40 protein-coding genes and 1 tRNA gene are annotated in these 43,309 nt (G+C 67.6%); 24 read left to right on the top strand and 17 right to left on the bottom strand.

What is annotated here, in order from left to right; translation table 11 throughout:
- Positions 1-764: 764 nt before the first annotated feature.
- Together ABGB08_RS47055 and ABGB08_RS47060 are read left to right on the top strand one after the other, a co-directional pair.
- On the top strand, positions 765-1,031 hold the full coding sequence (locus ABGB08_RS47055) for a hypothetical protein (protein WP_347604576.1): 267 nt from the start codon (positions 765-767) through the stop codon (positions 1,029-1,031).
- A 9-nt stretch (positions 1,032-1,040) separates the two neighbouring features.
- Positions 1,041-1,448, top strand: a complete 408-nt coding sequence (locus ABGB08_RS47060) for a type II toxin-antitoxin system VapC family toxin (protein ID WP_347604579.1) — start codon at positions 1,041-1,043, stop codon at positions 1,446-1,448.
- A 211-nt stretch (positions 1,449-1,659) separates the two neighbouring features.
- Here the strand turns inward: ABGB08_RS47060 and ABGB08_RS47065 are convergent.
- Positions 1,660-1,733: transfer RNA gene (locus ABGB08_RS47065), tRNA-Arg, on the bottom strand.
- 94 nt (positions 1,734-1,827) lie between these two features.
- Here ABGB08_RS47065 and ABGB08_RS47070 point away from each other — a divergent pair.
- Positions 1,828-2,793 (top strand): tyrosine-type recombinase/integrase, encoded by a 966-nt coding sequence (locus ABGB08_RS47070; RefSeq protein WP_347604582.1) that lies wholly within the window; start codon positions 1,828-1,830, stop codon positions 2,791-2,793.
- Between the two features lie 199 nt (positions 2,794-2,992).
- On the opposite strand, the gene ABGB08_RS47075 is transcribed toward ABGB08_RS47070, so the two are convergent.
- Positions 2,993-3,703, bottom strand: coding sequence for a DUF4352 domain-containing protein (locus tag ABGB08_RS47075; protein WP_347604585.1), 711 nt, complete (start codon positions 3,701-3,703; stop codon positions 2,993-2,995).
- Positions 3,704-3,925: 222 nt separating this feature from the next.
- Between ABGB08_RS47075 and ABGB08_RS47080 the strand changes: the two genes are divergently transcribed.
- The 7 genes from ABGB08_RS47080 (at position 3,926) to ABGB08_RS47110 (ending at position 10,290) form a co-directional block, all read left to right on the top strand.
- Positions 3,926-4,519, top strand: coding sequence for a PadR family transcriptional regulator (locus tag ABGB08_RS47080; RefSeq protein ID WP_347604588.1), 594 nt, complete (start codon positions 3,926-3,928; stop codon positions 4,517-4,519).
- 121 nt (positions 4,520-4,640) lie between these two features.
- On the top strand, positions 4,641-5,588 hold the full coding sequence (locus ABGB08_RS47085; RefSeq protein ID WP_347604591.1) for an ATP-binding cassette domain-containing protein: 948 nt from the start codon (positions 4,641-4,643) through the stop codon (positions 5,586-5,588).
- 163 nt (positions 5,589-5,751) lie between these two features.
- Entirely contained in the window at positions 5,752-6,582 is an 831-nt protein-coding gene (locus tag ABGB08_RS47090; protein WP_347604594.1) for an ABC transporter permease, read from the top strand.
- Positions 6,583-6,756: 174 nt separating this feature from the next.
- Complete coding sequence (locus tag ABGB08_RS47095) at positions 6,757-7,488, top strand: phosphotransferase (protein ID WP_347604596.1); 732 nt, start codon at positions 6,757-6,759, stop codon at positions 7,486-7,488.
- Positions 7,489-7,649: 161 nt separating this feature from the next.
- Complete coding sequence (locus tag ABGB08_RS47100; RefSeq protein WP_347604682.1) at positions 7,650-8,588, top strand: cobalamin biosynthesis protein; 939 nt, start codon at positions 7,650-7,652, stop codon at positions 8,586-8,588.
- Positions 8,585-10,078: a cobyric acid synthase gene (locus ABGB08_RS47105; protein ID WP_347604599.1), complete on the top strand. Its 1,494-nt coding sequence runs from the start codon at positions 8,585-8,587 to the stop codon at positions 10,076-10,078. Before ABGB08_RS47100 ends, ABGB08_RS47105 begins: the two co-directional genes overlap by 4 nt.
- On the top strand, positions 10,075-10,290 hold the full coding sequence (locus ABGB08_RS47110; protein ID WP_155349904.1) for an SHOCT domain-containing protein: 216 nt from the start codon (positions 10,075-10,077) through the stop codon (positions 10,288-10,290). The genes ABGB08_RS47105 and ABGB08_RS47110 overlap by 4 nt, the downstream gene beginning before the upstream one ends.
- Before the next feature lie 5 nt (positions 10,291-10,295).
- Here the strand turns inward: ABGB08_RS47110 and ABGB08_RS47115 are convergent, their stop codons facing one another.
- Both ABGB08_RS47115 and ABGB08_RS47120 read right to left on the bottom strand, forming a co-directional pair.
- Positions 10,296-10,769: a hypothetical protein gene (locus tag ABGB08_RS47115; RefSeq protein WP_347604602.1), complete on the bottom strand. Its 474-nt coding sequence runs from the start codon at positions 10,767-10,769 to the stop codon at positions 10,296-10,298.
- A gap of 448 nt (positions 10,770-11,217) precedes the next feature.
- Complete coding sequence (locus ABGB08_RS47120; protein ID WP_347604605.1) at positions 11,218-12,750, bottom strand: endonuclease/exonuclease/phosphatase family protein; 1,533 nt, start codon at positions 12,748-12,750, stop codon at positions 11,218-11,220.
- A gap of 260 nt (positions 12,751-13,010) precedes the next feature.
- On the opposite strand from ABGB08_RS47120, the gene ABGB08_RS47125 reads away from it, so the two are divergent.
- A complete protein-coding gene (locus tag ABGB08_RS47125; protein WP_347604608.1) occupies positions 13,011-13,721 on the top strand; it encodes a sulfotransferase family protein in 711 nt (236 codons plus the stop codon).
- Positions 13,722-13,865: 144 nt separating this feature from the next.
- On the opposite strand, the gene ABGB08_RS47130 is transcribed toward ABGB08_RS47125, so the two are convergent.
- Both ABGB08_RS47130 and ABGB08_RS47135 read right to left on the bottom strand, forming a co-directional pair.
- Positions 13,866-14,900 (bottom strand): 1-acyl-sn-glycerol-3-phosphate acyltransferase, encoded by a 1,035-nt coding sequence (locus ABGB08_RS47130; protein ID WP_347604611.1) that lies wholly within the window; start codon positions 14,898-14,900, stop codon positions 13,866-13,868.
- 58 nt (positions 14,901-14,958) lie between these two features.
- Positions 14,959-15,789 carry a patatin-like phospholipase family protein gene (locus tag ABGB08_RS47135; protein WP_347604614.1) on the bottom strand — a complete coding sequence of 277 codons (831 nt, stop codon included), beginning with the start codon at positions 15,787-15,789 and terminating at the stop codon, positions 14,959-14,961.
- 114 nt (positions 15,790-15,903) lie between these two features.
- On the opposite strand from ABGB08_RS47135, the gene ABGB08_RS47140 reads away from it, so the two are divergent.
- From ABGB08_RS47140 to ABGB08_RS47150, 3 genes are read left to right on the top strand one after another with little or no spacing between them, the layout of a single operon-like run.
- Positions 15,904-16,824 carry an ABC transporter ATP-binding protein gene (locus tag ABGB08_RS47140; protein ID WP_347604617.1) on the top strand — a complete coding sequence of 307 codons (921 nt, stop codon included), beginning with the start codon at positions 15,904-15,906 and terminating at the stop codon, positions 16,822-16,824.
- Entirely contained in the window at positions 16,793-17,593 is an 801-nt protein-coding gene (locus ABGB08_RS47145) for an ABC transporter permease subunit (RefSeq protein ID WP_347604620.1), read from the top strand. Before ABGB08_RS47140 ends, ABGB08_RS47145 begins: the two co-directional genes overlap by 32 nt.
- A 13-nt stretch (positions 17,594-17,606) precedes the next feature.
- Positions 17,607-18,587, top strand: coding sequence for a helix-turn-helix domain-containing protein (locus ABGB08_RS47150; protein ID WP_347604623.1), 981 nt, complete (start codon positions 17,607-17,609; stop codon positions 18,585-18,587).
- 40 nt (positions 18,588-18,627) lie between these two features.
- On the opposite strand, the gene ABGB08_RS47155 is transcribed toward ABGB08_RS47150, so the two are convergent.
- Positions 18,628-19,587: a quinone oxidoreductase gene (locus tag ABGB08_RS47155; RefSeq protein ID WP_347604626.1), complete on the bottom strand. Its 960-nt coding sequence runs from the start codon at positions 19,585-19,587 to the stop codon at positions 18,628-18,630.
- A 134-nt stretch (positions 19,588-19,721) separates the two neighbouring features.
- Between ABGB08_RS47155 and ABGB08_RS47160 the strand changes: the two genes are divergently transcribed.
- Together ABGB08_RS47160 and dnaE are read left to right on the top strand one after the other, a co-directional pair.
- Positions 19,722-19,994, top strand: a complete 273-nt coding sequence (locus ABGB08_RS47160; RefSeq protein WP_155349911.1) for a DUF6504 family protein — start codon at positions 19,722-19,724, stop codon at positions 19,992-19,994.
- Complete coding sequence (gene dnaE, locus ABGB08_RS47165) at positions 19,994-23,449, top strand: DNA polymerase III subunit alpha (protein ID WP_347604630.1); 3,456 nt, start codon at positions 19,994-19,996, stop codon at positions 23,447-23,449. Before ABGB08_RS47160 ends, dnaE begins: the two co-directional genes overlap by 1 nt.
- Positions 23,450-23,563: 114 nt before the next feature.
- On the opposite strand, the gene ABGB08_RS47170 is transcribed toward dnaE, so the two are convergent.
- The 4 genes from ABGB08_RS47170 to ABGB08_RS47185 all read right to left on the bottom strand — a co-directional run bounded on the left by ABGB08_RS47170 (position 23,564) and on the right by ABGB08_RS47185 (position 27,330).
- Positions 23,564-24,211 (bottom strand): hypothetical protein, encoded by a 648-nt coding sequence (locus ABGB08_RS47170; RefSeq protein WP_347604633.1) that lies wholly within the window; start codon positions 24,209-24,211, stop codon positions 23,564-23,566.
- A gap of 90 nt (positions 24,212-24,301) precedes the next feature.
- Positions 24,302-24,934, bottom strand: a complete 633-nt coding sequence (locus ABGB08_RS47175) for a response regulator transcription factor (protein WP_155349938.1) — start codon at positions 24,932-24,934, stop codon at positions 24,302-24,304.
- Between the two features lie 477 nt (positions 24,935-25,411).
- A complete protein-coding gene (locus tag ABGB08_RS47180) occupies positions 25,412-26,431 on the bottom strand; it encodes an LLM class F420-dependent oxidoreductase (RefSeq protein WP_347604636.1) in 1,020 nt (339 codons plus the stop codon).
- A gap of 206 nt (positions 26,432-26,637) precedes the next feature.
- Positions 26,638-27,330, bottom strand: coding sequence for an FCD domain-containing protein (locus ABGB08_RS47185; protein WP_347604639.1), 693 nt, complete (start codon positions 27,328-27,330; stop codon positions 26,638-26,640).
- Positions 27,331-27,400: 70 nt separating this feature from the next.
- Between ABGB08_RS47185 and ABGB08_RS47190 the strand changes: the two genes are divergently transcribed.
- The 5 genes from ABGB08_RS47190 (at position 27,401) to ABGB08_RS47210 (ending at position 32,464) form a co-directional block, all read left to right on the top strand.
- Positions 27,401-28,390 carry a (Fe-S)-binding protein gene (locus tag ABGB08_RS47190; protein ID WP_347604642.1) on the top strand — a complete coding sequence of 330 codons (990 nt, stop codon included), beginning with the start codon at positions 27,401-27,403 and terminating at the stop codon, positions 28,388-28,390.
- Positions 28,387-29,781, top strand: a complete 1,395-nt coding sequence (locus tag ABGB08_RS47195; protein ID WP_347604645.1) for a lactate utilization protein B — start codon at positions 28,387-28,389, stop codon at positions 29,779-29,781. Before ABGB08_RS47190 ends, ABGB08_RS47195 begins: the two co-directional genes overlap by 4 nt.
- Positions 29,778-30,359, top strand: coding sequence for an LUD domain-containing protein (locus ABGB08_RS47200; protein ID WP_347604648.1), 582 nt, complete (start codon positions 29,778-29,780; stop codon positions 30,357-30,359). Before ABGB08_RS47195 ends, ABGB08_RS47200 begins: the two co-directional genes overlap by 4 nt.
- Positions 30,360-30,381: 22 nt before the next feature.
- Complete coding sequence (locus tag ABGB08_RS47205; RefSeq protein ID WP_347604651.1) at positions 30,382-31,464, top strand: GNAT family protein; 1,083 nt, start codon at positions 30,382-30,384, stop codon at positions 31,462-31,464.
- A gap of 79 nt (positions 31,465-31,543) precedes the next feature.
- On the top strand, positions 31,544-32,464 hold the full coding sequence (locus ABGB08_RS47210; RefSeq protein WP_347604654.1) for a sirohydrochlorin chelatase: 921 nt from the start codon (positions 31,544-31,546) through the stop codon (positions 32,462-32,464).
- Between the two features lie 354 nt (positions 32,465-32,818).
- Here the strand turns inward: ABGB08_RS47210 and ABGB08_RS47215 are convergent, their stop codons facing one another.
- The 6 genes from ABGB08_RS47215 to ABGB08_RS47240 form a co-directional block, all read right to left on the bottom strand.
- Complete coding sequence (locus ABGB08_RS47215; protein ID WP_347604657.1) at positions 32,819-34,168, bottom strand: site-specific integrase; 1,350 nt, start codon at positions 34,166-34,168, stop codon at positions 32,819-32,821.
- A gap of 145 nt (positions 34,169-34,313) precedes the next feature.
- Positions 34,314-34,505 (bottom strand): helix-turn-helix domain-containing protein, encoded by a 192-nt coding sequence (locus tag ABGB08_RS47220; protein ID WP_347604660.1) that lies wholly within the window; start codon positions 34,503-34,505, stop codon positions 34,314-34,316.
- 554 nt (positions 34,506-35,059) lie between these two features.
- Positions 35,060-36,871, bottom strand: coding sequence for a replication initiator (locus tag ABGB08_RS47225; RefSeq protein ID WP_347604663.1), 1,812 nt, complete (start codon positions 36,869-36,871; stop codon positions 35,060-35,062).
- 116 nt (positions 36,872-36,987) lie between these two features.
- Positions 36,988-37,332: a hypothetical protein gene (locus tag ABGB08_RS47230; RefSeq protein ID WP_347604666.1), complete on the bottom strand. Its 345-nt coding sequence runs from the start codon at positions 37,330-37,332 to the stop codon at positions 36,988-36,990.
- Positions 37,329-38,753 (bottom strand): FtsK/SpoIIIE domain-containing protein, encoded by a 1,425-nt coding sequence (locus ABGB08_RS47235; protein WP_347604669.1) that lies wholly within the window; start codon positions 38,751-38,753, stop codon positions 37,329-37,331. The genes ABGB08_RS47230 and ABGB08_RS47235 overlap by 4 nt, the downstream gene beginning before the upstream one ends.
- A gap of 246 nt (positions 38,754-38,999) precedes the next feature.
- A complete protein-coding gene (locus ABGB08_RS47240) occupies positions 39,000-39,401 on the bottom strand; it encodes a plasmid replication, integration and excision activator (protein ID WP_347604672.1) in 402 nt (133 codons plus the stop codon).
- A gap of 1,454 nt (positions 39,402-40,855) precedes the next feature.
- Here ABGB08_RS47240 and ABGB08_RS47245 point away from each other — a divergent pair.
- The 3 genes from ABGB08_RS47245 to ABGB08_RS47255 all read left to right on the top strand — a co-directional run bounded on the left by ABGB08_RS47245 (position 40,856) and on the right by ABGB08_RS47255 (position 43,162).
- The gene (locus ABGB08_RS47245) at positions 40,856-41,941 is read left to right on the top strand and encodes a WD40 repeat domain-containing protein (protein ID WP_347604674.1); all 1,086 of its coding nucleotides are present in this window, start codon (positions 40,856-40,858) and stop codon (positions 41,939-41,941) included.
- Entirely contained in the window at positions 41,929-42,483 is a 555-nt protein-coding gene (locus ABGB08_RS47250) for a hypothetical protein (protein ID WP_347604676.1), read from the top strand. The genes ABGB08_RS47245 and ABGB08_RS47250 overlap by 13 nt, the downstream gene beginning before the upstream one ends.
- Before the next feature lie 91 nt (positions 42,484-42,574).
- Positions 42,575-43,162, top strand: a complete 588-nt coding sequence (locus tag ABGB08_RS47255; RefSeq protein WP_347604679.1) for a hypothetical protein — start codon at positions 42,575-42,577, stop codon at positions 43,160-43,162.
- Positions 43,163-43,309: the final 147 nt, after the last annotated feature.

The raw sequence follows: 43,309 nt of genomic DNA on the forward strand, positions 1-43,309 counted from the left end.
GTCGCGTCCATACCTACCTCGTCACCGCAACCAACCACGGCATCGACGCCTTCCATGCGCTCCGTGACGCCTTCCTCGGCAACCCCTGGACGCTGTCTCAAGCCACCGCATAACCCCAGCTCACGGACACGTGTGAGTGGTTACGCGGAAAGAAGCCGCGAAGGCCCAGAAAAAGGCCCAGGAAGCGAATCTCTCAGACCGCGACGGCTTTACTCCGCTCCATTTTGCTGCACAAGAGTGGAATTTAGGGGCCTGTACGTGCACTACTGGATCGCGGCGCCTCTGTCGATTCGGTTAACCGTCACGGAAATACTCCACTATTCGTCGCGGTAGTCAATTCTCGCGGAAGAGGTGAGCTGATTACTGTTCTGCGTGAATTTGGAGCTGACCCGCTAAAGGAGAATAACTATGGTCAGACCCCTATGGGGCTGGCTAGGCTAATCGCTAACTACGATGTCGCACAGTACTTCGCCGATCTGTAATACGAAATCCGGCACCCCTGCCTCACTTGGGGTGCCGGACCTTGTTTGACGGCTACAGGCCCGGGATCTGATCACGGTCCCTGTTCGGCGTCGGCATGACCAGGATCCGATACATCTCGATCGAGGACCGCCGCTGACCGATGAGGACTTTCTCTACAGTTTCAAGGGCGCGCTCACGGCGCGCCGGAGGGCCGATCACCGCACGTGGCGCGCACGACCCCTCGGTGCCTATCGGGAGGATGGCCCAGGCTGGGCGGCTGGCGAGCGCCCTACTCCGATCGGGTGCGCGAGCAGGTTGCGCGCCGTACTCTGGAAGAGCACGAGCAGGCCCGCGAGGAGGAGGTCACCATGAGCGAGAGCCAGCCCGACCACCCGATCTACCCGCCTGCCCGTCCGAAGACCTCCCCGGAGGAACTGGTCAGGGCCAAGCGTGCCCGCCCAATCGAATCCCTCGATGATCTCGCGGCGCCAGATGTGTTTGAAAGCGACGAGGAGTTGGAGCAGTTCTTGGCCTTCACTTACGCCGAGCGTCGTGCTCACCTGGGGTAGCCCGAGCCGATGAACAAGCCCCCCGTCATCCTGGACACCGACGTCTCCTCTCTGATCATCAAACAGCGACTCACCGGCAGCCTGGCCACTCGGCTGATTGGCACCCAGCCGTTCATCACGTTCGTTACCTTGGGCGAACTCACCAAGTGGGCCGAGGTGCGAAGCTGGGGTGCCCGATCCCGAGGTGCCGTCACTGCCTGGCTGGCCGTAATCCCAATCCTGCCTGGAGACGAAGACGTAGCTGTGATCTGGGGCAAGCTTTCGGCCGCCGCGATGCTTCGAGGTCGGCCCCGCCCGATGAACGACATGTGGATCGCTGCCGTCTGTTTGACCCACGGGTTTCCTCTCGCCACGTTGAACGTCAAGGACTTCGAGGACTTTGTGATCCATCACGGACTCAGATTGATCACCGCATGAACGTTCTTCGGTAGGGGTTGGCCGTGCCTCCACATGTCGTTTGACGGCAACCCGCGCGGACAACCCCGGACGTCCTGCGATCGGGTGAGGTGATGCCAAGCCCGCTTGGCCTGCGTTGATGCTGGTCGCAGTGTCGGTGCTCACCGAACGAGAAATCCCAGGTCACACAGGTGGCCCCGCTTCTGGGGACCTATAGGGGCTGAAGTGTGTGCGCGCCCAGAGGGATTCGAACCCCCGACCGTCGGATTAGAAGTCCGATGCTCTATCCGGCTGAGCTATGGGCGCTTCCGTTGCTGCGTTGACCAGCTTATTTGGCGGTCTTGTGCGAAGCTAGCATAGCTGGGTTGTGCCGGAACAGCGTCGGATTTTTGGAGGAGCGATGGTCCGCCCCCGAAGACAGGTGCCCGTGTCCCCCACGCTGCTGGAACTGCTTCCGTCGTGGGAGCTGTCGTTGCAGGCAGGGCACAAGTCGCCGGGAACCATTCGCAGCTACCTGGACAGCGTACGCGGGCTGTCGGCGTTCCTGATCGACGGGGGGATGCGGGCGGATGTGGAGGGGGTCAGCCCCGATGAGATTCGTGCGTTTCTGGCCCGTTCGCTGGAGGTTTCTTCGCCGGGTAACGCGCACAAGCACTTCCGCAACCTGCGGGTCTTCTTCGGGTGGCTGGTCGCCGAGGGGGAGCGGGCGGAGGGGTCGCCGCTGGCCGAGGTGGAACCGCCCAAGGTGGACCGGAAGCCGGTCCGGCCGCTGACCGAGCAGGAGCAGGCCCGGCTGCTGGCGGTTTGTGCCGGTGATTCGTGGATCGATCGGCGGGATACGGCGATCATGCGGATCCTGATGGACAACGGGATGCGCGTGTCGGCGCTGGCGGGGTTGCGGTACAGCGCGTCCGATCCTGAGGCGAACGATGTCTGGCTGGGACGGCATGTGCTGCGGATCATCCTCGGGGGAGGGGATGTCTATCTGGCTCCGCTTGGGCGGAAGTCGGCGGCGGCGGTCGATCGGTATTTGCGGGCTCGTACGCGATTGAGGCATGCGTCCTCACCGTGGCTCTGGCTGCCGGAGCGGGGGGTGACCGCGCATGGGGGAGATCGGCGGCTGACCGCCACCGGGATCCAGCAGATGTTGCACCGGCGTGGCGAGGAGGCGGGCATCTCGGGCGTGTTTCCGCATCGGTTCCGGCACACGATGGCGAGCGGGTATCTGCGGGAGGGCGGGGATCCGCTCAACCTCATGCGGGTCGGGGGCTGGAAGAGCCCGGTGATGGCACGCCACTACGCCGAAACCGCGGGAACCGAAGCACTCGCGGAGCACGCCAGGTTGTCCCCTGGCGATCGAATCTGACGCCTACTCGACCCAAGCCGAGCCACTCTGGCGTTCCATCGAATCTGATTCGCTTGTTCCGCGCGGCCAGACCACTGTGCCGATCGAATCAGAGCCGCTTGCCCGGCGCGTCAGGCCACCGCCCCGTCCGAGTGGAAACGCCCTCCGAGTGGAGACGCAGTGGCGCTGATCAACTTCTGACGGTTCGCGATCGAGGCTCTCAGTTGATCACCCATTCGCCCTGGTCTTTGCCGTAGCCGCTGTCCAGGACGAACTGGTACTTGGCGAGTTTCGTGCCCTTGGGCACCTCGTACACCAGGACGCCCTTGCGGCTGTCGCCGACGGACACCGTGACCATGCCGTTGAGTGAGACGCCGTCGCGTACCTCGGCGAAGGCCGCGTTGTACTGCTGGCCGTCCACGTCGATGAGCTTGCCGCTGTTGGTGGGCGCGTCGTTGTAGAGCTTCTCGCCCACGTTCTTGAGGATGAGTTCGACGGCGATGTACTGCGAGCCCGCCTTGGGCACGATGTACTGATTCGCTGGCCGCGCCGGAGCGATGATGCGCCGCACGGTCACCTGGACCACGGTTTCCTCAGCGATGCCGTGTAGTTCGATGGCCCGGCCGAGCCGCTGCGCCCCCTCCGCCGGAGCCGCCGTCTCTTCGGGCTCGGCCGTCTCTTCGGTCTCGTCCCCGGTCCCAGCGGTTTTCACCGTCTTGCTGGTACGCGGCGTCGCCGACGTTGTCGGTTCCGCCGTCACCGTCGATCGGTTGATCGCCACCAGGACGCCGGCGCTGACCGCCACCACCACGATGAAGATCCCGAGGACCAGCAGGATCAGCGGCGTGCTGCTCTTGCGGGGCGGCGGTTGTGGCGGGTAGTAGTAGCCGGGCGGCCCATACTGCTGCGGGCCCTGCGGGTACTGCGACATGGTGGCTCCAGGCGATGGGAATGCCCGTCGGCGGTTAGTGATCTGTCTGACAACTGACATCATGCCGTCTCTCGACGACAAAGACCGGCATGCCGGTGTATCTCCTCGATGACGGACATGTTCCCATTCGGGTGGCCGTGGGGTGTCGAACTTCCGACGATGCCCTCTTGACACTCGCGATGTATCTCGAAAATACTCGGAATCGAGTAAAGGAGGTCGGCCATGGGGTCACGGCAACGCAGCAATCCGCTCGCGCTCGCGGTGCTCGCCCTGCTCTTCGAGCGGCCGATGCATCCGTACGAGATGGCCACCACCCTTCGCGAACGCCGCAAAGAGGACAGCATCAAGCTCAACTACGGGTCGCTCTACTCGGTCGTGCAGTCGCTGGAGCGCCGGGGCCTGATCGTGGCCCAGGAGGTCCAGCGGGATGGGTCCCGCCCGGAGCGCACCGTGTACGCGATCGCCGAGCCGGGCAGTGTCGAACTGCTCGACTGGCTGAGCGAGCTGGTCGCGGTGCCCACGAAGGAGTTCACCCAATTCGAGGCGGCGCTGTCGCTGCTGGGGTGTTTGCGGCCAGACGAGGCGGTACGGCTGCTTGAGGAGCGAGTGTCCAGGCTTGAGCAGGAACTGGCGGCGGCCGATGGGTTGCGGGGGCACTCGTCCATGACCAAGCTGCCCCGGCTGTTCTACATCGAATGGGAGTACCGGATCTCGCTTCGCCGTACCGAGCTGGAGTTCGTCTCGTCGTTGGTGCGGGAGATCCGGGAGGAGACCATCGAAGGGCTGGCGTTCTGGCACGACTTCCATAAGCAGTGAAATGAGGCCCCCGGCGGGTGTTGCAGCACGACGCCGGGGGCGAGGAGCCAACAGGCCACCCGCGGCGACCCGTCAACGCATCAGGAGACATGGTACGCGCGTGGCCGGAAAGGTCACGTAAATGATCAACGCAGCAGGCCTGGTCAAGGAGTACGGCAAGGTCCGTGCCCTGGACGGGCTGAGCCTGGACGTCGAACCGGGCACGGTCTTCGGACTGCTCGGCCCCAACGGCGCGGGCAAATCCACCACCGTCAAAATCCTGACCACCCTCTCAAGAGCCACCGGCGGCACCGCCCACGTCGCAGGCCTCGATGTCACGAAATTTCCGGACAAGGTGCGGCGGGTTATCGGGTGTGTTCCGCAGCAGACCAGCGTGGACCCCGCCGCCACCGGCCGCGAAAACCTCAACCTCCAAGGCGCCCTGTACGGCTTGCGCCGCGCCGCCCTCAAAACCCGAACCGACCAGTTGCTCACCCGCTTCGGCCTCACCGACGCCGCCAACCGCCCCAGCCGCACCTACTCCGGCGGAATGCAACGCAAACTCGACGTCGCCATGGGCTTGATCCACCATCCCCGCGTGCTCTTCCTGGACGAACCCACCACCGGCCTCGACCCCGAAGCCCGCTCCGAGATGTGGACCGAGCTCACCCACCTCGCCGCCGAGGAGCGCATGACCATCCTCCTCACCACCCACTACCTGGAGGAAGCCGACAAACTCGCTTCCCGCCTGGCCATTGTCGACCGCGGCAAGGTCGTCGCCACCGGCACCCCCGACGACCTCAAGAACGAACTCCACGGCGACGCCATCACCATCGACCTCGCCGACACCGCCACGATCCCCCAGGCACGCGCGCTGCTCGCCCGGATCGCCACCGAGGTCACCAGCTCCGGCCGCTCCCTCCGGGCCAGGGTTTCCGACGGCGCCACCGCCATCCCCGCCGTCCTGGCCGCCCTCGACTCCGCCGGTATCCCCGTCGCGTCCGTTTCGGTCGCCCGGCCGTCCCTGGATGACGTCTACCTCCGCTACGCGGGCCGCTCCTTCGCCGACGCGGAAGGGGTCGCGGCATGAGCATGATCAGGATCATCACCAACCCGGTCCACGACATCGCCGCCGCAGCGGTCGCGAAACCTGTCCGTTCTTCGCGGAAGGCATCCAGGCGCCGCCATGCGGCCATCGCCGCCGCAGCTCACCGAGACACGAGCACACCTACGCGAACCGAAGGGCGACGTCGATGAACGGTGCAATCTCCACCATGAGCCCGGAAACCGTCCCCGCCGCAAGGGGATCGGCTCGCTGGGCGCTGGCGACACATTCGCGGTATCTCACCATGCAATCGGTCCGGGCGTTGTCGCGGCAGCCGTTCTTCGTCGCGATCTCGCTGGTCCAGCCGATGATCTGGCTGCTGCTGTTCGGGGAGCTGTTCAAGCGGGTCGCGGAGCTGCCGGGGTTCGGCGCGAGCAACTATATCGACTTCCTGATTCCCGGGATCATCGTGATGAACGTGCTCTTCGGCGCGAGCTGGAGCGGGATGACGTTCATCGAGATGATCGGTCAGGGCACGATGGATCGAATGCTCACCACACCGTTGCGACGAGGGGCGTTGATCATCGCGTCGCTCGCGTACAACTCGATCACCATCGTGGTGCAGACGGCGATCATCTTCCTGGTGGGGTGGCCGCTGGGCGCGACCTACACCGCGCCGGGGATTCTCGTCTCGCTCGCCGCCACGATCCTGCTGACGGGGGCGTTCTGCTCGATCTCCAACGCGTATGCGCTGGTGCTGCGGAGCAGGGAGGCCCTCATCGGCTTGTCGATCATGCTCGCGCTACCGCTGTCGTTCCTGTCGTCCGCGCTCATGTCCCAGGGTGCGGCGCCGGACTGGATCCGGAGCGTGTCGCGCTTCAACCCGGTCGACTGGGCGGTCGTGGCGTCCCGTGAAGCACTGTCGGGTTCGCCGGACTGGGGTGCGGTCTGGGCGCATCTGGGGTATCTCGCGGTGATCGCCCTGCTGCTCGGTTACCTGGCCACGCGGGCCTTCGGCTCGTACCAGCGCTCGATCTGACACCGAGGGCGGCGGCGCCAGGTCATGGCGCCGCCGCTCGCCGATGTTTCCCGAATCCCGTTCAGGAGAAGAGATCGGCCACTACGCTGAGGTGGCATGTTCGTCTCGACGAAGCGACGGGCCGAGTCTGAAACACCCCTCACCGGTGGCGATGTCACTGAAGGTGTCGTCCGTGTGGGCCTGACCGTGCGCCGTCCGCTCAAACCGTCCACGCCATCGGTCCATGCCCTGCTCCGCCATCTGGAGTCCGCCGGATTCGACGGCGCGCCGCGCGTGCTCGGCATCGACGCGTCCGGCCGCGAGATCCTCACCTACATCGACGGCGCCGCCGCCGTCCGCCCCCTCCCCGAGTACGCGGTCACCGACGAAACCCTCATCACGCTCGCCCGCCTCCTGCGGCGCTACCACGACGCGGTCGCCACTTTTGCCCCACCCGCGAACGCCATCTGGGAACAGGGTTCCACCTCCGACGACACCCCCGAGATCATCGGCCACTGCGACGTCACTCCCGAGAACGTCATCTTCCGCGACGGCCGCCCGCACGCGTTGATCGACTTCGACCTGGCCCGCCCCACCACCCGCCTGTTCGACGTCGTCACCACCCTCCGCCACTGGGCCCCCATCGCCGACCCCCTCGACCGCGACCCCCGCCAGCGCGGCCTCGACGTCGGCCCTCGCCTCCGCCTCTTCTCCGACGCGTACGGCTTGACGCCCCGCGACCGCCGGAACCTCCTGCCGACCGCCCGCCTGCGATTCGACCGCTCCTATCTCGCTATGCGCCGCAAAGCGGAATCCCATGGCGGCTCCTGGGCCCAGCTCTGGGCCAACGGAGCAGGTCAGCGCATCAGACGGGCCAGCGCCTGGCTGGACGCCCATGAGGACGACCTGCGCGATCACCTGGTCTAGCTCCTGCATTGAGCGGACGTGTGCGGAAGCGCGCACATACGAGGCAATGGGCGCCTATTTCGGGGGTGTGTGCGGAGGTGTTCCTATACCCCTGTCTGGGCTGATTGTGGGGGATGGGGGAGAATGCCCGGGTGATCAGGTCTGGGGCGGTCGCGGTGGGGATGGCGGTCGGGGTCGGGGTGGATGCCGTTGTCGGGGATCCTCGGAGAGGGCATCCGGTGGCGGTGTTCGGCGCCAGGGCGGCAGCCCTCGAAAAGCGGATATATCGGGATTCGCGGTTCCGGGGAGCCGTGTTCACAGGGGTGTGTGTCGGCGTCGTGGCCGGGATCGGCGTGGTCGCGGAGCGGGTGAGCCGCGGGCGGCCGGTCGTTAGTGCGGCGGTGACGGCTGCCGCCACCTGGGCGGTCCTCGGGGGAACCACGCTGGCCCGTGAGGGTGCGCACATGGCCAGCGCGCTCGAACGAGACGACATCACCGCCGCAAGGAGACGATTACCCCATCTGTGCGGACGTGACCCGTCCCAATTGATTTCGCCGGAGCTGGCCAGGGCGACCGTCGAGTCCATCGCCGAGAACACCTCCGACGCGGTCGTGGCCCCGCTCTTCTGGGGGGCGATCGCCGGAGTTCCCGGGCTGGTGGCATATCGGGCCATCAACACCCTTGACGCCATGGTCGGCCACCGCTCACCGCGATACGGGCGTTTCGGCTGGGCCTCGGCGCGGCTAGACGACATCGCCAACTACCTGCCCGCCCGCCTGACCGCCCTGCTCACGGCCGCCCTGGCCCCCGCCGTCGGCGGCTCGCCCCGTACCACGATCAGCGTGCTGGCCAGGGACGGCCACCGCCACCCCAGCCCCAACTCCGGCCGCTGCGAGGCGGCTTTCGCGGGCGCTCTGGGCGTACGCCTCGGTGGTGTCAACAATTACGCCGGTCGCCTGGAACACCGCCCCGAACTCGGCGAAGGATCTCCCCCCGAGGTCCCCGACATCCGCCGCTCAATACGCCTCGCCAGAGCCGTCTCCTGGACCGCCGCCGCCCTGGCCGTCTTCACCAGAGCGGCACTGGCCACCCGGAAAGCTAGCGGGGTCGGGGCCCGGTGAAGGGCGCGCTGCTGGTCGCCGGGACCACCTCGGATGCCGGAAAAAGCGTCGTGACGGCGGGAATCTGCCGGTGGCTGGCCCGGCAGGGCGTCCGGGTGGCGCCGTTCAAGGCACAGAACATGTCGCTCAACTCCTTCGTCACCACCGACGGCGCGGAAATCGGCCGGGCGCAGGCGACCCAGGCCGCTGCCTGCGGGATCGAGCCGACGGCGGACATGAACCCCGTTCTCCTCAAGCCGGGGAGTGATCGCCGCAGCCAGGTCGTCGTGCTCGGGCGCGCGATCGCGGACGTGGACGCGATGGAGTACGGCGCGTTCAAAGCGCGGCTACGGGCGGTCGCCGTGGAGTCCCTGGAACGCCTCCGGGCCGAGTACGACGTGGTGATCTGCGAAGGCGCGGGAAGCCCGGCGGAGATCAACCTGCGTGCGGGGGACATCGCCAACATGGGGCTGGCCCAGGCCGCCCGCCTGCCGGTGATCGTGGTCGGCGACATCGATCGCGGCGGAGTGTTCGCCTCCCTCTACGGCACGGTCGCGTTGCTCGACGCCGCCGACCAGGCGCTGATCGCCGGTTTCCTGATCAACAAATTCCGCGGAGCGCCCGAACTCCTCGCCCCCGGCCTCGACATGCTGCACGGGCTGACCGGCCGGGAAACCTACGGCGTGCTGCCGTGGCTCGACGGGCTCTGGCTGGACGTCGAGGATTCATTGGCCCTTGACAACCGTCCCGCCCAGCCGTACCGGCCGCACTCGCTCCGCGTCGCCGTCGTCCGGCTGCCACGAATTTCGAACTTCACCGACATCGACGCGCTCGCGAGCGAGCCAGGGATCGTCGTGCGTTTCGTCCGGTCGGCGGCCGAACTGGAGGACGCCGACTTGGTGATCCTCCCCGGTTCCCGCGCGACGGTTTCCGACCTCGGCTGGGTACGGGAGACGGGTATCGCGCAAGCCGTACAGGAAAGGGCCGTCGCCGGACGGCCGGTGCTCGGCATTTGCGGTGGCTACCAGATGCTCGCCCGCACAATCCACGATTCCGTCGAATCCAAGAAAGGCCTGATCGACGGCCTCGGGCTCCTCCCCGTCACCGTCCGTTTCGCCGCCGAAAAAACACTCGCCAGACCCGTCGGCACGGCGTACGGTCACCGCGTGGCCGCCTACGAGATCCACCATGGCACCGTGACCGTGGACACCGCCACCCCGTCGCGGCCGTTTCTCGACGGCTGCCGGGTGGGCTCGGTCTGGGGCACGACCTGGCACGGGGCCCTGGAAAACGACGCCTTCCGCCAGGCGTTCCTCACCGACGTGGCCGCGACGGCGGGCCGCACTTTCACCCCCGCCCCCGGCATCTCCTTCGCCGAATTCCGAGCCGCCCGGCTCGACGCGCTGGGCGACCTCATCGAGCAGCATGTGAATACCGGCGCGATTCTCGACCTCATCGAGAACGGCCCGCCCCGGGACCTCCCCCTCGTTCACCCAGGAGGCGCAGGATGACATCAACCGCCCTTCTCCTCACCGCGGGCTTGTTGTTCCTTCTCGCCGTGGTCGCCGGCGTGGTCACGGTCGTCGTTCTCTCCCGCCGTCCCCGCCATTCCTTTCCCGCCCACCCCGACGACCCACGAGAAATCCTCCGCCGCCGCTACGCCGCCGGCGAGATAGACGAGGCGGAATACCGCCACCGCCTCTCCATCCTCTCCAACGGCTGAAGCCATCAGGTTGTCGGTGTGGGGGTAACCGGTTCTGGTTTCGCGGAATCAGGGGCAGGCTCGGAGTCTGGTGGGAAACGCTTGAGCTTCTCCTGATCACCGGGCATTCCGTGCCGCTTGCGGAACTCCGGGCCGGGTCCCCACTCGAGCCCGCCGCCGCGCGGACCGGCCCAGCCAGGCCACTCCGGACGCGTCATGTTGATCACCATCGTGGCCGTCGCCTTCCCGGCCTCGACCGTCGCGAGCACGGTCACCTGGTCATTGACCTCAACCGAGCCGATCCCCTCGCGACCGCCGTTGACCCGCGTCGTGTCCGCGATCGTATAGGTCCGCGAGAACCCGTCCTCGCTACGAACCGTGACCGACGCCTGATCAACCGCCGTCACCGTCCCGTTCTGGGTGGAAACGGTCTGGAAACCGCCCCCCTCCTTGGGCACCACGAACTCGCCGTGAATCGCCCCGAACATCCCTCCCTTCATCGGCCCCCAGATCCTCCCCGGCTTCTCGGAAGGCTCCACCGGACTGGGAGTCCCCGAAGGCGTCGGCGTCCCACTCTCACTCGGCGTCGGCGACCCGCTTTCGCTCGGCGTGGGCGACGAGGCAGCCGCGGCCACCCCCACCCCCGTGACGACCGTTAACGCCGCCGCCACGCCAGCGATCACGACCCGATTCTTGGACCGCCGAACAGGCTCATAACCCAGAACCTCCGCCAGCCTGAACTCAGGATCATTCATTGCTCACCCCTTCCATCCAATGCCGATTGAAATGGGAGACGGGTAAGACGTACGTAAGCGTCCGCGCCAGATTCTCAGGAACCGAAAGAAGCGGCCGCGGGCCGTCCTCGGTGGTCGAGAACGGCCCGGCGGCGCGCATCATCTGATCATCGCCTCGCGCGAGGGCGAACCCACCCGTGACCGCGGCGCCCGATCAACGGACGGCGAACGTGGTCAGCACGGCGGCGTGGTCGGAGGTCCAGGCGTTGTCCTTGTGGTTCGGAATCGGTGCCGGGGTGCCCTCGACGACCGCATCGGATGACTTCACGCTGAGATCGCCCTTGTAGTGGATGAAGTCGATGCGATCCTGCGGCTCGGGCTCACCCTTGTGGCCGTCGTGACCGTACCCGCCGGTAAAGGTGGGGTAGACCGGCGACCAGGTGATGCCGGGGGCCGCGACCGGATCGGGGTGGGCTACGCGATAGGAGTCCTTCATCCCGTCCTGCTCGGGAGCGACCGAGGTGGGCCAGGGCACGGAGTCGTACCCGCACTTCTTGGTCGCCGGAGTCCAGTCCAGGTGCGACGGGGCGTTGAAGTCGCCGGTCAGCAGGACGGGTGTGCGACCCGCGGCCGCGAGATCACCGGACATGGCCGACATGATCTCCTGGATCTGGCGCGTGCGCTTCGACTCGGCCTCCCTGGCCATCAGCCGCTCAACGCTCCACTGCCCGAAGCACGCGTCGTACGGGCCATACGGGGTGTAGCCGAGGTGCACGTTCCAGATGGCCACCTCGTGCCGGTCGTCCAGCCTGATCTTCGCGTTGATCCCCGCCAGGCCCGACTCGGAGGGGAGCGGCCCGCGCGAGACGATCGGGTATCGGCTGATGATGCCCAGGTCCGCGCCCGCCTGGTAGTAGTCCCAGCCGAGCGCCTCGGCCAGCTCCTTGGCGGACGTGGACGACGTCTCCTGCATGCCGACCACGTCGACGTCGCGGTCGAGCAGGAACTTCAGCTGCTTCTCCCGGCCGCCCTTGACCTGGCTACCGCCGTGCCACAGGTTCCAGGACATGCTCTTGAGCTCGGGCACCAGCGGCCCGCCCGGAGGCCGTACGGGGACGCTGACCGTGGCGGTGTCGCTCTCGCCCGCGTCGTTGCGCGCCTCCACCGTGAAGGTGGCCGTCTTCGCCGACGCCGACGCCGGCGGCGTGCCGGTCACCGTGCCGTCCCCGCCGACCCGCACCCAGGCCGGGCCGTCCACCTTCCGGAAGGCCGCCTCGCCACGGACCGTACCCTTGACGCTGGCCGTGTACGGGGACTTGGCGCGGGCGTTGCGCAGGGCGAATTCACGAGTCACGAAGTGGAGCGGCTCGCTGCTCACGATCTTCAGCTTCGCGGGCGGCGCCAGCCACTCGTAGCCGTCCTTCGCCAGGGCGTAGGTGATGTAGTCGCCCGGTTCGAGCCCGTCGGTGGGCAGGGTGGCCGTACCCGAGCCGGAGGTGATGTACACCCACTTCAGCGAGGGACCGACGTACTTCTGGTCGACGGGCCCGCTGCCCGGGTCGGTGTAGAGGCCGATCCAGTTCTTGGCGTGGGGACGCGGCGTGGAGTAGGACAGCTCGATCGGGTCACCCGCCTTCACGCTCGCCGTTCGGAGCGAGAGCGTGCCGTCGGGTGCGGCGGCGTGGGCCGGGAGGGCGGGCAGGGCCAAGGCGGCCAGCAACCCGATGAAGGCCAGAAAACGGGGCATTTAATATCCTTCTTCGTCAACTAGTCGAAAGAAGGATCTAGTACGTGAGAGACCGCAAGATTACCGGAAACTGACCAGAAGTGATCATATTGGGAACGCGTGATCATAGGGCTCCGCGACGACGTGGCCGGCATCGTTCGGCAAGACCGTGATCATGCATGGACGGGCTTGTCGCCAGAGTCCGGCGGTTGGTGAATCCCGGCGTGCTGGTTCGTTCGTACAACAGGCGACGCACCTCGTCGATCCACGGAGGAATTCCCATGGTGGAGATCATCGGCGCTGGTATGGGACGAACCGGTACATACTCCCTGCAAGCGGCCCTGGTGAAGCTCGGCTACGGCCCATGCCACCACATGTCCTCCCTGGGCGAGCACCCCGAGCTGATCCCTCGGTGGGAGGCCGTAGTAAGAGGCGAGGAGGTGGACTGGAAAGATCTGCTGGCGGGCTACCGGTCGGCCGTCGATTGGCCGGCGTGCTCGTTCTGGCGCGACCTGGCCGACACCTATACCGACGCCAAAGTGGTGCTCACCATCCGCGACCCCGAAAGCTGGTATGCCAGCGCCCGCGAAACCATCTACCGATACATGGCCAGAAAGCCCGGCATCGAGGGCGCGATCATGCGCCTGGAGGAACGACTCTATCCGTCCCTCCGCCGCCGGCGCGCCTTGTGCGAGCGCCTGATCTGGGAGGACACGTTCGAGGGCCGCTTCGACGAGCCCCAATGGGCCATGGAAATCTTCCAACGACACAACACCGCCGTACAGCGAGTAATCGCCCCCGACCGCCTCTTGGTGTTCGACGTACGACAAGGCTGGCAGCCCTTATGCGACTTCATCGGCGTCGAAATCCCCAACGAGCCGTTCCCGCACCTCAACATCGCCGACTCCTTCGTCCGCATGGCCGCCCTACGCCGCCGCCGCGCCCTCACCCTCCGAAAGATGCGCCCAGAAGAAGGCTCAGCGATCCGCTGACAGCCGCCCTTCCCCTTACCGAAGAGAATCCGGGCTCGGCGAATTGGTGAAGATTGAGGGTTATTCAAAAGGAGCCCGGCGCGGTTCGACGAGTCGCGCCGACCTGCTGGGACGTCGCGAGGGCGAACTTTTGAATAATCCTCATTATTTAGGAGCCGGTTGGGCGGTCCGGTTTTCGGTGATCCAGTTGTCGATTTGGGTCCACTGGTCGAAGAGCCAGGTGATTTGGGATTCGCGGGTGCGGGGGACCTGGTCGGAGGGGTAGCGCCACCACTTGGCGCGGATGTGGGCGCGGGCGGGGAGTTTTCGCCACACGTCGCCGACCGTGATCAGGTCGTCCAGGCCGGTGTGGGCTACGAAGACGACGTCGGCCGTGGGGCAGGACTCGATGGCGGCGATCGCGCCGTTGGGGCGGGGTGGGAGGAGGTGGTCGAGGGATTCGGCGCGGGCGGCTTCCTCGCGGAGGCCCTTTTCGCGGAGGCGGCCGATGGCGCGGTGGCGGCGGTGGGGGGTGAAATTGCCGCCTTCCGGGAAGATGACCAGGGCGTCGACGGAGTTCATTCCGGCGGAGAGGCGTTGGATTTCGGTGATTATGCCGCTTTCGGCGATTTTGCGGGGGACGAAGGCGTTGGGTAGGCGGTTGATGACCACGTCGAGGGATGGGTCGAGTTGCAGGGCCGCTTTCATGACGATGCGGGGGCGTCTGCCGTACCGGGCCAGGAGGTGGTAGACGAGGAGGAACGAGTCGCCGGGGCCCGCGTGGCGGGAGAGGACGATCACGGGGCGGGTGAGGCGGCGGGAGGCTTCCTCGGGGGTGAGTTCGGGTTCGTCGATGTCGACCGAGAGGCGGAAGATGCGTACGGCGGCGGCGTAGATGCGGGACAGGAACCAGCGGATCAGGGCGTAGTGGCGTTCCTGGTTGGCTTCGACGTGGATGCGGCCGCCGAAGCCGCTCGCGATCCACAGCCCGAGGCAGGCGATCAGGGCGGCGGATTCCAGGGCCAGCCAGATGACCGCGAAGGCGATGAGCCGCATTCCCCGTCGTTGCGGGGGCGGTAGCCGGAGGGAGGCCAGGAAACCGACTAGCAGCCAGATCGGCAGGGTCACGATGACGGCCAGCGTCAGCGCGATCACCAACGGCGCGAAGATCAGGCGCCGGATAATCCGGGGCGGCACCATGACCGGCTCCTAACTCCCGGCGACTCTGCCGGAGAACAAACGTGCTGGGGCGACGCGGTCATGGTGCGGACGGGCTGGTCAGTGCGGCCAGGTAGGCCGTCGAGGAGTGGTACGCGCGTGCGATGTTGTCCCCGATCCGGGAGGAATCGCGGTAGCGCAGGTCGGACAGGCCGGGTTTGCCGTTGAAGCCCGCTGGCATGACATGCACCTCGACGTCGTCGGGCAGGGAGGCCATTTCCTCGGTGAAGCGGTGACGGCGGGCGATCTCAAAGGCGACAAGTCCGACTTCCCACGGTTTGCTGGGCGGGGTCAGCGGGCGCTCGATCCGGCCCACGTGCAGCACGAAGATCCGCCGCGCGCCGAGCTGCACGGCCCGCCCGACGGGGATGCTGTGCACGAGACCCCCGTCCAGGTAGTGCTCGTCCCCGATCCGTACCGGCGGCAACAACCCGGGAACGGCGCAGGAGGCGAGGACGGCGTCGGCGAGTGGCCCGGTGGAGAACCAGCGCGCGCTGGCACCTTCGATGGAGGCGGCCACGCACTGGAACGGGATCTGGAGCTCCTCGAACGTCTCGGGGATGGCGGCGCCGAGCAGCCGGCGCAGGGGTTCGATCGGGTGCAGGTGGGTGCCGGTCTTGGCGAGCGTGGACAGCCGGGTCACCCACGAGCCGGCGAAAGCCGTACGAACAATGGAAGATCCCCACAGTTCGGTGAGGCGGTCGACGGCGTCGGCCGGGGAGGCGGCGAGGAGCACGCCGTTGAGGGCGCCCACCGATGTTCCGACCACCAGGTCGGGGGTGATCCCGGCCTCCGCGAGGGCGCGGAGCATGCCCACCTCGTGGGCTCCGAGCACCCCGCCCCCACCCAGCACGAACGCAGTGATATCCACCAGATCCTCCGTCTCCCAACATAGGCATGTTGCCGGAACCGCGAAAGCAATCGGCGGGCAACTGTCGGACTGGGCACCTATCGGCGGCAGGCCGGGACGGCCACCATGAACGGCATGACAGCGGTAGTGGAAGCCGAAGGACTGACCAAGTTCTACGGCCAGCGTAGAGGTCTGGAGGACCTGGACCTCGCGATCCAGCCGGGTGAGGTGTTCGGTTACCTCGGCCCGAACGGATCGGGGAAGACGACGACGATCAGGCTCCTCCTGGACGTCATCCGGCCGACCAGGGGCCGGGCCACGGTGCTCGGCCTCGACCCGGGGGACGCGAAGGTGCGGGCCAGGATCGGCTACCTCCCCGGCGAGCTGGCTTTGGCGGGGCGCGAGCGCGCCGGCCAGTATCTGCGCTTTCTGGCGGACGCCCGCGGTGGCGTCGCCCAGGCCAGGATCGACGAGCTGGCCGAACGCCTGGAGGTTGACCTGTCGGTCCCGATGGGCAAGCTCTCCAAGGGCAACAAGCAGAAGGTCGGGCTGATCCAGGCCTTCATGCACCGCCCCGAGTTCCTGATCCTGGACGAGCCGACCAGCGGCCTGGATCCGCTCGTGCAGCAGGAGTTCCTGGCGATGGTGCGGGAAGTGCGCGCCGACGGGCGTACCGTGCTGATGTCCTCGCATGTGCTGGCCGAGGTGGAGCATGTCTCGGATCGGGTGGGGATCGTCAGGTCCGGGCGGCTGGTGGCGGTCGAGGAGGTGGCCGCGCTTCGCGAGAAGGCGGTTCGCCGGATCGACCTGCACTTCGACGCGCCGGTGCCGCCGGAGGCGTTCGAGGGGTTGCCGGGCGTACGCGATCTGAGGGTGGCCGGGGCGAGCGTGTCCTGCACGATCGACGGCCGCCCCGACGCGCTGATCAAGGCCGCCGCCCGGTTCACGGTGGTGCACCTGGTCAGCGCGGAACCCGACCTGGAAGAGATCTTCCTGACCTACTACAGCGGAGATGAGGATCGGCATGCCCGCGTTGATGACGCAAAGCCTGCGTGAGTACCGCCGGGCGCTGATCGGCTGGACCATCGGCATCAGCGTCTTCATGTCCATCTATATCGGTATCTACGCGAGCATCAAGGAAAGCCCCGAGGTGTACGGCCCGGCCGCCCTCGCCAAATACCCGGGCGCTCTCAAGGACCTCATGGGCGGTCTCGCCGACTTCACCAGCGGCCCCGGATTCCTGCAGTCGGTGGTCTACCAGCTGTTCGTCCCGATGTTGTTCATCGCCTGCGCCTGCGGCATCGGCAACCGGGCGATCGCCCAGCCAGAGGAGTCCGGCCTGCTGGAGCTGACCGTCACCCTCCCGATCGAACGTGTCCGCCTGCTGCTCCAGCGCTTCGGGGCGGGCCTGCTCGGGCTGCTGGCCGCGGCGGTGCTGACCTATGTGATCGCCTGGGCGATCGCCACGAACGTGGGTGTCGGCGTGCCGGCGGATCGCATCCTGGCCGCGCACACCGGCGTGTTCCTGCTCGGGCTCTTCTTCGGCACGCTGACCCTGGCCGTCGGCGCGGCCACCGGGCGGAAGGGGCTGGCCTCGGCGGTGGCCGGAGTGTGGGCGATCGGGGGGTACGCGGTCGTCACGATCGGCCAGAACGTGTCCGCCATATCATGGCTGAAGTGGGTTTCGCCGTTCCACTACTACCTCGAAGGCAAGCCGATTTACCAGGGCTTTCCCGTTGGCGACTACCTTGTTCTGGCGGGGGCGACGGCGGTGCTGCTGCTGACGGCGGCACTGGCCTTCGACCGGCGCGATGTCGGAGTCTGATGCGGAGTGTCCGATGGGATTGCTCGGAGAGACAGCTGGCCGGCTGCCCGACCGGGCAATGCTGGACGAATACCGCTCAGCCGGGACGAAGGCCGCCCAGCAGGGCGTTCCACTGCGGACGCTGGTGGACGCCGCGCTGCGCGAGGCCGAGCAGCTCGGCTCGGCCGCCGTGCTGCCCGCGCTGCGCCGCGCCGTCTCGGCCCTGATCGAGGGGTACGAGGACGCCCAGCGCCTGGCCCTGCGCTCGGAGGAGACGGCCCGCAGGGAGTTCGTCGACGACCTGCTTCAGGGCCGGGCTGAACGGCTGGCCGAACGAGCCGAACATTTCGGGCTCAGGCTGGCCGAGTCGTACGTGGTGGCCGTGGCCCGCCCGGTCACCGGCGTGCCCGACGCGCTGGCCGGGACGATCGAGCGGGAGCTGATCGCGCGGTTCGGCTCGCACAACATCCTGATCGCGGTGCGGGCCGGGCTGCTCGTCTGCGTGGTGCCGGGCACGCTGGCGGCCGCGACCGGCGAGTTCACCCATCATGTGCGGTCCCGGTTCGAGCCGGGCTGGCGGATCGGGATCGGCCGCGCGCATCGGGGCCCGGGCGGGGTGGTCACCTCCTACCGGGAGGCGAGCAACGCGATCGACCTGGGCGACCGGCTGGGACTGCGCGCGCCCGTGCTGAAGGCCGCCGACCTGCTGGTCTTCCCGGTGCTCCTGCGGGACAGGGAGGCCATAGAAGATCTGGTCACCAGCGTGCTCAGCCCGTTGCTCGACGCGCGCGGCGGCCCGGAGCCGCTGATCGACACGCTGGAGCAGGTCTTCGCGGCTCAGGGCAACCAGACGGCGGCCGCCCGCAGGCTGGGCATCAGCACCCGGGCGGTCACCTACCGGCTGGAGCGGGTCCGCCGCCTGACCGGATTCTCCCCCGAGGACCCGACCCAGCGATTCACCCTAGAGACGGCCATTCTCGGCGCGAGACTCCTGGACTGGCCGAACCAGCTGTGACATTGGCCGCGCCTCCGGCACGGCGGGCTCGGCCGAGCCGCTAAGGGATCAGCAGCAGCTTCCCCATGGTCTTGCGGCCCTCCAGATCGTCGTGGGCGCGCGCCGCCTCGGCCAGTGGCAGCCGGGCGAACACGTGCACGTGGAGCTGCCCGGACGCGAGCCAGCCCAGCACGTCGGAGGCCCGGCCCAGCAGCTCCTCCCGGGCCGCCGTGTACGGCCCCAGCGACGGCCGAGTCAGGAAGACGGAACCGGCCTGGTTGAGGCGTTGCAGGTCGAAGGGGGGAACCGGGCCGCTGGCCGCGCCGTACACCGCGAGCAGGCCACGCGCGCGAACCGAGGCCAGCGAGCCGTCGAAGGTGGCCGCGCCGACGCCGTCGTAGACCGCGTCCACGCCTTCGGGAACCAGCCCGCGGACCCGCGTCGCGAAGTCGTCGTAGCCGATCACCTCGTCCGCCCCCGCCTCCCTGGCCATCTTCTCCTTCTCGGGCGTGGACACCGTGCCGATCACCCGGGCTCCGTGCAGCTTGGCCATCTGGGTGAGCAGCAGGCCCATCCCGCCCGCGGCCGCGTGCACGAGCACGGTGTCGCCGGGCCGTACCGGATGGGTGGAAGTGGTCAGATAGTGGGCGGTCAGGCCCTGCAGCAGGACGGTGGCGGCCTGCTCGGGGCTGACGCCGGGCGGCAACGGGATCGCCTTCGCGGCCGGGATGACGGCCTTCTCCGCATACGCACCCGGCACGCTCACCCAGCCCACCGCGTCGCCCACCACGACGTCGGCGACACCGGGGCCGACCTGGGCGACCGTGCCCGCGCCCTCGGAGCCGGGCACCAACGGGAGCGGCATCGGGTAGCGGCCCTCGCGGTGGTAGACGTCGATGTAGTTGACCCCGGCCGCCGCGACGTCGACCAGCACCTCGCCCGGCCCGGGCACCGGGTCGGGCGCCTCGGTGTAGTCGAGTACGGAAGATCCGCCAAAAGCGGAAACGACGATGGCGCGCATGCGACTCCCCTCTAACTGGTCTTGCCCACGCTCATTCTCCGGCAACCCGAACTTGCGTTCGATCTCCAGAGAACATATGTTCGATACAGCACCGCCCGTCTTCCCCCGGGTGGCAGTTGCCAGCCACAGGGAGAATGACCGTGAGCCGACTCTATGGCGATCCGATCGAGGTATGGGTCAGAGACGGGCAGCCCGCTCGATTTGTCTGGCGTGACCGGCTTTATGTCGTCCGCCAGATCCTTGACCACTGGGTGGTCGCCCGCGAATGGTGGAAGACCTCCGAGACCGACCCCGGCGAGCGCCGGTTCTGGCGGGTCGAGGCCGCCGCCGGTCGGGAGGTCGGCACCTACGAGTTGCGGTTCGACACCGCGAGCGAGGCATGGCTCCTGCTCCGGGCGTGGGATTGATGGGAACGTTCCACCCTGGCTTCTGTCACCTGCACGTCGCCTCGGCCTATTCGCTGCGGTATGGCTCGGCGTTCCCGGACGCCCTGGTCAAACGTGCCGCCGAACACGGCATGGACATGCTCGCGGTGACCGACAGGGACGGCCTCTACGGCGCGATCAAACACGTCCAGGCCTGCTACCAGGCGGGCATCACCCCGATTGTCGGCGTGGACCTGGCCGTGGCGGACGAGGAGACCAGGATCGTGGTGCTGGCCCGCTCCGACGGCTGGGGCGACCTGTGCCGCCTGATCACCGCGGCCCATCACGCGGGCGAGCGCGGCGCGCCGTTCGTCACCCCCGCGATGCTGGCCGAGTCCGGCCGCCTGACGGTCCTGCTCGGCCCCGACTCCGACGTGGGCCGGGCGATGGCCGCCCGCCGCGACGGCCAGGCCAGAACCCTGCTCACCACCTGGCGCTCCCTTGTCCCGAACCTCGCCGTCGAACTCGTCGATCGGTACGGCTACCGCGACGCCACCACCGCCACCCGCCTGCTCGCCCTGGCCGACAGCCTGGGCGTCCCCGCCGTGCTGACCAACGCGGTCCGTCACCTCGACCCCGCCGACTACCAGATCGGCAACGTCCTGGACGCGGCCCGCAAGCTCGTGCCCCTGCACGGGCGGCATATCCAGCCGTCCTCGCACGCATACCTCAAAAGCGGCGCCGAGATGGCCCGGGTCGCGGCCCGGATCTGCGGCGGCGACCAGGGCCGGATGCTGCGGCTGCTCGCCGAGACCCGGCGCACGGCCGAAGCGTCCGCGCTCGACCCGTTCGAGATCGTCCCGCTGCTGAACGAGCGGCATCCGATCCTGCACCTGCCGGAGGTGGGCATGGATCCGGTGCCGTTCCTCCGCCACCGCTGCCAGGACGGGCTGCACGAGCGCGGCCTGCATCGTTCACGCGAAGCCAGGCGGCGGCTCGACGACGAACTGCGGATCATCGAAAAGAAAAGCTTGTCCGGATATTTCGTAGCAGTGGCGGGGATCACCGACATGATCCGCTCGCATGGCATCCGCTGCGCGATCCGCGGCTCAGGCGCGGGCAGCCTGGTCAACTACCTGATCAGGATCGGCGAGGTGAACCCGCTGGAGCACGGCCTGCTGATGGAACGTTTCCTCGCCGAGGGCCGCATCGGCCTGCCCGACATCGACGTGGACGTGGAGTCGGCCCGCCGCCTGGACTGCTACCGCCTCATCCTCGAGCGGTACGGCACGGATCGGGTGGCCTGCGTCTCCATGATGGAGACCTACCGCGCGCGCAGCGCGATCCGGGACGTGGGCGCCGCGATGGGCCTGCCGCCGCACGAGATCGACGCCATCGCCAAGGCGTTCCCGCACGTTCGGGCCCGGCAGATCCGGGCCGCGCTGGACGATCTGCCGGAGTTGCGGGGGAGCGGGCTCAACGACCGGGCGCTGGAGACGGTGTTCCGGCTGGCCGAACGGCTGGACGGGCTGCCCCGGCACATCGCGCTGCACCCGTGCGGCGTGCTGATCGGCAACTCCGGCCTCGGCGGCCGCACCCCGATCGAGCGCAGCTTCCTGGACTTCCCGATGTCGCAGTTCGACAAGGACGACGTGGAGGAGGCGGGCCTGCTCAAGCTGGACGTGCTCGGCGTGCGCATGCAGTCGGCCATGGCGTATGCGGTGAGCGAGGTGCGCCGGGTGGACGGGGAGGAGATCGCGCTGGAGGAGGTGCCCCGGGATGACGTGGCCACGTATGACATGATCTGTGCCAGCCGTACTCTCGGGTGTTTCCAGATCGAGTCGCCCGGGCAGCGGGAGCTGGTCGCCAAGCTGGAACCGCGGACCATGCACGACCTGATCGTGGACATCTCGCTGTTCCGCCCCGGGCCGGTCAACTCGGACATGGTCACGCCGTTCCTGGAGTCCCGGCATGGGTTCAGGGCGGCCCACTACCCCCACCGGGACCTGCGGGAATCGTTGCGGGAGACGCACGGGGTGGTCGTCTTCCACGAGCAGGTGCTGCGGATCGTGGACGCGATGACCGGATGCGGCCTCTCGGAGGCGGAGAAGATCCGCCGCACCCTCTCCAGCCCCGACGGGCGGCGCAAGGTGCGAGCCTGGTGGGAGCTGCGGGTGCGGCCCGAGTTCGACGCCGAGACGGTGGAGAAGGTGTGGCAGATCCTGGACGCGTTCGGCGCGTTCGGCTTCTGCAAGGCGCACGCGGCGGCGTTCGCCGTGCCCACCTACCAGTCGGCCTGGCTCAAACGCCACCACACGGCCGCGTTCTTCGCCGGCGTGCTGACCCACGAGCCGGGCATGTATCCCAATCGGGTGATCCTCGACGAGGCCCGCCAGTGCGGTGTGCGCATCCTGCCGCTGGACATCAACCACTCCGACCGGGAATGGCGGGTCGAGAAGCTCACCCTGACCGTGCGCCCCGAGGACCTCGGCCCCGCGAGCCCCGGCGACGCGCGGGCCAGCGCGGCCCGCGCCGAGGAGTTCGGCCGGGGGTACGGCTTGCGCGTGCCCTTCTCCGCGATCAAAGGCATCAGCGAGGCCGAAGTGGATCGAATGGTGGCGGGCAGGCCGTATACGTCGATGGCCGACTTCTGGGCGCGGGCGCGGCCGTCCCGGCCGGTGGCCGAGCGGATCGTCGAGGTGGGCGGGTTCGACGCGGTGCACGGCCTGCGGCCCGGGGAGCCCCGCTGGCGGCCCGGGCGGCTGACCAGGCGTGACCTGATCGCCCAGGTCGGGGCGCTGGAACGGGCGTCCAGGTCCGGGGTGAGCGCGCTGGCCGTGCAGCTGCCGATGGGGTTCGCCGAGCGGATCACGCCGGGGGAGCTGCCGGAGATGACCGAGGCGGAGGCGGTCGAGGCGGAGCTGGCCGTGCTCGGCATGGACGTGAGCCGGCACGTGATCGGCTTCCACGACGAACTGCTCGACGCGATCGGCGTGGTCCGGGCGCGCGACCTGCTCCGCCAGCGCAACGGCGCGGAGATCCTGGTCGCCGGGGTGAAGGTGGCGACCCAGACGCCCGCCGTGCGATCCGGGCAGCGGGTCATCTTCACCACGCTGGACGACTCCACCGGGCCGGTCGATCTGACCTTCTTCGAGTCGGTGCAGGGGCATACCGCGTCCACGGTCTTCGGGTCGTGGCTGCTGGTCGCCCGGGGGGTGGTGCGGCGCACGGGGGCGCGGGCGATCTCGATGCGGGCCGTGCACTGCTGGAATCTGACCGATCTCGACCGGCTCTGGCGTGCTCAGGGCATCCAGGCGGTGCATGCCGTTCTGGCGGAAAGGCCGGGGTCGGGAGATGGGGTCGGGGGGCGCCAGATCAGGTACGAGAACGGGTATCGGCTCTCGCCGTACGCGGATATCGGGCCGACGGCGGGGGTCAAGGAGCCGCCGCGGGTGTTGTGGCACGCCAGCATGGGCAGCTCAGGCCCCACACCCTGACGGGCGTGTTTCAGTGCCTCCGGGTCTTTTAGGCCGCCGCTCTCGGCGCCGGTGCGGCGAGGACCATCACCCGCGTGAACGGCGCCGGATAACGGCGAGTGACCTGGCTCATGCTTATGCGATTTTCCTGGTGGAACCGGGTAGGGAGGTTCGGGGGAAATGTGCCATGGCTGAGGGTGTGTGGCTAATCGAGCGGGATTTGGCGCGGCTGGTGGTTATTTCGCGGACGGTGGTGGCGCAGAGCAGCGCGGCGAGGGTGATCATCGACAGTTCGGATGGGCCGAGGCCGGTCAGGCCGGTGGAGCCGGGGAGATGGATCAGGAGGATCCACAGGACGATCAGCCAGCTGGTCCACCAGGTGGTGAGCAGGGTCAGCCAGCGGGTGCGGCCCTGGCGGTCGGTGTCCTGCCAGGCCCAGTCGGCGAGGAGCGGCGGGATGATCAGGTTGACGCCGGGCAGGAGCCAGGCGGCCAGCACGGAGGCCGCGGACGAACTGGGGCGGGCCCGGCGAAGCCAGACCAGGTAGGTCGCGGCGGCGGTCAGGGTGGTGGCGACGATGATCATCATAAGGATGGCGAACACCGTGACCGCGCCGACCACCTCGGCGGCCCCCGGCGCGTTCGGGTCGCCGCCGAACGAGGCGAGCTGCTGGGCCAGGCGGTGACCGCGGGTCTCCTCGAAGATGACCAGTGCCGTGGTGGCGGTGACCTGTGCGGTGAGGGCGGCGTAGACCCCGGTCGCGGCTCTCTGAAGCGAGCGCATGAATTCTCCCCCCGGCACGCGAGCTCATCCTCCGGTCGCACCGGTCACCGAGCACTTGCCTCACTTGTATCCCGGCAGCGCTCCCGCTAATCAGGCCATGACACCGGACTCCCAGGCCCAAGCCGCGATCTCCACCCGATTTCGGGCGTCCAGTTTGATGAAAATACTGCTGAGATGCGTCTTTACCGTGGAAAGCGACACGAAAAGCTCCGCCGCGACCTCCTGGTTGGTACGGCCCCGGGCCACCAGACGCACGACGTCCAGCTCACGTTCGGTCAACGATTCGCCGGTGGTCCTGGGGGCGACCGGGCGGGACAGATGGGCCAGCAGGCGTACGGTCACGGACGGGGAAACCAGGGCGTCACCCGCCGCGGCGGCGCGGACCGCCTCGATCAGCAGGGCCGGGCCGCTGTCCTTCAGCAGGAACCCGCACGCGCCCGCGCGGAGCGCGCCATAGACGTATTCGTCCAGGTCGAACGTGGTCACGATGACCACACGCATCGGGTCGGGCACGCCGGGGCCCGCCAGGGCGCGGGTGACTTCGAGACCGTCAAGCTTGGGCATCCGGATGTCCAAAAGGCAGACGTCCGGCCGCAACCGCCGGGCTTCCTGCACCGCCGCCGCACCATCGGCGACCGCGGCAACCACCTCGATGTCCGGCTGGGCGTCGAGGATCATGGTGAAACCGGCACGGACGAGTTCCTGGTCATCGGCGATGAGCACCTTCACGCGAGGAATATACGGTCTGTCCGGTGACTCTCGCCGACGGCCGCTGCGGGGGACCTCCGCTGAGCGGTTGTTGGCCCGGTGGATTCGTCGCGTGAGAGGTGGCCTATCGGCGCTAATGGCTTAGGGGGTTGCCGGGGTCGCTCGCTGTTATCCGGTGCCGTTAACGCTGGTGGTGGTTCTCGCCGCACTGGCGTCAAGAGCGGCAGCGGCATTCTGCTACGTGTTCCCATCGGGGGCTACCGCGTGTTACCCGAGGCCGTGGATTTGGGATTTGCCGGGCGCGACCTCTGTTGGGTGGCAGCACAGTTGGTGCATGATGTCCAGTTTCGTTCCGGGTCTTGAGCTGTCGAGGGCGTTCTATCGCGAGGTTGTGGGGCCGGTGAGGCGTCTGTCCGCGAGTCGTGGATGCGGGGACTTCGCCGCGTGTGACTTGAGGTGCGAGGTCGCGGATGCCCGGGGCCTTGCCGTGTGTTAGCCGAGGACGAGATCGCGGATGCCGGTGAGGGTGGGTTCGTCGTGGGGGCCCATGATGAGGAGGTTGGTGACGGGGCTTTTGCGCCATAGGTCGAGGCGTTCGCGGATTCTGGGGAGGGGGCCGAGGAGGGAGATGCCGTCGGCCAGTTCGTCGGGGATGGCGTGGAAGGCCTCGTCGCGGCGGCCGGCCAGGTAGAGGGCCTGGATGTGTTCGGCGGCTTCGGCGTAGCCCATGCGGCCGATGATGTCGGCGTGGAAATTGCGGGATTTAGACCCCATGCCGCCTATATAGAGGGTCAACATCATTTTTACCCCGTCCAGGGCGGCGCGGAGGTCGTCGGTGACGATGACGAGGACCATGGCGGCGATGTCGAAGCCGGGGGCGGCGTGTTCGAGGGCGTCGCCGTACATTGATTCGATCTTCTCGGGGAAGACGAAGAGGGGGAGCCAGCCCTGGGCGATTTCTGCGGATAGGGCGACGTTCTTTGGGCCTTCTGCGCCGAGATAGATGGGGATGTCCGGGCGGAGCGGGTGGGTGATGAGTTTGAGGGGTTTGCCGAGGTTGGCGCCGCCTGGGTAGGGGAGCGGGTAGTGCGGGCCGTCGCTGGTCACGGGCTCCGCTCGGCGCCAGATCTTGCGCATGATCTCGACGTATTCGCGGGTGCGGGCCAGGGGCTGGGGGAAGGGCTGGCCGTACCAGCCTTCGACGACCTGCGGGCCGGAGGCGCCGATGCCGAGCAGGAGGCGTCCGCCGGTGAGGTGGTCCAGGGTCATCGCGGTCATCGCGGTGGCCGCCGGGGTCCGGGCCGAGAGCTGGACCACGCTGGTGCCCAGCTTGATCCTGCTGGTGCGGGCGCCGTACCAGGCGAGGGGGGTGAACGCGTCGCTGCCGTACGCCTCCGCGGTCCACACCGAGTCGTATCCCAGCCGTTCCGCGGTCTGGACGAGTTCGGTCGCGTCGGTCGCGTCCCGCTGCCAGTAGCCCAGATTCAGTCCCAGCCTCAGATCGTTCGCCATGCCTGTAGTAGAACACGTTCTATATTTGCGTGGCCAGATTGTCGTATCGATGAGAAGCCCGGAACTGCGGGACCCGACATCGTCGGGGTCGGCCTGTGAACACCACCAAGACCAACTCGCCGAGCGCGGCCGAGACGTTCACCGAACCCGCGGCGGTGAATCGCCTGGTCGGTGGCTATGTGGCTGTCTGCGGGACGAGTTCGCGGTTAATGAGTAATCGGCGGATACGCGCGCGCGAAATGTTCGGTTACGGCGGTTACGGCGTCCGTCGGCGCGCCTGTGGTGATCGCGGTGTGGATGAGCCGGTGGTCGGTCTGCAGGTCGGCGGTGTGGCCCAGGCGGTGGACGGCTTCGACCGCGTACTGGCGGAGGGTGTTGCTGAGGGCTCGCATGATGGCCGAGTTGAGGGTGTTTCCGGCCCGGTCGGTGAGGGCGATGTGGAAGGCCATGTCGTGGTGGACGAAGTCTTCCGGGGTGGTGGCCTTGTCCATGGCGGTGAGGGCGGCGGCCATGGCCTGGGTGGATTCGGCGTCGTGGGGGATTCGGGCGGCCTGGGCCGCCGACCATTGCTCGATCATGAGCCGGGTGTCGATGACCTCGCGCATGGTCAGGCTGGACAGGCCGAGGTTGAGCCGGAGCAGATCGGTGAGGGTGCCGTCCGGGTCGTAGGTGAGGATCGCGCCCGCGTTGGGTCCCCGGCCGACCTGGCACTCCACCAGTCCCAGAGTCTCCAGGACACGAAACGCCTCACGCACCGAGGATCGGCTGACCTGCAGTTCTTCGGCCAGTTGCCGTTCGCCCGGGAGGCGGTCCCCCACGGTGAGGCCCGATCTCGTGATCCGCCGCTCGATCTCGGCGAGAACCTGCTCAAAAGTTCGGGATCCGGTGAGTTTCGACACCCTGGGCCTCTCGGGGGGATCGGTGTATGGTCTGACCATATTTGGTCTGACCATACCTGCGGGAGCACCTGTGCGGGTCGCGCTGTTCATCACCTGTGTCAACGACACCCTCTTCCCCGACACCGGCCGGGCGGTCGTCACGCTGCTGCGCCGTCTGGGGGTGGACGTGGAGTTCCCGCAAGCCCAGACGTGCTGCGGGCAGATGCATGTCAACACGGGCTATCCGGCCGAGGGGGTACGGCTCGCGCGGCATTTCACCGAGGTGTTCGCGGAGTATGACGCGGTGGTGACGCCGTCGGGGTCGTGCACGGCGATGATTCGCGAGCAGTATCCGCGGTTGGCGGCGGCTGTGGGGGGGTCGAAAGATCGCGGTGGGGTGTCCGGGTCGGGTGGTCAGGCGTCAACCACTCGCGATTCGGGTGGTCAGGTGTCGACCCCTCACAATCCGGTTGATCCGGCGGGTGGTCAGGCGTCAACCGCTCACGATTCGTCAACCGCCAACGATTCGGGTGGCCAGGCGTCAATTGCTCACGATTCGGGTGGCCATGGGTTGGTTGGTGCGGGAACGGCGCGCAAAAAGGGTAGGCGGGTGGGTGGGGAGAGAGGCAGGGCCTGGGGTGAGGTGGTCGACGAGGTAGTGCCGAAGGTTTATGACCTTTCAGAGTTTTTGGTGGATGTGTTGGGGGTTACGGATGTGGGGGCTTATTTTCCGCATCGGGTGACTTATCATCCGACGTGTCATTCGTTGCGGGGGTTGCATTTGGGGGATCGGCCGCGGCGGTTGTTGGAGGGGGTGCGGGGGTTGGAGTTGGTGGCGTTGCCGGGGGCGGAGGAGTGTTGTGGGTTCGGGGGGACGTTTGCAGTTAAGAATCGCGATATCTCGGCTGCCATGTGTGCGGATAAAGTGGGAAATGTCATGAAGACGGGGGCTGAAGTGCTCTGTGCTGCGGATAATTCTTGTTTGATGCATATCGGGGGGACGCTCCACCGGCAGAAGTCGGGGGTTCGGGTCATGCATCTGGCGGAGATCCTCGCGGCCACGGAGGCTGGGGTTCGATGAGTCAGACATTCATGGGGATGCCGTCATTCCCGAAAAACGCCGCGAAAGCCGTACAAGACTCGCAGTTGAGGTTTAATCTTCGGAAGGCTACGCATACGATTCGGGGTAAACGTGCCGCCGTAGTCGGGGAGTTGCCGGATTGGGCGGAACTGCGGCAGGCGGGTAAGGCGATCAAGGATCATACGCTTCGTAACCTTGAGGAATATCTGCTGCAATTGGAGGCCGCGGTTTCGGCTGCCGGTGGGACGGTGCACTGGGCCAAGGACGCCGAGGAAGCCAACCGTATCGTCGCCGACCTGGTCAAAGCTACCGGCGAGACCGAAGTCGTCAAGGTCAAGTCGATGGCGACGCAGGAGATCGGGCTCAATGAGGCACTTGAGGCGGAAGGCATCAAGGCTTATGAGACCGACCTCGCCGAGCTGATCGTGCAGCTTGGGGATGATTGGCCGTCACATATCCTGGTTCCAGCGATTCATCGTAATCGAGCGGAGATCCGGGAGATTTTCCTGAAGCACATGGAAGATGTGCCGCCGGGCCTGACCGATGAGCCGAGGGCCCTCGCCGAGGCGGCGCGACTGCATCTCCGGGAGCGTTTCCTCCGCGCGAAAGTCGCGATTTCCGGCGCGAATTTCATGATTGCGGAGACAGGCACGCTCGTCGTCCTGGAATCTGAGGGCAACGGCCGCATGTGCCTGACCCTGCCGGAAACCCTGATCAGCGTCGTGGGGATCGAGAAGTTGCTCCCGACCTGGCGGGATCTGGAGGTCTTCCTACAATTGTTGCCGCGCAGTTCTACGGGGGAGCGGATGAATCCGTACACCTCAATGTGGACAGGCGCGGTCGAAGGGCAAGATTTCCACCTCGTTCTGCTCGACAACGGACGTACCGACGTTCTAGCCGACGAAGTCGGGCGGCAGGCTTTGCGGTGTATTCGTTGCTCGGCGTGCCTGAACGTCTGCCCGGTATACGAACGGGCCGGTGGACACGCGTATGGATCCGTCTATCCCGGGCCGATCGGCGCGATTCTCACACCGCAGTTGCGCGGCATGAACACCGAACTGGACCGATCGCTCCCGTTCGCGTCCTCCCTCTGCGGCGCCTGCTACGAGGTGTGCCCGGTCGCGATCGACATCCCCGCCGTGCTCATCGATCTGCGGGCGAAAGCCAAACATCCCCGCACCGAACGGATGGGCATGGCCGCCGCGGGCTGGGTCTTCAACCGTTCGGTACGGCTCGCGCGGGCCCAGCGCTTCGGCGGACGTATGCGGAGACTGGTCCCCAAACGGCTCCCCGGCCCGCTGTCGGCCTGGACCGACACCCGCGACCTTCCCGACATCCCCAAAGATTCTTTCCGCGCCTGGTGGAACCGGACAGAAGGCGGCACCCGATGACCTCCCGCGACGTGATCCTCGCCCGGATCCGCTCCGCTGTCGCGAACGCCCCCGACGTGGAGATCCCCCGGAACTATCAAGGCGCAGGAGCGCACAGAGAAGGCATAGTCGAACATTTCGCCGAGAGAGTCCGTGACTACCGCGCCGTGGTTCATATCGTCAACGCGGCAGAAGTCCCCGACGCCCTCCGCGACGCGCTGACCAGACGAGAAGCCGAACGGGTCGTCGTCCCCGAAGGATTCCCCGCCGACTGGCTCGCCGAATCGATGATCGAGGAGTTGACGACCGTGGACGCCGTGGTCACCACCTGCGCCGTCGCGATCGCCGAAACCGGGACGATCGTGCTCGACGCGGGCGTCGGCATGGGCCGCCGAGCCCTCACCCTCGTCCCCGACTACCACCTGTGCGTCGTCCGCGCGGACCAGATCGTCCCCGGCGTGCCCGACGCACTCGCCAGACTCGACCCAGTACGCCCTTTGACCTGGATCAGCGGCCCTTCCGCGACAAGCGACATCGAACTCAACCGCGTCGAAGGCGTGCACGGCCCCCGAACACTTGAGGTGATCATCTCGATCTAGCGCCATGCCGTACCGTATGGGCGTGTTCGACGAACATCTCACGATCCAAACCGAACGCCTGATCTTGCGGCACTTCGGCCCGAGCGACGCGGCCCAAGTGCGGGCGATCGTCCAGGAAGGCAACCATTCGACCGCCCTGCCGCCCGGCGCTCCCGGCTACGCGGGGGGAATCGCGCAGTGGCTGTCCCATGGCGTACACGAACTGCGTAAATCCGGTCAGGGCCTGCACCTGGCCATCCAAGCCGCAGGCACCATCATCGGCGCGATCAGCCTCTTCAAAACCCACTGGGGGACAGGCACCACCGAAGTGGGCTACGGCATACATCCCGACCATCGAGGACGTGGCTACGCCCCGGAGGCCGTACGCGGACTGGCCGACTGGGCGCTCGGGCCCGCGCGGCTGCGGCGGATCGAGCTGCGCGCCACGGTGGAGAACTCCGCGTCCATCCGGGTCGCGGAGAAAGCCGGATTCACCCGGGAAGGCGTGCTTCGCGGCGCCGGATTCGAGGACGACGGCCCGCACGACGTCGTCGTCTTCGGCCTGCTGCGCGGCGAGACCGGCCCCACATTCGGCGGACGCCTCGACAGCCCCCGCCTGATCCTGCGCCCTTTCGGCAAACGCGACGCCTTCGACCTGCTCGCGGCCGTCAAGGACGACGCCGAGATGAACCGCTGGATGCCGTGGGCTCCCGGCTACACCCTGGAACGTGCCCTCGACTGGTGCACCAGGCTGGCGCATTCCGATCGGGTCAACGGCCTGACATTCGCGCTCGAACCCCGCGATGGCGGGCGGCTGGCCGGCGCCGTCGGCGTGCACCGGGCCGACCAGGAGCGCGGCGACGTCGAGATCGGCTACTGGGTCTCGCCATGGGCGCGTCGCCAGGGGTATGCCGCGGAAGCCACCAAAACGGTTGCCGGCTGGCTGCTCGCGCAGGGGTACATCCGGGTGCAACTGACCATCGCGACCGGGAACGTGGGCAGCCGCGCGGTCGCGCGGCGGGCGGGTTTCACCGAGGAGGGCATCCTCCGGAAAGGCCTCCCGATTCCGGGCGGACGCACCGATGCCATCCTCTACGGCCTGCTGCAGGACGAACTCCAACCTTAAATGACAGGTCAAGGATCCCCCATGGCCCAGTACCGTCCGCTATTGTCACGATCCGGACAAGGCATGGGAGATCGGTGAGATGAAACCGCCGCTGGTGCTCATCGGGCACGGCACGCACGATGAGACGGGCGTCGCTGAATTCGGCCGTTTCGTGCACCGGCTGCGATGCCGGCTGGACGGCGTGGTCGCCGATGTGACCGGCGGCTTCATCACCAAGGCCCGGCCGCCGCTGAGCGACTCGATCACCTCCCTGGTGGCCCGCGGCCACCACCACCTGATCGCGCTGCCGCTCAGCCTCACCAACGACCGGCGCGCCCTGGGCGACATTCCCGGCACGCTCGCGTTGGAGCAGGAACGGCACCCTACGCTTGGATATGACCTGGCACGTCCGCTTGGTCCAGACCTGCGCGTGCTCGAACTCCTCGCCGAACGTCTCGCCGACGCTCAGGCGGACATGCCCCATCTGGTACGGACCGAGCCCTTCCGCCTCACCGACGAGGAGCCTGAGCGCATCACTCCTGGTGAGACCGCCATCGTCCTGGTAGGTCACGGTTCTACGAATGTGTCCGTGAACGCGGAGGTGCATCGGGTTTCCCGGCTCTTCTGGGAGACCCACGCGGCCGAGTTCCTGACCGTCGAGACCGCGTACGTGTCACACGCTCGTCCCGGCGTTCCCGGCGGCCTGGAGCGCTGCCGCCGCCTCGGGGCGAAACGGGTGATCGTACTGCCGTATCTGCTGTTCGCCGGTGGCGTGTTGGAGCGGATTTGGGCGCAGGCGCTTGCGTATGGGGCTAATCATGAGGGCATCGATATCCGGTGCGCCGAAGTCATCGGCGACTGCGAGGGACTGGCCGACGTGGTCATCGATCGCTACGAGGAAGCCCTTTCCGACGCGGCCGAGTGGAGCGCCCGCCAGCGCGTACGACAGGCCCTGACGGTCCAGCGTTTTCCCCGCTCCCGCAGCACAACCACTTACGCGGAAGAACCCACCCCGGTGTAACCTCCTGCTTTTCCCTCGGCTCCGCCGGGTTTTGTTGCCGTGTTGTCCCACCCACCCTCCCTTTTGCCCTGCCGGGCTGGCCGCTCGCGCGCGCGGTTTTGCCCTGCCGGGCCGGCGCTCGCGCGGGCGACGTGGTTGTCGTTTCGTTCGGCAGCCGCGGTGTTGGCGGGGGCGGGCGGAGCCCGAGGATAAGCAGTGGGTTGGGTGGGTGGGAGAACCCCGGGAGCTGTGGTTGTCGTTTCGTGTGGGGACCTACGGCGATGGCGGGTTCGGGCGGAGCCCGAGGGGAATCGAAGGGCTGGGTGGTGGAGTCAAGCAATTTGGGGATTAGGCCGTTGACCTGCGGAGATACCTCTACGCGGCGGCGGATTCGGGCAGCTGGCCCGTGGGTGGCCCGGAAATTTCGGGCACGTTTGCGCTGGTCACAGCGCTGTGAGGGACGTACGGGACGCCGTTGAACGCGGCTTCAATCTTAGCGTTGGCGATGTCGGTGTCGGTGTCGATCCAGTGCGCATACACGGCGAACAGAACCTTGATGGTGTGCCCGAGCCGCCGCGCCACCTCAGCGGGGTTGACGTTGGCGCTCAGCAGCGTAGAGGCGTTGGCGTGCCGCAGGTCATAGGGGCGACGGGCGACCAGGGACGCGACCTCCTTCTCGCTGAAGGCGGCTTTCCTGGCTCGCTCCCACAGGTAGCTGTAGACGCTCTTGCCGATCTTCTTGTGGTCGGGACCGTCCCAGAAGATCCGCCCGTCCGGCGCAGGGTCGAAGCGGTTCAGGTGCTCGCGCAGGATGGCCACCAGCGCCGGAGGGATGGGGACCACGCGCACCGCTTTGCGGGAACGGTGTTTCAAGCTCCGGTCCTCATGCGCCTTGCCGTCATCGGTCCACAGCGCGCCGACCTCAGGGGAGGAACCGCGCAGGGTCAGCCGCCCCCAGCCGGTAGCAGGCAGATACAGGTCATCCACCAGCAGCGCGGTAACCTCCGCCGGGCGTAACCCCCCGTAGTACATACAGGCGAAGAAGCCCCGCAGATGCGGACCGCGATCCTTGGTCGTGCCCCGCCCGGACAGCGACCACAGCGCATCCAGCAGCCGCGCCGCCTGATCACGGGACGGGATGCAGACGGGCGAGACCTCCTCATCGCGCCCGTCCGAACGCTTGGGCTTGTAGGCAGGCAGCGGATTGAGCGTCAGGTACTTCTTGGTCACCCCCAGGTCCAGAGCCCGGCTCAGCTGGCCCCGGCGATGCCGGATCACCGATTGGGAGGCTTGCTTGCCGTTCTGCAGCTTGGACAGGTCCGCCAGCAGCGCCCGTAAGGTCTGCTCGTCGCCGAGGCTGTAGAACGGACGGGTGTTGGCTGACAGCCAGTCCAGCGCCGTCGTGATCCGGTCCGGCACCGCTTCGCTCTCGATACGCCCCGGGCGGAAGGCCCAGCGGCTCAGCGCTTCCCGCAGATCCTTGTCTGACGGCCGGGACCGGCGAGCCAGGGCCGAGCGGTCCAGCATGCACATGGTGATGGCGGTCAGATCATCGGCCCGGGACCGGCGCGCGTTGGCTGAGGCCTCCGCCCACTCCTTGCCCGCCACCTCTACGGCGTGGTCGTACCAGGAGGCTTCCTTACGCGCCCAGGAGACCGGCTGGCCGGTGTTGACGTCCCATGCCTCCCCGACGACACCGGCCGCTTTGGTGAGCTTGGCCTGCATGGCTTGCGCGAGCGCTTTGGTTTTGTAAGAAAGAGAGTAGGGTTTCTTTCCGACTGTCCATCGGAGTTCGTACGGGAGGCTGCGCTTGGGCCGGTGACGGATCTTCCAGAATCGAATGTCGAGTGAGGTTTCCATGGTTCCCTTTCTAGTCGAGTTTCTGTTCCTGCAACCATTCTACCCAATCAAGCCGATTAATCCTATGCTCTCCATTAGGAAGTCGATAGGTTTTCGGCCCCTTTCCGGTATTCATCCACTTATAGAAAGTGGATCTAGGAACCTGCAGGATACGGCGGCATTCGGCCACCGTGAGAAAGTCCCCGGGCTTGTCCAGCGCCATTTACACACCCCCTTTTCCGCAGATGTCCACGGGCCAGTTACGGGCCAGCGGCAAGGCGCACCGACCCACCCGAACCGAACGGTCGGCTACAAAAGAAACGCGCCCGCGAGCGCGCCTCAGAGCATGCCGCTCATGCAATCCGCTAAACGCCGGATTCCTTTTGCGCATTGCAGCGATTATCGAGGCGGCTTTCGCGCGTGGCAGGGATCCAACGCACCCACCGCACACCCGAGCCGCGCCACGCCACCACCGATCCCGGTCTCGGTCCCCTTGCATGCGATCTGTCACAAGATCGTCACCGAGGGTCGTCGGCGCGGGACCCGCCCGCCCACCCTGGCCTAAAGGAGCCTCCGGCACGCCCTTCCTGAAGGCGACGCTTACCCGCTCACCGAACCACCGCCGACCCGCGACCAGTTCGCCGCAGCGCAGCGCCCGGTACCCAGCGCCAGTGACCGCGCCCAAGTTCGTCGGCACGCCGCTATCCCGTCTGACCACTTCCGCGCCACCCGCGCGCCCGTGCGCAGCCAGCCACGGCCGAGTGTTCTCCCCGCTCGTCACCCGGCACCCCCGGCAGCCGCCGCACCCCCCGCCGACCCCGGATCATCCGCAGAATCCGGAGGCCCCAGCCCTGCCCGTTCCCGTAGCGCCGCCTGTTCGGCCCGCCAGCGCTGACGCAGCCCGACAAGGCGTAGCAGCCGCAACGGCAGCGGATCCAGGCCCGGATCAGACGCGCTCACCGGCCGCCACACATACCGGCCCGGCTCCCGGCTCTCCTCCTGCGGATCGATCCCCATCGCGGTCAGCGCCCAGGTCCGCCGATCCGCCTTGTGCCCCGCCAGGGTCTTGCCCGACCACTTACGCGACACCAGCACGCGACGGCCGCCGTAGCCGAGCCGGTCGGGATGATGGGCTTTCTTCCGGCACCAGCCCGGCCGCAGACCCGCCTTGACGTTCTTCGGCTGAACCCCGTACCGCAGCCAGTTCGCACACTCCGGACTGCACGGCTCCCACCGCACCGCCTCAGCCAGCCGCCGCGCATGCTCCACCCGACCCGACCCACCGCCCGCCGCATCGGCACCGGTCGCCTCCCAGCCCTCACCCAGGCTCTTGGTCAGGTACTTGGTCAGATACTTGGTCCGCTGGTCGGCATCCGCGCTCCCGGCAAGGAGCCCTTGCATGTCCAGCTGCGTCCCGAACCGCGCCACATGCACAGGCCCCGACTCCCCGGCCTCCTCCCGCGCGTCCAGCTCATCCAGCGCCTCATCCCACGTCGGAAGCGCCTCCCACGAGTCCGGATCCACGTAACCGCCGTCCGCGTCCGACCACACCGGCAACCCGTCGCCGTCCCCGTCGCCCGCATAGACCACCTCATCGGCCCCAGGCCACCACACTTGGTGGTAGGTGGCCGCCACCACCTTGCGCAGCACCGCACGCGGCAACGTCCCCCGAATCGCCATATGCAGATGCGGCGCACGCCGCTTCTGCGGCTCCACCGCCGCGAAGTACTGCACATCCCAGCCCGCCACCCGGCGAAGGTTCTGCACGAACCGATCCACCAGCTTGGAGAAGTGCAACGCGTCCCGCGCCGCCGCCGTGTAGTCGTACCGGTCCGGATCAACCGGCGCACCCTCCACCACCTTGCCGTAACTCGGCAACGTCAGCGTGAGGAACATCGACGGCCGGTAACCCTTCCCGCCCCGACCCTCATACACCCGCCCCACCGTCCCGCCCGAGCGAGGAGCCCGAGGCAGATCCGGCACATCCTGACGCCGACGCGTCGAACGCACCCGCCGCCCCGCCCCATCACCCTCAGCCGAACCGTCAGCCGAGCCGTCATCGGCCGAACCGACCTCAGCCCCCGCCGCACCCCTCCGGGAGACCGGTTGCGCCGCCGCGATCTCCGCGTCCAGATCAGCCAACGCCAGATCCAGATCCGCCGTATCCTCCCCAGCCTGCGCCGCCTGATCACGCCAGCCTTGCGCCTCCACCCGCAGCCCCGCCAGATACGCCCGGTACTCCCGCGCCGAGATATCCCCGGTCAGCGGTTCGGACTCCAGATGCCAGCCCTCCCGGCACTGCGCCATCCGAACCTGCCGGACCCGCCGAGCGCACGGCGGACAGTAGCTTTCCCGCCAGGACCCGCACGGCAGATCCACCACATCCACCGCGCCTGTCACCACGTCTTGCCGACGCATCGGGATCGGCCGGATACAGACCCCGTTCTCCACCGCGACCCGTTCGGCAACCGCCCGATCCAGCAGCCCCGCCGCTTTGACCAGGGACGATACGCCGCCGCTGACGCCGGCAGACTCCCTCGCGGTCGCCCTACGGGTGCCTACGGCATCAACCGGCCTCAGCGCTCCCACCGCACCAGCCGAACCCGCCGCACCAGCCGAAGACCCCCCGCCCGAAGGCGGAGCCGAAGCCCCGCCCCCGAACACACCCGACCCGTCCGACCCGTCCGCGTACGCCCGGGATGAGGTCAACGCGCCCCCCACACAACGCCGCCGCACCAGTCGCCGAACGGCCGGTCCCAGCTCCCGTGTGCGTTACCGACCTCCCCGCCGTCCTCGTCGCCGTCCCTTGACCCGTCCCCGTAGCCGTCCCCGTAGCCGTCCTCGTGGCCGAAGTCGTCGCCGAAGTCGGTCACGCCCCACTCCTCCAGGTCCTTCACGGTCGCCACGCTCCGCCCGTCCGCATCGATGACCACCCGGTCACCGCACGCCCGGCACTCGATGAGCCCGCTCAGAACCTCCTGCCAGAGCCGATCGGCCACCCCGCAGGCCGCGCACTCCACGTCGTGAAGGATGATGAACACCGCGCTCATGAGCGCCCCCCGAAATCGCTGACCATCTCGTGAATGTCGGCATCCGACACGTAGGCCGCCCGGACTCTGATCGGTTCCGGCGCGTTCTCGCACCGCACGTACGCCTCACCGGCCCCGATGCTCGGGTCATCCGGATGCCGGGGAATCTGGTCAGCCAGCGCCCCCCGATCCCACGCCCCGTCGCCGAGGACCATGTCGACCTGGGACGGCTCGTCCAGCCGCAGCGCGATCCTGTCCGGGAACAGGTGCCGGATCGTGAGCACTTCCTTGCGCGGATCCTGGAGCGCCGCCACGACGCCGATGCCGACCGCGCGGCCCTGTGTGGTCAGGGTCGCCAGCGCCGCCCCGATCCGCAGGCGCAAGCCCCTGTCGGGCTGGTACGCCGTGAGAAAGGCCACCTCATCGACCACGAGCAGGATGAACGGATCCTCGATCGTCGGCACGTGCGAGCGCCGCACCCCCGCATACCGGCCCGCGCGTTCCTGCATCAGCTTCACCGCCGCCTCAAGCAGTTCCGCGCACTCCTCCGCAGTCGCCGCGTACCGCTTGAACAGATCCCGCCCGAACGACAGCTCCATGTACTTCGCGTCCAGGCCCCACAGCTCCGCGATCCCCGCCCGAGCAGCGGGCAGCAACCCGCGCACGATCCCCCACAGGAACGAGCCCTTACCGGCTCCCGTCGCCCCCGCGATCAGCACGTGAGTCCCGTGCACCTGGATGCAGAACGGGCTCCCGTCCTCACACAACCCCACCTCAACCGGGCCGACCGCAGGCCGAACCGGGATCGGCCGCGCCGGGATCACCGCCGCCAGCGCGTCATTACGCGGGAACGTCAGGGCCACCCAGCCCGGACGCGGACACGTGACCCGGACCCGGGAGGCCCCGAACCCGTGCGCCAAGTTCGGGGCGCGGTCCGCGAACTCCTCATCGCTCTGCCCGGACAGCATCCGGACCATGACCACGTCGTTGCGCGCGTCGCAGCGGACCCGCACCAGGTCAGGGACATACGCCCGGCCCCGCATGTTCCCCGCCAGACCGGCGACCGCGATCACCGACCGCCACTTACGGCGGTAGACCACCAGCCAACGCGCCCAGGCCAGGACCGGATACCCGACCCAGCGCATGAACGAGGCGTTGTTCCACAGCGCCCACGCGCCCAGCGCGCACGACGCCCCGATCCAGCCCGCCGCCATCCGGCGAACCCCGATCTCGTAGACCCCGGCAGCCGTCGCGCTGATCAGCAGGCAGGCGACCGGATGCCGCCACACCAGAGCGACCAGCCCCGACAGCAGCCGCCACAGCCACACGCAAATGGTGATGATCGCAGGCGTTCTGATCACGTTCGGGGAGAACACCAGCGCGGTATCGGGCCTGGTGGACACCACGCCCACCACTTCACTTCCAGGGAGTTTGCGCAGCACGAAAAACACACCTTCTCGTCGTCTTGATCGCTGAAATTGCGCTGAGGAAGCCGCCGCACATGCGGCAGCCCCGGGACGCGTGTCAGACAGACGCCACCACCCGCGCGCACGCAACACGCACGCGCAGGCAGCGCGTAAGACCACTCCGGGGAGACGGAGGAAGGAAGGTGAGTGATAGTTGACAGCGGATGTGCTGTGAACGCCCGGCTCTACGGCCAGGGCCTAGAAGCGGCTAGCGAACGCGATTCACGCGTCGCCACCGTGCGACTTCGCCCGCGCAGGCGGGCCAGCGGGACGCATGCCCCGCGCCTTGAACGAATAGGCCAGACGCCCCGCCGGGTTGACCCAGGGCGTGACGGCCATCCCCACGAATTCCACCGGCACCAAGGTCAGACCCAGCGCCGCCATCTGCGGAGGAGCAGCCGGGATCTCCGGTTGCGTGTTGGAGACGATCTTCACCGCGACACTCTTAGACGCGGCCTTGAGGGTCGGGTCCCCGTCCATGACGGGCACCGCCCACACCAACTCTCCGGTCTCACGGTCCCGAGCGGGAACCGGCCGGTCCTTCGTGCTGGCGTCGAAGTCCAGCACCGGGGAGACCTCCCCGGTCACGTACGCGCCGTGCGGGAAGACCCGCCCATGATCCACAGGGATAGAACCCTGTAACGCCACCTACACCAACCCCTTTGCGGTTGCTTGGATTTCTTACCCTGGTGAACGAACAAGGGACCGAAAAAGTTCCCGAAAACCGCAATTCATAACAATCAGTTCTGACAACATCTGACTGACATTGTCTTGACCATGCGAAGCAGACCGGCCGTTGCATACAGTCGGCATCAGCACCACAGAACCCCCGTCCACTCCCCAGGACGGATGCAGGCCCCCACCTGGCCGTGATTCATGCCGTATCGGCATAACACCCGCTCAGCGGAACCACGACCCAGACGGGCGAAAGGCGCATGGCGTGATCCACAAAGGGTTCCGGGTTCGCCGACGTTGGGGCGCAACAACGGCCCCGCCCCCTTTTGGATCACGCCAATGCGCGCCGCCCAATCAATGCAGGAGGCTGCCGGGAATGATGCGGGGGACAGCCGGGGCAGCGGGCACCGTTCGCACCGGACATGGCAGGCTTCGGGCTTCGCTCCTACGCCAAAACCAAACCCGTCCGGCCCTCATCGGCACGCCGCCGCCCAAACCGACTGTCCAACAATCCGGAACATCAGCCCCCAGCACCGGGGCCATTCCCCAAGGGAACAGAGCAGATGGAAGAACCGCCAGGCAATGCTCTGACCAGGACTAACGCGCCGTTGCTGACGCCGGCAGACTCCCTCACGGTCGCCCTTCGGGTGCCTACGGCATCAACCGGCCTCAGCACCCCCGCCGCAATCCCGCACTACCAACGCAATGCGGGAATGGTCAGCCCGCTATACCCTCTATCTGTCCCGTGCCCTTCACGGCACCGGCAACGCAAGGCCCCGATCGCCCTTCAAGAGACCGGGGCCTGCGCTGAAACACCCTACGGGCCTAGCAGGATGCGCATCTTGCTAGGTCCGTGGCCTATTCACCAGCCAATCCACCCCGATCAAGATCGCTCGAAGCACGAGCGACAGCCAATCGGCATGGTCTGGCTTCCTGCGTCGTCTCCTTCGCTCAACCAACAGGGATTCCTCCTTTGAGCCCCTAGTGCTGGACGGACCGACCCGGGGGGCTCGCGCCGGTCGATCCTCTGCAGAGGGACCGACCACCCTGAAGGGCCGCGAACTCGACAAGGGGAATCGTATTGCTGTTCCACTCTCGTTGAGAGTTTTCCGGCCCTCCATTCCGATCTTCGATGGAGATAGTCCAGTTATCGCATGATTTATCACCATTTTTCGGACACCTAATGTCGCCTCCTGACCATGATCCTTGACAAGTTCTGACTGACTAGTCAAACCCCAGCTCGGGCCTTTGCCGAATTGTTCTTATAGGTATCAAGGCGCGGCCTACGGCCGCGCGGGCGGCTAAACGCCGCCCTCCCCGCCGGGCATGCGGCCTTCGGCCGGTCCCGGCGGGAGCGGCAGCCGCCCAACGCCAGGGCACCACCCCCAAGACCCGGAGTAGCCGTGTCCGTTCCGATCCGCAGCAGGCGAGCAATCCTCACCCGCATCGCGATAGCCGCGATCGTGACAGCCGCCGCCGCCCTCGTCGCAGCCCTCGTCCCCGCCACCCAGGCCAGCACCGTCATCCCCCGCTGGACCCACACCGCCACCCTCACCGGCCACACCCGCCCCGTCAACGCCCTGGCCTACAGCCCAGACGGCACCACCCTTGCCACCACCAGCCAGGACGACACCATCCGGCTCTGGGACACAGCCACCCGCACCAGCCGGGCCACCCTCACCGGCCACACCCAAAACGTGTACGCGCTGACCTTCAGCCCGGACGGCACCACCCTTGCCACCGCCAGCGCCGACCACACCATCCGGCTCTGGGACCTGACCAGCCGCACCACCCGCGCGACGCTCACCGGCCACACCCACGCCGTCAAGGCCGTCGCCTTCAGCCCGGACAGCACCACCCTGGCCAGCGCCAGCGCCGACACCACGATCCGGCTGTGGGACGTGCGGACCCGCACCAGCCGCGCGACGCTCACCGGCCACACCGAAGCCGTCAACGCGGTTGCCTTCAGCCCGGACGGCCACACTCTGGCCAGTGCAGGCCCCGACCGGACGATCCGGCTGTGGGACGTGGGGACCCGCACCAGCCGAGGCACCCTCACCGGCCACACCTATGCCGTCAACGCGGTCGCCTTCAGCCCGGACGGTCACACTCTGGCCAGCGCCAGCCTTGATGACACGGTCACGCTGTGGGACACCCGCACCCTGGCCGACGAACTGACCATCTACGGGCACGACTACATGATGACGGTCGCCTTCAGCCCGGACGGCACCACTTTGGCCGTCGCCCGCTTCGACGGCACGGTCACGCTGTGGCACCTGGCCAGCCTCACCAGCCGAGCCCTCATCGGCCACACCCGCGCCGTTGACGCGCTCGCCTTCAGCCCGGACGGCACCACCCTGGCCACCGCCAGCCGCGACACCACAGTCCGGCTCTGGCAGCCCAGCCATCAGACCAAGATCATTACAGGCGGCGCCGCGGGACCCATCAAGATCAACTACCAGCGGAAGGACCCGCCATGGGCGACCTAGTCACGACCAGCTACACGACTCTGCGCAGGGACAACTGGTGGAGCTTTCTCGGGCTCTCCATCCTCATCTTCTGGGCGGCCCCCGTGCTCCACACGCCGGGCGGCGGCGAGATCGCCTTTGTGGAACTCGGCAGTGTCCCCGTGGCGGGCTGGCCGAGCTGGGCGCGAGCGCTCCTGTGGGCGACCTGCCTCCTCGCCTTCCTCACCGGCCGCTCACCCAGCCGCCTCCCACCCCTGCTCATCATCGCCGCCGCACCCGCCGCCCTCACCGCCCTGCTGGTGACCGTCATCACCGCCGTCACCCAACTGCACGCCACCCCCGGATACGCCGCCTACTTCCTGCCCGCAGCCCTGCTGGCCAACGCCGTGGTAGCGGTGCCCGCCGCCCGCAAGGACATCCCCATGCCCGCGCAACTGCTGAGCGAGGAGAACTGGGACTACGACGGCACCAACGGCACCGACGCCCAGCCCTACCCCGGCACCCCGAGCGGACGCGACCACCCCGGCACCTGGAACGACCGGGGAGGACCACGGGTGATGTGACCCACCCACGATCAGCACACGGCGCACGCCACGCCACCGCCGACGCGACCCAGACCGGCCCCAGCCCAACCCACCCCGGAGGCAAACCCGCATGTCCGACGACTACACCATCGACAGCAACGACCGACTGCACTACTACCAGCGCGCCTGGCAGTTCGTCACCCTCAGTTGCGCCATCGGCTGGATCCATCTGGCCGCCCCCATGCTGCAAGTCACCGGCCCCGACGGCCCCCGCGACCTGCTCGCGCTCCAACTGCTCAACATCCCGTCACTGACCTTCGCCGCCGCCCTGGTGATCGCAACCACGGGCGCTACGTGCCTGCTGGCCATGGCCACCGCCAACCAGCGCTCAAACGTGTGGCCCTTGTTGATCATCATCACCGGCCCCGCCTCACTGGCCTCCCTGGGACTCCTCCACGCCATGGTCAACACCGCTGGCCTGTACGCGCGCGACCTCCACGGCAGCTTCCTCATGCCCATAGTCATGATCCTTACCACCATGGCCGCCATCCCCGCCTACCGGCGCGGCACCCTAAACCCGATCTTCCACCGCCGCCCCACCTGGCACCCCGACCTCCAACCCGTCCGCGCCCACGACGCGTTCAAAGAGCCGTGGGACGCACCCCCCCGCAACACCCCGCACGACAAGCCACTCCCACACCCGGAGCACACCCCATGAGCCACGACATAGTCACCACCTGTGGCCCGGCGTTGAAGATGCCGATGGTTTGGGCGTTGGGCGTGCCGATGGTCGTTATGCAGAACGCCCCGCCGGTTGGATCGGCGGGGCGTTGTGATCGGTGAGGTGTCGCCGGTGGTCGGCATG

Origin of the sequence: Acrocarpospora sp. B8E8, from assembly GCF_039871605.1 — a bacterium.
GTDB lineage: Bacteria > Actinomycetota > Actinomycetes > Streptosporangiales > Streptosporangiaceae > Acrocarpospora > Acrocarpospora macrocephala.

Bases quoted from the DNA above. Each gene is read 5' to 3' on its own strand.
- ABGB08_RS47215 (WP_347604657.1), bottom strand. From the start codon at position 34,168: ATGCAGGCCAAGCTCACCAAAGCGGCCGGTGTCGTCGGGGAGGCATGG.
- ABGB08_RS47070 (WP_347604582.1), top strand. From the start codon at position 1,828: ATGGTCCGCCCCCGAAGACAGGTGCCCGTGTCCCCCACGCTGCTGGAA.
- ABGB08_RS47110 (WP_155349904.1), top strand. From the start codon at position 10,075: ATGACATCAACCGCCCTTCTCCTCACCGCGGGCTTGTTGTTCCTTCTC.
- ABGB08_RS47130 (WP_347604611.1), bottom strand. From the start codon at position 14,900: ATGGTGCCGCCCCGGATTATCCGGCGCCTGATCTTCGCGCCGTTGGTG.
- ABGB08_RS47220 (WP_347604660.1), bottom strand. From the start codon at position 34,505: ATGGCGCTGGACAAGCCCGGGGACTTTCTCACGGTGGCCGAATGCCGC.
- ABGB08_RS47060 (WP_347604579.1), top strand. From the start codon at position 1,041: ATGAACAAGCCCCCCGTCATCCTGGACACCGACGTCTCCTCTCTGATC.
- ABGB08_RS47140 (WP_347604617.1), top strand. From the start codon at position 15,904: ATGACAGCGGTAGTGGAAGCCGAAGGACTGACCAAGTTCTACGGCCAG.
- ABGB08_RS47120 (WP_347604605.1), bottom strand. From the start codon at position 12,750: ATGCCCCGTTTTCTGGCCTTCATCGGGTTGCTGGCCGCCTTGGCCCTG.
- ABGB08_RS47180 (WP_347604636.1), bottom strand. From the start codon at position 26,431: ATGGCGAACGATCTGAGGCTGGGACTGAATCTGGGCTACTGGCAGCGG.
- ABGB08_RS47250 (WP_347604676.1), top strand. From the start codon at position 41,929: ATGGGCGACCTAGTCACGACCAGCTACACGACTCTGCGCAGGGACAAC.
- ABGB08_RS47230 (WP_347604666.1), bottom strand. From the start codon at position 37,332: ATGAGCGCGGTGTTCATCATCCTTCACGACGTGGAGTGCGCGGCCTGC.
- dnaE (WP_347604630.1), top strand. From the start codon at position 19,994: ATGGGAACGTTCCACCCTGGCTTCTGTCACCTGCACGTCGCCTCGGCC.
- ABGB08_RS47115 (WP_347604602.1), bottom strand. From the start codon at position 10,769: ATGAAGGGAGGGATGTTCGGGGCGATTCACGGCGAGTTCGTGGTGCCC.
- ABGB08_RS47160 (WP_155349911.1), top strand. From the start codon at position 19,722: ATGACCGTGAGCCGACTCTATGGCGATCCGATCGAGGTATGGGTCAGA.
- ABGB08_RS47195 (WP_347604645.1), top strand. From the start codon at position 28,387: ATGAGTCAGACATTCATGGGGATGCCGTCATTCCCGAAAAACGCCGCG.
- ABGB08_RS47210 (WP_347604654.1), top strand. From the start codon at position 31,544: ATGAAACCGCCGCTGGTGCTCATCGGGCACGGCACGCACGATGAGACG.
- ABGB08_RS47150 (WP_347604623.1), top strand. From the start codon at position 17,607: ATGGGATTGCTCGGAGAGACAGCTGGCCGGCTGCCCGACCGGGCAATG.
- ABGB08_RS47170 (WP_347604633.1), bottom strand. From the start codon at position 24,211: ATGCGCTCGCTTCAGAGAGCCGCGACCGGGGTCTACGCCGCCCTCACC.
- ABGB08_RS47090 (WP_347604594.1), top strand. From the start codon at position 5,752: ATGAACGGTGCAATCTCCACCATGAGCCCGGAAACCGTCCCCGCCGCA.
- ABGB08_RS47125 (WP_347604608.1), top strand. From the start codon at position 13,011: ATGGTGGAGATCATCGGCGCTGGTATGGGACGAACCGGTACATACTCC.
- ABGB08_RS47100 (WP_347604682.1), top strand. From the start codon at position 7,650: ATGGCGGTCGGGGTCGGGGTGGATGCCGTTGTCGGGGATCCTCGGAGA.
- ABGB08_RS47200 (WP_347604648.1), top strand. From the start codon at position 29,778: ATGACCTCCCGCGACGTGATCCTCGCCCGGATCCGCTCCGCTGTCGCG.
- ABGB08_RS47080 (WP_347604588.1), top strand. From the start codon at position 3,926: ATGGGGTCACGGCAACGCAGCAATCCGCTCGCGCTCGCGGTGCTCGCC.
- ABGB08_RS47085 (WP_347604591.1), top strand. From the start codon at position 4,641: ATGATCAACGCAGCAGGCCTGGTCAAGGAGTACGGCAAGGTCCGTGCC.
- ABGB08_RS47145 (WP_347604620.1), top strand. From the start codon at position 16,793: ATGCCCGCGTTGATGACGCAAAGCCTGCGTGAGTACCGCCGGGCGCTG.
- ABGB08_RS47155 (WP_347604626.1), bottom strand. From the start codon at position 19,587: ATGCGCGCCATCGTCGTTTCCGCTTTTGGCGGATCTTCCGTACTCGAC.
- ABGB08_RS47255 (WP_347604679.1), top strand. From the start codon at position 42,575: ATGTCCGACGACTACACCATCGACAGCAACGACCGACTGCACTACTAC.
- ABGB08_RS47075 (WP_347604585.1), bottom strand. From the start codon at position 3,703: ATGTCGCAGTACCCGCAGGGCCCGCAGCAGTATGGGCCGCCCGGCTAC.